Origin of the sequence: Methylococcus sp. ANG (genome assembly GCF_040730495.1) — a bacterium.
Taxonomy (GTDB): Bacteria; Pseudomonadota; Gammaproteobacteria; order Methylococcales; family Methylococcaceae; genus Methylococcus.
The window spans coordinates 913,402-971,072 of record NZ_CP160399.1 but is presented as its reverse complement, the minus strand read 5'-3'; the positions used below and the strand labels follow the sequence as shown (position 1 = coordinate 971,072).

Here is a 57,671-nt window from a genome sequence, read left to right as displayed (position 1 = left end):
TTGTTTCCGAGCGTAGCCGATTCGTAACCACCCGACGCAGGCCGCCGGTCATGCTGGTGACGTATTGCGCGAGATGTTCACCGCTCAGTTGAGCATAACGCTTCACCATTTCCACCGACTCCCGGCCGCCCAGCTCCTGGAGCACATGCAGGGGCGTTCCGCCTTGGACATGCCACGATGCCCAGGTGTGCCGGAGATCGTGCCAGCGGAAATTCTCAATTCCGGCCCGTGCCAAGGCTTTCGTCCAGGCATGGTTATTCACCCGGCTAACGGACCGTCCACGATAGCTGAACACGTGGGTGCGATGCTTTCCGAGCTGGCGCCGGATGATGTCGACCGCGACGTCTGAAAGCGGTACCGCGATAGCCTTACCTTAGGCATAGCGTCCAACCATTCCCATTCGTGAACTGCCTTCCTGAGAATAGCGCGGACAAGAGCAAGCGCTCGATTTACTGTTCCGTCGAATAAATCACGCAGCCGTACAAACTTTGGAAGAAACCAGGGCACATTCTGGACACACGGGCAGTTTCCAGGATGCGCAAAATGAATGATAACCGACTGATTCAGATGGTGGGCGGTGCAGGGATTGAACCTGCGACCCCTTCCGTGTGAAGGAAGTGCTCTCCCGCTGAGCTAACCGCCCTTGACCGGTGAATCGCACACAGACGCTGTGTGTCTTTCAGAAAAGACAAGCTGAGTTGTACCAGGTCCGAAACAACAATGTACGCATCGAGTAGGACCGAAGAATCCTATCTTGAAATCCAAACGTTGTAAATGCTCAGTGGTGAGATCACGCTCTGTAACATCTCGATTTGACGTGCCCCTATTCAGAATGACCGGGAGAGGGGTCCCCCCCTCGCTGCTCTCGCTGGTTTTCCTCACACCCCTGCCGTTCCGTCAGTATCCGCAGAGGCAGCGCTTCGAGCCATTCGAATCCTCTCGATGCGAATTCGCCGGCCTCAGATTCGTCGTCATCGAACTGTCATATAAGCGTGGGATTATCGTCATGATTCCATGGTCAGATTCCTGGTCTCCGGTCTGTCAGAGCGACGCAAAGACCCCGGCGACGTTGGGCTGTCCGTAGGCTGTATCGGTCAGACCGGTGACGCGAAACCCTATCACTATCCCTGATGTCATCAGCCATTACTCTGCCCCCAACACGTAGCACCCCCGGGCTTCGGCCAACTCGGAAGGACTCGGCATCTCCGCCCTCCCCGAACGCGATAACGCGCGGTGCGAAACCCGCGACCAGGTACTCGCTGTTACAGCGGGCATCGGGCAGCGCTTCGGCCGTCCTCTATCCTCATGACCCTGCCGCTACCGTAGGGGAGTCGGTCATCACAAATCCGCGAATCGCCTGCCGCCGCCTCAACGTCTACTATGGCGCAAAACATGCCATTCGAAATCTCAGCCTGGACATCGGCCGGAACGAGGTCCTGGCGCTGATAGGCCCCTCAGGATGTGGCAAGACCACGTTCCTGCGCTGTTTGAACCGGATGAACGACTCCATCCAAGGTTGCCGGGTAACCGGAGAAATCCATATCGACGGCCGGAACGTCTGTCACAGCGGGATCGACGTCGTGCCCCTGCGGGCAATGGTCGGGATGGTATTTCAAAAGCCGAATCCGTTCCCCAAGAGTATCTACGACAATATCGCTTTCGGACCTCGCCTCCATGGTTTGGCGAACAGTCCTGCGGAACTGGATCGAATCGTCGAATCGTCGTTGCGACGGGCCGGCTTGTGGGAGGAAGTCAAGGACGGACTCGATCAGATGGGAACCAGTCTGTCCGGAGGCCAGCAGCAACGCATGTGCATCGCACGGGCGATCTCGGTGAACCCCGAGGTCATTCTGATGGATGAGCCCTGCTCGGCCCTGGATCCGATCGCGACGGCGGCCATCGAACAACTCATCGACGAACTGCGGGAGCTCTACACCATCGTCATCGTGACCCATTCGCTATCCCAGGCGGCGCGGGTGTCGCAGCGTGTCGCTTATTTCCATCTCGGCTGCCTCATCGAAGTGGGCGCCACCGACGTCATATTCCAGAATCCACGCCACAAACTGACGGAGGATTACATCACCGGGCGTTTCGGCTGACCCGAACTATCCCGGATGTTCCCTAAAAATGCCCCCTGCGCCCGATAGCTTGGCCAGCTGCCTATTTTTTCAGCACACCGAACTGGCCTACGCCCCCCTATGAGGCATGGGTGGCCCCTCGACCTGCCTCTTTTCACGGGGGGCCGGAATTCCAGACACTGGACGCAATCAACCCTCCGAGTCCTGCCGGATCCTCCTCGGTTAATGGGATGGACTCCTCCAGCTTGAACAGCTTCAGGATAGGGCTCATGGGCTGCGCCTTGGCCAGTTCGGTTTGTGACACAGGGTGTGCTCCCGCAGGCTGAGGATCAGGCGGTAGGCGGCGCAGGCATAGAGCAGGCGCAGGTGATTGGCGAGGAAGGCGTGGTCGGCGGTGCGATCACTGGCCAGATCGTTCTTCACCGCCTGGATGAAGTTCTCGTCCTGGCCGCGGGCGCAGTACAGGTCCCGGTACAGCGCCTCGGGCGTCGGATCGGCGAGCGAGGTCACGACAAAGCGCGGGTTGTCGCCCAGGCCCCTGACCTCTGCCGGGTAGTGTTCCAAGATAGGCAGGGCCGCAGCGGGGGGGTTGCCGCACTCGAAGGAGCGCGGGACTTTGCCGGTAGCGCAGAGATTGCGCCGTACCTCGGCGAGCTGAGACACGGAAGCAAAAAGTCGCGCACCTTGACCACGGCTTCGCGTCGTTCAAGGGGATATCATGGCGCTTGCAGAACCGTTACGATTGTCCGTCATCGATTGATCGTTCGATCGCTGCCTCCCGAAGAGTTGCGAATGCCATCCGAGAAACTCCAATTTCCCGACCCTGGCCCAAACCCGCCGGTGCTGCAATCCGGCACCGGCCCTGTGCCTGAAGAGACGCAGCAACCGCGCAAGCGGCGCACCAAGAAGACGGCGCATCCGCCTCGCTGTTTCCTCGAGCCGAAGTTCAAACTGACCTTGCGTCTGCTCTACGGCACCGAAATCGCCTTCGGCCCCGGCAAGGCCGAGTTGCTGGAGGCGATCGAACAGACCGGGTCGATATCGGCCGCCGGCCGCAGCATGGACATGAGCTACCGGCGAGCCTGGCTGCTGGTCGACACCATGAACCGTTCCTTCCGCGAGCCGGTGGTGGATGCCTCCCGTGGCGGGCGGCACGGGGGAGGTGCCCACCTGACGCCCTTCGGCAAGGAGGTGCTGGAGCGCTACCGCGAGGTTCAGGGGTCGCTCCAGCAAGTCGCCGATACCTACCTGCGGCTATTTCGTCCTTGTATGGCTACGACGCCGCCGATCGGGGAATCAATTCCCCATCCGGATTCCTGACGGCGCCAGGAGAGCGGCTCAGGGTTCCACGACCACCGATACGGCATCGCACACCACGGGCGACTGGCCGGTCGGTTTGACGCAAACCCGCAGCACGCCCTGGGCGGTGATCTGCTTCCGGGTCGGCTTCCAGTTGAAGCTCCGTTTCTTGGCTGCCGCGGTTCCGATCGTCTTGAAATTCGCCCCGTCTTTGGCGAACTGGATCTTCACTTGGCGGCTGCCTTTGATGGTGCCGGGATCCCAGCCGATCTGCTGCTTGACCTTGACCTTCCACTGAGTGGGTGCCGTCAGCGTAATGAGCTGAGTTGCGCTGACTTCCACCTGGGTAGCCGCGGTCGAGAAGGCGGCGCCGTCGCTCACGGTGAGTTCGAATCCATAGCTACCTTCCTGCGCCGGTGTGAAGCTGGCCTTTGCCGTCGCATCCCCGGCCAGGACAACCGCGACCGGGCCGGATACCTGAGTCCATTGGTATGCCAGGGGCGAGGGACCTTGATCCGGATCATTGCTGGCACTTCCGTCGAGCGTTACGAGCTGCCCCACGACCGCTGCTTTGGACGCTCCCGCATTGGCAACCGGCGGCTGATTCACCGCGCCCGCCGTTACGGTGACGGCAGCCGTGGCCGAGGCTTCACCGTCGCCCACGGTGAGCCGGAAGCCGTAGATGCCGGCCTTTGCGGCGGTGAAACTCGGTTTGGCCGTGTTGCCTCCGGTCAAGGCCGTGAAGGGCCCGGAGGTCTGGCTCCAGGCGTAGGACAGGGGATCGGGACCGTTGTCAGGGTCATGGCTGGCGCTGCCGTCCAGCGTCACTACCGTTCCCTGGTCGACTGTCCGGGCGCTGCCGGCATCCGCGACGGGCGGTTGGTTGGCGTTGGCCTGGGCGGAAAAGCTCAGCTTGCCGTCGCCGCCCAGGGTCCAGGCGCCGAGCGCCCGGACGATGCCGCCGGCCGTCTCTCCCGTCGAGTTGCTGACGAAATAGAACGGCAAGGCTTGGCCGACCTGGCCGACGCTGCTTCCGCCCAATTCCCCATTGAGACTCGGCCCCCAGTGGTCGCCGTCGAAGTAGCCGGCGTCCCCGACGCCGAATACACCGCTGGAACCGGTGAGGTAGCTGGCGTAAACCAGCATGCGCTGTCTCACCGCATCCACTGCGACGAAGCTGCGGCCGAAGATCCCCCGTCCCTCGGCGGACGTCAGGAGGTAGCCCCATTGGGCGATGTTGCTTTGATCCGGCTTGAGCGCGAGGAACGCCGCGACGTTGTACACGAGGTTGGGTTTGCCCAGAAAGGCGGCAAAGCTCCCGTCCGATGCCAGGTCGGCGCTGGCGGACGGATTTTGCAGGAACTGGTCCATCGTCATACCGAGGTCCCGGTAGTAGGACTTGCGGCTGTCCGGATCGAGCACTGCGATGAACAGGGAGGAGGGCGCGCCATTGCCGCCGTTGCTGGTGAGCGCTAAGGCATGCCCGGTCCAGAAGGCAAGCAGCCAGAGGCCTAGGGTGAAGAATCTGGTCATGATAGATGTCCCGCGTGAGTTGCCCACTGGCCGTTCAGAGGTTAGGCGTCTGTCCTTCCGCAACCTGGGGATAGGTGCAATTGTCCAGGCTGCCCGTGGGGGCATGGGTGTAGCCGGTAACCGGATTGTTGGGATCGAAGGGATGCGTCACCGAATAGCCTTGCGCCGCCACGGCGATGAATGAGCCTTTGCCCCAGGGTTGGGCGATGGCGGCATTCAACTGGCCGAACATGCTGGGCGTCGTGGCGTCGGTGGCGATCTTCTGGATCAGGGTCAGGGCGTCGCCGGTCGGAGCGGGGGCGTTCCGCCGCCAGACGTAGGCCGCTTCCGAGAAATACTGGTAGTGGCCCGCGGCGACTTCCTCCACCGTCGGCGCCGCGCCGTCGATCTTGATGTAGCGGTAGCCGAGGGCCAGATTGCCGTTGCGTTCGGTGGTCAGCATGCCGACGGCCCAGGCTTTGGCGGCATTGGGGTTAAAGGTGCCGTTGTTGCTGCCGTCGTTGAAGTCCGCCAGACAATGTTCCTCCATGGTGACCTGGGGGGGGGGCACGACCACGGGACCGGCGACCGGATTGCTGATTTCCACCGGCACCGAACCGGTCGCGGCGCAGGGGGTGTTGAGGAAATAGGCGTTGATGGCCGCCTGGGTGCTGGCGCCTTTGTTTCTGCGGCAGATGTGGACCAGCGGGGTGCTGAAGGACCCGCTGTTGAAATCCGTCAGCGGCTTGGAGCTTGCGCTGGACGAACCGGAGGCGGTGAATTCCACCTTCACGTCACTCCACTTGCCGATACGGCCGGCGAACAGGCTGGTCAGGAAGCCCTTGCTCAGCGAGGGCATGCAGTCTTCCGTTTCCCGCAGGCTGGCATCGGTCAGGCACTGCGCGTCGAGCTTGCCTTGCGCCACCTGGGCTTCCTGAAGAGCGTCACGGAGATTCTTGCTGACGGGGGTGTTCTGCAGTACGGCGCCGGCGTTCTTGACGGTCAGCGTCGCGGCGACCGCAGCCGGCGTAGGCTGGTTGAACGAAGTGTCGTCGATCTTCGCGTTGAAATTGACGTCGCGGAAAATCTGCGGGTCGATGTCCGACACCCCCATGTCAGGCAGGGCCTTGAACACGTCACCCGGGCGGTCGGTCCGGCAGGTCCAGCTTTGCGAGCCGGCGGATATGCACTGGGCTTCCCCCCCCGGCGAGTTGTTGATGCCCATGAAATTGATGGTCTTTTCGGGCTCCAGCAACGGATAGACGCCGGTGATGGCGCCGCTGCGGTTGCGTTTGAGCAGCAACAGCTTGGGATCCTTGAGATTGAGCCCAGGGACTTTGCTGGAATCGATCTGGCAGAAGAACGCCTTGTAGTAGGTGCCCTTCCCGGCGGCATCGGCGTCCTTGTAGGTGTCGAGGGTTCCTGGTTTACACAGGTCGTCCAGCACCTTCTTGAAGTTGTTGTCCTGAATGGTGGAGCCGGCGATGCGAATGGTGATGTCCGGGGTTTGGCTGGGCTGCAGGGCCGGCGCTGCAGCGCTGAAAATCCAGAGTCCGCCGGACATCAGGGCGGAATTCTTAACGGAAAGCTTCATCTCTCGTCTCCAGTAGCGTTGTTCAGGTATTCGTCAGCCAAGCCGAGACTCTTCCCGGTCCGGTTCCTCCTCGAGGGAGGAACCGGAGCGAGTCAGCATGCGAGGGCGTGTTTTCGTTATAGCGAAATAGATATATCGATGTCAAACGCGGGAAAGCGTTCCGGGACGGACAAACGCCTTGCTTTCGGCGCATCGGCGACTGTCGATCGATGTGAGCGTCCTGTCCTGACAGCGGGGCTTGAAGCCGGCTGAAGGACGGAAGGCCGCCTGGATCGGCCGGCGCAAATGGGGCTGAGCGGCACCGCTGGCCTTTAGTGATTCCGTCGGGTTCGTCTCGATGTCCGAAGAGTGTTAACGTTCGTGAAATATAATGAATGCATTATCGATCGCGTCCGACCGCCTACGGAGAGTTGACGGTTCGAAAGTCGGACGGCCATCGATACTCCCTCGGCACGCAGAGGCTAATAGGCGATCTGGAACCGCGTGAACCATGCCTGCTCTTGGCGCCGGTTTTCGCCGTTCGATCCGCCGCCGCCCTGGAAGTAGGTATTGTTGTAGTCGGTCTGCATTTTCATGAACGGGTTGAGGTACCAGTTCAGTGCAACGCCCCAACTGTTGGCGCTGGAGACCGAGGTCAGAGGATTGGCCAGAGTGGCGCTCCTGCCGTTCGCTCCGGTAAACGGCTCGAAGGCGTGAGAGTCGATCGCCAGCCCGGTCCAGCGGCCGGCCAGCACGAAGGCGCCCCAGTTGCCGGCCAACGGATCGAAGTTGTTTTGAGGCTTGATCCCGAAGAAGCCGTCGCGTTCCCCGGTGAGGACGTAGGTAGCCTCCAGGTTCCATGCCCGGTTGTCCATGCGGGTCTCGTAACTCGTGGACTTGCTGCCGGAAGTGCTGGTGGCGAGGACCCGATGGTTGGTCCAGAGGTATTCGCCCAGCAGGCCGAACGGACCGTAGTACCAGTAAGCCTGTGGGTAGTAGCGGTACGCGTTGCCGTTGGCGACGACCGCCGAGGTGTTGGTACCGCTTCCGCCGTAGTTGAAGATGGTCTGCTGGCCGACGCTGATCAGCTTGTTGAGCGTCTGGTTGATCGGATTCCCCCAGGTGCCGGCGACGCCGATCCCCAGACCCTCCAGCGGTTCGATGCCGCTCTTGAGAAACGGATGGGAGAAGACGCGGGCGGCGATGTCCTTTTCCTGGTCGACCTCGACATCGCTCTGGCCGACCGGTGTGCTGTCGCCCGTTCCGTTGAACCAGCCGAATTCGTAGGAAATCCAGTCCCGGAACACCGGCTGGATCGAGTAGTGCGGCTTGTAGCCCGGATAACCGATCTGACCGTGCAGCATGGCGCCGACGTCACGGTTCGGGGCAATCTGCGCCGGATAGCCGCGCTCCACGAAATCGAGGTTGGTTGCGGTCTTGTAGCGCTCCAGGCTCATGGGGACCCGCATCTTGCCTACCTGCAGGGCGGCTTCCGGGATGTAATGGGCGTCGATGAAGGCGTCGAACAGTTGGAGCTGGCTGTTGGCGAAATCGGGCGATACCCGCCAATCGACCCATTTGAACAACTGGCCTTCCAGGGTGAGGCGGGCGCGCCGGATCAGCGCCGAGTCGGTGAGGTCGGAGCCGGGATTTCTGGTCTTGTTCGAACCGTCGAAGAAAGTCCGGAAATCGGCTTGCAAGTAGCCCCGCAGGGCAAGTTTGTAGTTGCCGTCGGCGGAGGACCAGGCGATGCCGCGGTCGCCGATCTCCGTGAGGGTGCTCTTCTTGGCTTTCTCCTCTGCAGCGGATTTTTGGGCTTCGGTGGTTTTTTCCAAGGTGGTCACCCGCTCATGGAGCTCGGTGACCTTATTGGGATCGAAGCCTTCGGTCGGCCATTGCTGGAAACTGCTGATCCAGCTTTCCAATTCCTTGTCGGCCCTGGCCTGGGCAGCCTTTTCGGCCTGGTCGGACGGGCCGGTTTTGACTTTGACCGGCTTGGGCACCGCCGCGGCGGTAGCCGCGACGAGTTTCTGCGTCGCGGCCAGTTTCAGTTTCAGATCGGCGTTCTCCTGCTCGGATTTTTCCAGCTTGTTTTCGAGTTGCAGCATCCGCTGCTCCATGGCCTGCATGCGTTCCTCCATGGTCATCGAAAATGTCTCCGGCGCATGCACCAGCGCGGGACCGGCTGCGATCATCAGAGGGGGCAATTTTCGCAATCTCATGACAAGGTTCTCCGTTGTCGGGTTGGTCAGAATATCGGTAAAAATATAACGCGAGACGCGCGACAAGCGCGGTGGTGCGGCATGATGGAGAGATGTTGTGGCGGCTATGATGTAAAGGGGCGCCAGGCGTAGCCAGCTAGTGTCTGATCAATGGATCATTTACAATCCGCGTGGTTAATCGGCGCTCGCCGGTACTTTACACTGTCTTTCAACGACCCGAAGATCAACCTTTCGATATATTTGGAGTAGCATATCTAGTTGGTCATAGTCCGGAATTGACGGAAGGACGCGCCGGGTTGCCCTCGGCAACTATTTTGGAGACATCTGATGAATGCCTTGAAATTTCTTGGTTTGTTCGCATGTGCGCTGATTTCCGGACTTTCCTTTGGCGCGGAAGTGAATGTCGCGGTTGCTGCGAACTTCACCGGTCCCATGGAAAAGATCGCTTCGGCGTTCGGGCGGGAGACCGGCCACAAGGCCACCATCGCTTATGGGACGGTCGGAAAGTTCTACGCACAGATCAAGAACGGCGCACCTTTCGAGGTGCTGATTTCCTCCGATGCCGAAACCCCGAGCCGCTTGGAGCAGGAGGGACTGGCGATCCCCGCAAGCCGTTTCACCTACGCGGTCGGCAAGCTCGTGCTGTGGAGCGCCAAGCCGGGCGTCGTCGACGACAAAGGGGAGGTGCTCAAACGGGGGGCGTATCGGCATCTGGCGCTGGCGAACCCGAAGATGGCCGTCTACGGCGCGGCGGCGGTGGATGTCATGAACAAGCTGGGTGTGGCTTCGGCGCTCGAACCGAAGTTCGTGCTGGGAGAGAGCGTCACCCAGGCCTACCAGTTTACCGCCAGCGGCAACGCGGACCTCGGCTTCGTCGCTTTGTCCCAGATTTATCAGGATGGCCGTTTCGCGTCGGGCTCGCATTGGGTGGTGCCGGCGGAGTTGTATCCAAGGCTCAGGCAGGATGCGGTGCTGCTCACCAAGGGCAGGAACAATCCGGCAGCGACGGAACTGCTCGCGTATCTGAAGAGCGAAGCGGCCAAGGAGATCATTCGCGCATACGGTTACGAACTTTGATCCTGAATTCAAAATAAGGAACAAATACAATGAGTTTCACAAAAGTTCTGCTGGCTGCATGCGTCCTGCTTTCGACAAGCGCAGCCCATGCCGGGAAGATCACGGTCGCGGCCGCGGCCGATCTCAAATTCGCGATGGATGAGATCGTTGCGACGTTCAAGAAATCCAATGCCGGCGAGGACGTGGAGGTGATCTACGGCTCCTCCGGCAAATTCCACACCCAGATTCAGGAAGGGGCGCCCTACGACCTCTATTTTTCCGCCGACATCGGTTTTCCCCGTGAACTGGTGAATAAAGGCCTGGCCGCCTCGGAAGTCAAACCTTACGCTTTCGGTCGCATCGTGCTGTGGAGTGCGACCCTCGATGCCACCAGGATGAATCTGAGCAGTCTTGCCGATTCCAAGTTCGCCCGCATCGCCATCGCCAACCCCAAGCATGCGCCTTACGGCAAGCGTGCCGAAGAGGCATTGCGCGCCGCGGGTGTGTGGGAGCAGGTGGAACCGAAGCTGGTGTACGGCGAGAATATCGCGGCCACGGCGCTGTTCGTACAGACGGGCAACGCTCAGATCGGCGTCATCGCACTGTCTCTGGCACTGAATCCGGAGCTGGCGAGCAAGGGCGGCTACTGGCTGATCCCGGATTCCCTGCACGAGCCTCTCGAACAGGGTTTCATCATCACGAAGCGGGCGGAGAGCAATCCCTTGGCCAGACGTTTCGCCGAATATATGAGCGGCAAAGAGGCCCGTGCCGTGATGACGCGGTACGGCTTCGTGCTGCCGGGCGAGAGCGTGAAAAAATAGCCGGGCCGCCAGGATGTTCCTGTCCGACAGCGATCTTCAGGCGATCTGGCTCACCGTCAGGCTGGCGAGCATCGTCACCGCGATCCTGCTCGTCGTCGGGACGCCCATCGCCTGGTGGCTGGCGCGTACACGATCGAAATGGAAAGGCCCGATCGGCGCCGTGGTGGCTTTGCCCCTGGTGCTGCCGCCATCGGTACTGGGGTTCTACCTGCTGCTGGCGATGGGGCCTTACGGGCCGGTCGGTTACCTGACAAGCGAGTTGGGCATCGGCCCGCTGCCGTTCACGTTCTGGGGACTGGTGCTGGCCTCGGTATTCTATTCATTGCCTTTCATGGTTCAGCCGGTGCAGAACGCCTTCGAGGCCATCGGCGACCGGCCGCTGGAAGTGGCCGCGACGCTGCGCGCGGCGCCGCTGGATGCGTTCTTCAGCGTCGCTTTGCCGTTGGCGCTGCCGGGTTTTCTCACCGCCGGCATTCTGACGTTCGCGCACACCGTCGGGGAATTCGGCGTCGTGCTGATGATAGGCGGCAACATACCGGGCGTGACGCGGGTGGCTTCGGTTCAGATTTACGACCATGTCGAGGCGTTGGAGTATGCCCAGGCCCATCGGCTGGCGGCGGTGATGCTGGTGTTTTCGTTTCTGGTTCTGCTGGGGCTCTACGCCTGGCGGCCCAACCCCAAGAAGGCGTGACATGGGGGAGATTCGCGCCCGTTTCCGGGTCGACTGGCCGGGTTTCCGGCTCGACGTCGACCTTGCCCTGCCCGGACGGGGAGTGACGGCCTTGTTCGGCCATTCCGGTTCGGGAAAGACCACGCTCCTGCGCTGCATCGCGGGACTCGAACGCGCCTCCCCCGGCCAGCTCGCGTTCAACGGCGAAGTCTGGCAGGACGAAAGAACCTGGGTTCCCACCCACAGGCGGCCGTTGGGCTATGTTTTTCAGGAAGCCAGCCTGTTTCCCCATCTGACGGTCCTCGGCAATCTGCGCTTCGGGATGAAACGGGCATCCGCGCAGCGAAGGGTGGGCCTGGATCAGGCCGTGGAGCTCTTGGGCATCGGCCATCTCCTGGACCGAAGGCCGGACCGGCTATCCGGCGGAGAGCGCCAGCGTGTCGCCATTGCCAGAGCGCTCGCCGTCGGCCCGCGCATCCTGCTCATGGACGAGCCGCTTGCCGCACTCGATCTCAAGCGCAAGCAGGAAATCCTGCCGTACCTGGAGCGCCTGCACGACGAGCTGGACATTCCGGTCATGTATGTGAGCCATTCTCCCGATGAGGTGGCACGGCTGGCGGATCACCTCGTTGCGATGGAGGAGGGGCGGGTGATCGCCGCCGGCCCCTTGAAAGAAACCCTCGCGCGGCTCGATCTGCCCATTCGGCTCGGCGAGGATGCCGGGGCGGTGCTGGATGCCGTGGTGGGGGAGAGGGACGAGTCCTGGCATCTGGCGCGCGTTGATTTTCCAGGCGGCAGTTTATGGACCAGGGATCGGGGGATTCCGGTGGGGCGCAGGATAAGGGTGCGTGTGCTGGCCCGCGACGTCAGCTTGGCCCGGCAACGGCAGGAGGAAACCAGTGTGCTCAATCTGCTGCGGGGACGGGTGGACGCGATCGAGGACGAGGACCATCCGGGCTTGGCGCTGGTGCGGGTGCGGGTGGGAGAATCGCCTTTGCTTGCGCGGTTGACGAAGCGTTCCGCCTCGGCGCTCGGCATCGTCCGAGGCCAGGAGGTATGGGTTCAGGTGAAGTCCGTCGCTTTGATGGAATGAGCCGGCGGCGGTACGGGGCAAGCCGCATCCGGGAGACTGCGGCATCGTCCATGCCCGCTGCGACGGAGGGTTGCCGCCACTTCCGGATGCGACATTTTCTGGCGGCCAATGAGACAAAGGAGTCGAGTCATGAAAACGAGTGCACGCAATCAGTATTTCGGCAAGATCACCGCCGTCAACGTCGGCGGGGTCAATGCCGAGGTGGCCGTGGGTCTCCAGGGAGGGCAGAGCATCGTTGCCGCGATCACCAAGGAGTCGGTGGAGAAGCTCGGGGTCAAAGTGGGGGGCGATGCCGTCGCTCTGGTCAAGGCGCCCCAGGTCATCATCGTCACGGACACCGCCGGCTACCGCCTGTCCGCCCGCAACCAACTGAGCGGCAAGGTGAGTCGCATCCACAAGGGAGCGGTCAATTCCGACGTCATCATCGATCTGGGCGGCGGCGAGACCGTGGCAGCGACGATCACCAACGACAGCCTCGAAGCGCTGGGGCTGGCGGAAGGCCAGACCGCCACGGCGGTGTTCAAGGCCGGCTCCGTCATTCTCGGCGTGGCCAGCTAAGCGCTGTCGGCCGCTCCGGCTCGCGCATCCAGCCGGAGCGGATTTCCCAATACCAAATGTAGCCTGGGCTGAGGCACGAAGCCCAGGAGCACCAGAACATGCTTTCCGAATCCTCCGAAACCCATTCGCCGTTTGCCGTATTCGGCAGCGGGGCCGTGATCGGCACATTGGGCGGGCTGATCGGCCTCGGCGGAGCGGAGTTCCGGCTTCCTCTGCTGATCGGCCTGTTCGGCTTCGGCGCGCTGGAGGCGGTCATCCTGAACAAGGCGATGAGCCTCATCGTGGTGGCCACCGCCTTGCCGCTCCGCACCGGAGCCGTCCCTTTTTCCAGCGTACTGTCCCGGTGGGACGTGGTCCTCACGCTGCTTTCCGGAAGTCTCGCCGGGGCCTGGTTCGGCGCAGGTTGGGCGACCCGTCTCCAGTCACGGACCCTCTACCGCGTGATCGCGGTGCTGCTGGTGGGAATCGCCGCTGCCTTGCTGTGGGGGCATGGTGTGGAGGCCGGGCGTTCCGCGTCGCTGGAAGGCTTTGCCCTGGCCCTGGCGGGCGCGCTTGCCGGTGTCGGCATCGGCGTGGTCGCGGCGGTTCTGGGGGTCGCGGGTGGCGAACTGCTCATTCCCACCCTCGTTCTGCTGTTCGGCCTCGATCTCAAGCTGGCCGGGAGCCTGTCCCTCGCCGTCAGCCTCCCCACCATGGTGACGAGCTTCGCCCGCTACAGCCGCGACCGGAGCTTCGCGGTGATCGGCGCGCAACGCCGCTTCCTCGCCGTCATGGCGCTGGGGTCGCTCACCGGGGTCTGGCTGGGCGGCCTGCTGCTCGGCGTGGTTCCTGCGGCCTGGCTGCTGCCCGCGTTGGCGGCGATTCTGGCGACATCGGCCGTCAAGGTCTGGCGCCACGGCTGACCCTCTCACGCGAGGAGAGAGGGTCAGGACGACGGCGCCGCACGCCCGGCTCAGCGCAGGTTCTGCAGCGCGGCGATGCGCTCCTCCAGCGGCGGATGGCTCATGAACAGCCGGCTCATGCCGCCGCCACCGCCGATGCCGAAGGCGGCGAGCTGGCCGGGCAGGTCGTGCGGTTCCTGCGCCCGCTGGAGCGCGCGCAGGGCGTCGATCATCTTGCCGCGGCCGGCCAGGCGGGCACCGCCGGCATCGGCGCGGAACTCGCGCCAGCGCGAGAACCACATGACGATCATGGTGGCCAGGATCGACAGCACGATCTGCGCGATCATCTGGGTGATGTAATAGGCCGGTCCGTAGCCACCGCGGTCGTTCTCGGAGCGGAACAGCACCCGGTCGACCAGGTGGCCGGCAATGGTGGCGAAGAAATACACGAAGGTGTTGACCACGCCTTGCAGGAGGCCCATCGTCACCATGTCGCCGTTGGAGACATGGCTCATTTCATGGCCGAGCACGGCTTCGACTTCGTCCGGGTTCATGTTCTGCAACAGGCCGGTGCTGACCGCGACCAGCGAGCTGTTCTTGCTGGCGCCGGTGGCGAAGGCGTTCGGTTCCGGCGATTCGAAAATGCCGACTTCCGGCATGCCGAGCCCGAGCTGCCGGGCTTGGCGGGCCACGGTGTCGACCAGCCAGCTCTCGGTGCTGTTGGACGGCCGTTCGATGACGAAGACGCCCATGGATTGCTTCGCCATCCATTTGGACATCAGCAGCGAGATGAAGGAACCGCTCATGCCTATGACCGCGGAGAACACCAGCAGGCTGTTGAGGTCGAGGTCGACCCCCTGCTGTGCCAGCAGTTGGCCCAGGCCGAGCACGTTGAAGACGATGCTGATCAGCACCAGCACGGCGGCGTTGGTTAGCAGGAACAAGAGGATGCGCATGGCGGGAATACCCGTGGTTGGTTTGAGTGCTACCATAATCTGCGGCGTCCGGGTGAAAAATCAAGCGCCGCCCGGTTTTCTTTCGACGATGCGGTAACTCACTCTCCATGAACGCGATTCCGAATTTGCACACCGCCGAGAGGCTGTTCTCCGGCGCCATAGCCGAAGAATACGAAAAGCTCAAATTGATCTGTCCCGCCGCCGCGGAGATGAGCCGGCGCGTCGGAGAGTTCATGGCCGAATGGCTGCGGGGGCGGGCAGTCCCGGACAGCGTGCTGGAGCTCGGCTGCGGTACCGGCGTGACCACCGCGGCCCTGCTCGCGGCGCTGGGCGAGGCGCCGCTGACCGCCATCGATTCAGAGCCCGCCATGCTGGCCCAGGCTAGAGCGAATCTTGCGCCCTGGATCGAGGCGGGGCGCTTGCGGCTCGTCGAGAACGACGCCCTGTCGTTTCTCCGCGCACAGGCCGACGGCAGCGTCGACATCATCGCTTCCGCCTTCACCCTGCACAATTTCATGGACGGCTACCGGAGCGAAGTGCTGCGGGAAATCTTCCGGGTGCTCAAGCCCGGCGGGCTGTTCGTGAACGGCGACCGCTACGGGCTGGACGACACCCTGGAACATACCCGGCTCATCCAGGAAGAGGTCAAACAGTACTTCAAGGTGTTCCGGGACCTGAACCGTATCGACCTGTTGGAGCATTGGATCGTCCATCTGTTCAGCGACGAATCGCCAGACCGAGTGATGCGGCTGGCTCCGGCTCTGGAGAGCATGGCGGAAATCGGATACCAAGCCGTCACCGTGCATTATCGGAACGAGGTGAACGCGCTCGTGAGCGGAGTCAAGCTCTGAGCGGGATTCGCTCCAAGCCTGGCAGGATCGTCTACCGCTGCACCGAGTGCGGCCAGAGCCAGCCCAAATGGTCCGGTCAGTGCGGCGGCTGCGGTTTGTGGAACACTCTGGCCGAGGAGGTCGAAGCGCCCGCGCCCAGCCGGCGCCAAGTCGGCTACGCCGGTGTCGCCGAGGCGAGCGTCCCGGTCTCCCTGGCCGAGGTGTCCCTGGAGGAACTGTCGCGCGTCGGCAGCGGCCTGGCGGAACTCGACCGGGTGCTCGGCGGCGGCGTGGTGCCGGGTTCGGCGATCCTGCTCGGCGGCGATCCCGGTATCGGCAAATCGACCCTATTGCTGCAGACGCTGGCTTATCTGGGCAAGAGCGCGCGCACGCTGTACGTGACCGGCGAGGAATCGCTCAGCCAGGTCAGCCTGCGGGCGCATCGGCTGGGCCTCAACGGCGGGGATATCCAGGCGCTGGCCGAAACCTCGCTGGAACGCATCCTCGGCGCGGCAAGCCAGCACAAGCCCGAGGTGCTGGTGGTCGATTCGATCCAGACCGTATACAGCGAGTCCCTGCAATCGGCGCCCGGTTCGGTGGGGCAGGTGCGGGAATGCGCGGCGCAACTGGTGCGCTACGCCAAGCAGAGTTCGACCACCGTGTTCCTGGTCGGCCACGTCACCAAGGAGGGCGCGCTGGCCGGTCCCCGGGTGCTGGAGCACATGGTCGACACCGTGCTGTATTTCGAGGGCGATGCGTCCAGCCGCTACCGGGTGGTGCGCTCGTTCAAGAACCGCTTCGGCGCGGTCAACGAACTCGGCGTGTTCGCCATGACCGAGACCGGTCTCAAGGAAGTCCGCAACCCTTCGGCCATCTTCCTGTCGCGGGGCGACGAGGACATGCCGGGCAGCATCGTCACCGTGACCCGCGAGGGCAGCCGGCCCTTGCTGGTGGAAGTCCAGGCCCTGGTCGACGAATCCCATCTCCAGGCCCCGCGGCGGCTGGTGGTGGGCATGGAGATGAACCGCCTGGCGATGCTGCTGGCGGTGCTGCACCGCCACGGCGGGGTTCCCGTCGCGGCGCAGGACGTATTCGTCAACCTGGTCGGCGGCGTCCGTCTCACCGAGACCGCCGGCGACCTCGCCGTCGCCTGCGCCGTGGTCTCCAGTTTCCGCGACCGCTCGGTGCCCGGCGACTGGGTCGTCTTCGGCGAACTCGGCCTCAATGGCGAAATCCGCCCCGTGCCCAACGGTGAAGAGAGGCTGCGTGAAGCCGCCAAGCACGGTTTCAAACACGCCCTGGTGCCGGCCAAGAACGCGCCGAAGCAGGGTGTGCCCGGCGTTTCCATCATCCCCGCGAAAAATTTGCGGGAAGCGATCAACGCGCTCTGACGGCGCATCTGCCGGATTTCCTCCCTCTCACCGGCAAGGTCCGGGCTCGACGCCATCGCGTAAGCGAAACGTAAGCGCCGCGAAAGGACTCGCCGATTCCGCACTGTTAGCCTCGTGTCGCTTTGTCCGGTTGCATGCTGACGGATGCAAGGCGGGACCCGGGTCAACTTCTTCCGCTCCAAGGGTTTCGCTGCAGTCCCGTGCCTGCATCCGGACGGGATGAATCGAAACCGTGAGAGAGGAACCATATGATGATGAGGGATGCAAGCCCATTATCTTTGAGCCCGGTGCTGGGGCACTGCGTGCTGAGGCTGGTGCTGGCCGCCGGGCTCTGGGGTCCGGCGGCCGCTCATGCCGCGGCTGTTCCGGAGATTCCAAGTGAACTCAAGACGGCGGTGAGCGCGGATCTGCGCTGCATCGAAGCGGCGGGCGCGAACGGCTACCGGGGGTTGAATCCGGAAAACCGGATGACGCTGAACTTCGACGGGCGCAGCGTGCAACTGGCGCCCACCGGCAAGGACAAGTCCTGGCACTGGGGTCTGGAGCTGGCCGGATTTGGCACGCCGGGTCATTTGCAACCGGTTCTGCCGGCACGAGTCGCGGTGACTGGGCAGCGGGTGGAATACCGCCGAGGACCCTTGACCGAATGGTATGAGAACCGCCCCGAAGGGTTGGAGCAAGGCTTCACCGTCGCCAAGCCGCCGGTGGCTGGCGCATCAGAAATCGAGTTGAGTCTGAGCGCGAGCGGCGGGCTCAAGGCCGAGATCGAGGCCGGCGGGCACAGCGCCAAGCTGCGCGACCCGAGCGGCCGTGTGGTATTGGCCTACCGCGACTTGAGTGTGGCCGATGCCAAAGGCAAAGCACTGCCGGCACAGATGACCTTGGCCGGAGAAAGTCTCGCCATCCGGGTCGATGTCCGCGGCGCGGCTTGGCCCATCGTGGTCGATCCTCTGATCGTCAGCGAGCAGGCCAAGCTGACGGCCAGTGACCGGAACGCGCAAGACTATTTCGGGTTTTCGGTTGCTGTGTCGGGTGACACCGCGGTCGTGGGAGCGCCTGGCGCTGACGGTCCCGGAGTTCCCGGACTTCCCGACGTGGGCGCGGCTTATGTGTATGTGCGGATTGCAGGAGGAACGACCTGGACTCAGCAAGCGAAGCTCACGGCCAGCGACTGGACACCGTCCGATTATTTCGGCACGTCCGTCGCCGTAGGGGGTGACACCGTCGTAGTCGGAGCGCCGGCCGCAGAAGTGCTCAGCGAGTGCTGCGTCGGGGCGGCATATGTCTTCGTCAAGCCCGCCGGCGGTTGGACGAATGCCACCGAAACGGCCAAGCTGACGGCGAGCGATTGGATTCAGAACAGTGATTTTGGCAGGTCGGTGGCCGTGTCCGGCGATACCGTATTGGTAGGGGCACCTGTCGGTTCCGCCGGTTACGGCGCGGGCTACGTCTACTCCAAACCTCCGGGCGGCTGGACGAGCGGCACCGAGACGGCCAAGCTGACCGGAACTGATTCGGTGGTCGACGACAGATTCGGTTTCTCCGTGGCGCTGTCGGGGGAGACCGCAGTCGTGGGCGCACCGTACGCTATTTTGGGGGGCACCCAGTCCTGGACTGGGGCGGCCTATGTGTATGTCAAGCCTGCCGGTGGCTGGGTCGATACGACCGAGCAAGCGAGACTCCGCGCCAGCGATGGCGATACGGGGGATTCTTTCGGTTGGTCGGTGGCCACGGCGGAAAACACGATTGTTGCGGGGGCTCCGTATGCGGACACGTCGGCCGCCGATGATTCCGGCGCCGCTTATGTCTTCGCAAAGCCCCTCGGGGGTTGGTCGAGCGGAACGGAAACCGCCAAGCTCGCCGCCAGTGACGGACAGCCCTTTGATTTGTTGGGCTGGTCGGTAGGGGCATGGGGCGATACCGTGTTGGCTGGCGCCATATACGCCCACGTTGCGGCGGAGGTGAAGGGGGCTGCCTACCTCTATACCCGGCCTGCGGGCGGATGGACGAACGGAACCGAGGCGGCGAGGCTTACCGCCTCCGACGGCGGCCAGTACGACAACTTCGGTTCTGCCGTGTCGGTATCGGGGGCGACGGCGGTGGTCGGTGCGTCTTACGCCAGTGGCGGCATAGCAGCGCTTCAAGCCGGCGCTGCCTACGTCTACGTGCGTCCGCAGCACACCCTGACCGTGACGAAAGCCGGAACCGGCACCGGCAAGGTGACGAGCGATCCGGCGGGCATCGACTGCGGCGGGGTGTGCCAGGTGAGCTATCCGAAAGACACCGTGGTCACCCTGACCGCCCAGCCCTCGCCCGGGTCGATCTTCCTGGGCTGGGGCAGTTCTTGCGGCTACCAGGGCGTCGGCGCACCGGTGCTGCCACTCAATCAGTGCCAAGTCAAGCTGAACAAGGCCAAGACGGTCAAGGCCAAGTTCGTCAAGGTATTGCCCTAGCCGCAAGGGCAGACTCAGAACCCGCTCATCTCCGGCCGGCGTCCGGAAATGAGCGGGTTCGTTTCGACCGGCTTCCGATCTTGATCATTGCGCAATTGTCCCGTTCCCAGTGCGCTTTCGTCCAAGAAAACATCGGAGCGTTCGTTCACAATCCACGTATACCTTTGATTGTTTGGCCAGGACGAAGTGAAGACAGCGACATCTACCACTACTGCAACGCAATCGCAGCGGCGCAATGCGCCAATCACGAGATCGGGCCAGCCCTCGCGGCGGAATGCCGACCTCCTCTTGACGCGGGTGATCCGGGACTACGTTCGCGCCCGCCACAACAAAGTCCGCTATGAACGGCTGCGGCAGGCGGAAAGCCATTTGGTCCGCTGCGCCGAAATCCTCGGCGACCGGCCGGTCGGTGCATACCGGTCCGAGGACATCCGTATTCTGCTGAACGAGCTGCGCGGCGCCTATGGCTTGTCCGCCGCGACCGCCAACGGTTATCTCGGTTCGTTGTCGGCTCTCTTCAACTGGGCCATCGCGGAGCGGCGTTACGGCTTCGAGCGAAATCCTTGCAACGGCTGTCGGCTGCCGGACGAGAGCGTCGTGGCGGAACTGCGCCAGCAAAGTGGCGACAAACCGCTCAGCCCGGAGCATCTGAAGATCTTCTTCGAGTCCGAGCATGGACGGAAAGGCGTCAACACGGCCTACAAGTATTGGATTCCCCTGATCCAGCTCTATGCGGGCGCCCGCATCGGCGAAATCTGCCGGCTCACCCCCGAAGACATCGTGGAGCTTCCCGGCGGCATCCCGGCTTTCCGTCTGGTAGCGGCCAACGCCCGGCTGTCCGTCATGCGCAAATTGCGTTTCGTGCCTGTTCACCCCCGGTTGGTGGCCCTTGGGCTGCTCGAGCATGCAAGAAATCAGCGCGGCCGCGACACGCTGTGGCCGGGGCTGAAGATTCCGCGCCTGGGCAGCAAAGGACAGAACCTTGGAATGTGGCTCAACCGGCACTTGAACGCGCTGGGGCTGAAGCGGGAAGGGCGGCGTTCCGACGTTTTCCGCGCCACGTTCCGGGCCTCTTTGAGGCAGGCGGGCGTTGCCGAATTGCATGTCGACGCCCTGCTGGGGTTGACCGGAAGCGGTGGCGGCGGCTGCGCCAAGCCTCTCTGGGAAACCCATCCGGATGTGCTCCTGCGCGAACTGGCCAAGCTCGACTATGGCATCGAGCACGCCGCGCCTCCGGCGAGATAGCGGCGGAGACCTCCGGCGCGTTATGAGGGCGATGGCAGTGCTTGTGGGGCGAGCGGCCGGAGAGCGCTTAACAAGGTTCCGGCCAGAATCCTGCCTTCGTCAGTGTCGCCCAGGCCATCGGCAAGTCCGCGGAGTACGGTTGCGGCCTGACGGTGATGTTCCTCCGCAGTGGCGCTATCGCCCCAACGCTCATGCAATTCGGCCGCCGCGGCATGCACCTGCCAGGCCGCCAGCGGCACTTCTCCGTCCTCCGCGAAAGTCAGTGCTTGCTCGATTCGGGCCGCGGCTTCGGGCCGGTCGTTCTCAGCCTGGGCGCACAACGCGAGAAGGCGATGGCCGATTGCCAAGAAGTGGCGGTTGCCCGGCGGGGTGGCGAGCTCCAGGAGCCGTCCCGCCGCGGAGCGCGCCTTCCCGGAGTCGCCTTCGGCCAGCCAATAGGCGCCAAGGTTTTCGTAGAACATCAGCCGGTAACGCAATTCGATCAGGGCGCCACCGTCCAAAGCTTGCTCGATTTCGTGAAAGAACCTCCAGGCTTCGGTAAGACGGCCGAGGCCCAGGTAGGTATGCCCGTACATGAGTTGGTAAACGTACTTGGTGTATTGGTCGCCCAGATAGTTGGCCACATTCATACAGAAGACTTCGGCGCCTTGAAAATCAAATGCCTGCAAATGCAGTGCCGCCTTAACCAGCTGATACGCTGTGTCAATGAAGAGGTTGGAGTTCTGGCTGGCGGTATGCAGGCCTTCGTCGATAGCCGAAACCAACTGCCGCCAGTTTCCGGAATATAGCAGTGGCCAGGTGCGGTAATACTGTCCCCCCATGTAATTGAAGCTGTCTCTCTGTCGTAGACTGAGCTGCACGACTTCATCGGCTGTGCAGAGAGCGTCCATATAGCCCGGATGTTTCATAAAAATGCCCCCTGCGCCCGATAGCTTGGCCAGCTGCCTATTTTTTCAGTCCACCGAACTGACCTACGCCCCCCATGAGGCATGGGCAGCCCCTCGACCTGCCTCTTTTCGCGGGGGTGGTGGCCGGAATCCAGACACTGGACGCAATCAACCCTCCGAGTCCTGCCGGATCCTCCTCGGTTGAGGGTGACGGCGCGCTTCAGGCCATGGCCGGTGGTCGGACGAGATAGAGTATCTCGGTGACCCGGTGCAACAGCGCCTTCACCGGACAGGCGCTCGGCAAGTGCAACTTGATCCGGTCCTTGTACTGCACCACCCGCACCGCCAGCTTGAACAGCTTCAGGATGAGGGTCATGGGCTGCGCCTTGGCCAGTTCGGTGTGGCACAGGGTGTGCTCCCGCAGGCTGTGGATCAGGCTGTAGGCGGCACAGGCATAGAACAGGCGCAGGTGGTTGGCGAGGAAGGCATGGTCGGCGGTGCGATCACTGGCCAGATCGTTCTTCACCGCCTTGATGAAGTTCTCGTCCTGGCCGCGTGCGCAGTACAGATCCCGGTACAGCGCCTCCGGCGTCGGGTCGGCGAGCGAGGTCACGACGAAGCGCGGGTTGTCCCCCAGGCCCATGACCTCGGCCTTGAGCACCACCCGATAGGCCTTGGGCCAGGAACCGGCCTGGTAGGCCACCTCGTCATACAAACGGGTCGCCGCCGGCTCGGGCTGTTCGGCGCGGCGAGCGAAATCACAGCGTTGCGCATGCAAGGCGCGCGTCTTGGCAAGCAGCGGCTCGGCCTTGGGCGTCAGCACCTGGTTGCCGGCCAGGCCGAAGAGGAAATCCATCCGTGCATCGGCTTCGCACAGGGCCATCAACTCCGGGTTGGCGAAATGGCCATCCCCGCGCAGGACGAGGTGGGTATCCGGCCAGGCCTGGCGCAGGCGGCGCACGACCCGCTGGAGGATGGCGGCGTTCTCGCGCCCGGTGGGGCGTTTGCCGGGCCGCAGCACGGCGGTGATGAACTTGCCGGAGAGGCCCTCGAACAAGAACAGCGGCAGATAGCAGTGGCTGCCGTAGTGGTGATTGTAGAAGGCCAGTTCCTGCTGCCCGTGGGTGCGGTCTTCGGAGTGGTCCATGTCCAAGACGATGACCGCGGGCGGGGTGGTGTAGCTGGCGATGAAGGCATCGACGAAGGCGCGGGCCAGGCGGTAGATGTCCTTGCGGGAGACTCCGTTCTCCAAGCGCGAGAAGGTGGGGCCGGAAGCCAGGGCGTTGTCGGCATCCAACGGCGCCCGCTCGGCCGCCAGCTTGAACACGGGATCGTGGCGCAGGCTGTTGGCGTCGTTGCCGTCGGCATAGCCGCAGGCGGTCTGGAAGATGCGCTGACGCAGGAGGTCGGCCAAGCTGTGGGCGATGTAGGAAGGGTGCCGGCGATCCTGAATGGCCGAGGCCAGACGGGCGATCAATCCGGTCTGCCGATCCACGCCCTGCAGGAGGAGGGCGCCGAAGTCGCTGGACACCGCGCCGCCTTCGAAGTCGGCACGGACGGTGAAGCCGGCGACGGTGGGAAAACGGAGCTGGGTCGGGATAGAATCACTCATTGGGCGGTCTCGTTTAGGCTTCGTACGAAGCGTTATTGGCGCAACTCCAATTATATCAATTGGTTAAGCGAGATTCGCCCACTTTCTTGAAATATCCGGGATAGCAAGACTGCGAACATAACAGGGTGGATTGCATCGCTCCGAAATGTGCAAGGAGGTTTGCGTCGTTCAGCGCTCGCACGCCTTCGAGTGCGCATTCGAAATCGGCCCGCTCGGTGTCTCTCCATCCGCCGAAATCCAGATGAAAATAAGCCAGATAACCCGACGCGTAAGCCTGGAATCTCGAGTCCGCAATCTCCAGGCTGCGATGGTGCGAAGATTTCAGCAAGTCCTGAAAATGCCTGCGGTCGCAAAAGGAAGTCGCCAGGGTCAAAAGGTGTAAGGCGCCGATTTCCGTTTCAATCCGCCCGGCGTCGCGGGCAAGTTCAACGAGCGCTTCGAGGTCTGAGAGAACGGCGGCCCATTCGGTAAGCGCCCAGTTGACGCGGGAGCGCAGTTGGAGCAGCTTCAGGCGGGCATCGATGCGTGCAGCTTCGGGCAGGCGATCCGCCCAGCGAAGGGCACGGTTCAGGTAATCCAGCGCCTCACGGTTGGCATAGCGGCGGGCCGATTGTTCCGCCGCCAAGGCCAGGTAATGGACCGCCTGGGCGGAATTCCGACCCGCCTCGAAATGCCGGGCCAGTTCGGCGGCGATATCGCTCGTGTGGGCACCATGGGCGGATTCCAGCCGCTCGGCCAGACGCAGATGCAGCGACACGCGGCAGGCGGGAGTCAGGTCCTGATACAGCACGTCGGCGTACAACGCGCGACGGAAGGCATACTGTCCGGCGACCGTGCCGTCCGGCCATTCCGTAATGCCCGTGTTGGCGAGTATCACCCCGCGTCGCGCCAGGCTTTCGCAGACGGCTTCAACGTCCACCACGTCACGATCCAGCGCCGATGCCAGCAGCGCCGCAGAACTCTCCACGCCGGCGGCGCTGGCTACCCCGAGCAACCGCTGCTCCTCGGGCGACAGCCGCGATACCTGGTGCCGGATCATCTGGCGAACGTCGTCCGGAATCTGCGTCTCCAGCGTATCGGCGCCGCCGATGTTCCAGCCGCTCGGCAACGGCTGGAGCTGTCCTCGGGAAAGGAGGTAATCCAGCAGGTTCACCAGGAACAGGGGATGGCCCCCGCTTCTGCGGTGGAGGAGGCGCGCGACCGGTTCCGGGGGAGCCTGTTCCGGAAACCGCTTGGCCAGATAATCCTGCACCTCCTCGAAACGCCAGGTATCGAGCGCCAGTTCGGCGCACAGGCGGTGGGACTCCAGTTCCTGCTGCACCTGTTTCACCGGGTGATCCCGCAGGGCGGCATCGCCCGGCCGGTAGCTGCCGATGACCAGCAGCGGAGCCCGGCCGCGTCTTCGCCCCAAGAGGCTCAAGAGTTCCAGGGTCGCGTTGTCGCTCCAATGCAGGTCTTCGAGTACCAGAACCAGCGGCGTCCGGGTACTCAATGCCTCCAGCAGCTCGCAGCCCTCGCGCAGCATGCGTTCCCGGTTCGCGCCGATCACCTCCTGCTGCAAGTCGGCGCGTTCCTCCGGCGCGACCGCCCCCGGCAGTTGCGCCAGCCATGTGGGTGCCACGCTGCGGAAAACCGCCTTGCAGTAGGGCACATAGCCGCCCAGGGCGCTGAGCAGGGGCAGGAAGGCCTCGCCTGCGCCGAAATGGTCGATGCACTGCCCCGACAACACCGGCGGCGGGTTAGGTTCCGTTCCCAGGTCGCGCAGCAGCATCTCGATGAGGGTGGTCTTGCCGATGCCTGCCTCGCCGGTGAGAAAGAGAATCCGCCGTTCGCCGGCGAGCGTCTCGGCCCAGAGACCGTGGAGCCGGGCCAGCGCTCCCTTCCGGCCCGCCCAGCGCTCGGCGTCGGGAGGAGCCGTGTGGGCATGGGTCGTTACCGCTGTCGGGGCCTCGTCCGATTCGGCACATTGAACCGCGACCTCGGCGATGAAGCGGTAACCCCGTTTGGGCACGGTCTCGATGTAGCGCGGCGACCGGGGGTCGTCTTCCAGTGCCTTCCGCAGCTGATTGATGCATACCTCGACGACCGAGTCACTGACATAGCCGCGGGGCCAGACCGCATTCAGCAGTTCGTCCTTGCCGACCAGCCGACCCGAACGCTCGACCAGATGGCACAATACCGCAAAGGCCTTGGGCCGCAGCGGCAACGTTTTTTCTTCACGTGTAAGGCGGGCATCGGCCGGTTCGAGCCGGTAGGGACCAAAGTTCCATTCGGGAAGGGTCATGTCGGTATACGGGACCGCAGGCGAAGTCTATGGATAAGTACCCGCCTTCTCCCGGGCCGCCTTGTTTGCGAACCTGACCGGTCTTCCATCCGCAAACCTTGGGTTCATGGCCTCGTGATATCCATCGCCGGAGCTCGCAGATAGCGGATGATCGCGTCGGCGATACGGTTGCGCTCGGTTTCGGGCAACAGCGCGTCCAGTGGCGGCATCGCAGTGCCGGGGCGCATTTTCTGGGGTTCGATGATCCAGCTTTTCAGCGCCTCGTCGCCGAGCGGGCGTGAGATTTCGCGCAGGTCGGCGGGAAATTTCTCGCCGCCGATGCCAGCCACCCGGTGGCAGGTGAGGCAGTACTTCTTGGCCTGGCCGAAACCTTCGGCAGCCGCGGGGTCGGCGTCCTGCGGACGCGCCGCGGCATAGTCCGCCGGCGTGGCCAGGTCGATCCTGACGACCTGGTAGGGCCAGCCGTACGTGCCTTGGGCACGAGCGACGGGGTCGTGCAGGTTGTCCCAGATGAGGTAATACGGCCCCAGCGCCACGTCGCTTTCGTGCTGGCTCGGATTGTCGACCGTAAAGGGCTTGCCGTCGGCGCGGCCGAATGCGAGCCAGGCGGAGGCGGCGAGAAAACGCCCTGAGTCGGCGCTGGAGCGGTAGCCGTCGCGGGCGAAAAACACGACTTCGGTGCCTGGAGCTTTCCAGCGCTCCCCGAACAGCCGGCTCAATAATCCGGCCATTCCGAATCCCCGGTAGCTGACCCGGAGTTCGTGTCCGGGGCTGGAAGTGTGCGGCTCGACCACCTCCACGGTCTGTGCCGGAACGCCGGCCTCGGATTCCAGCCTGTCCGGCGGCGGGAGTTCGACGGCAAGGACGGGCAGCGCCATGGCCGCGAACGCCGCCCGGATCGTGGTACGGAAAACACTCGCCGGCGCGGACGGCCGGAAAATGGCGCTCCCGCCGTTGGGCTCGGATGCCCTCATGCCGGCACCACGAGGACGGGCACGGAAGTCCCGCGCAGGACGCCCTCGCAACTGCTTCCGACGATGAGCCGGGCCAGCAGTCCTTTCCCATGGGAACCGAGCACGATCATGTCCGCCTGCAACCGTTCGGCTTCCTTGAGAATCGTGTCCACGGTCGGTCCCTGGATCATCAGCCCGGTGCAACTGAATCCCTCCGCACGCAAGGCTTTGGCAGCATCTTGAACCCGCTGGTGCCAAATCTTGTAGGTTTCGGCAGCCAGATCGCGCATGACCAGAGGATCGGCATCGTAGCCGACGAAATCCGGCTCCGGTTCGGCAACGTGCAGCAGCCATATTTCAGCAGATAACGCTTTGGCCAGGAGCTTGGCCTGGCCCAATACCTTGTCGGTGATTTCGGAGAAATCGATCGCAACCAGCAGCTTCATGGGTGGTCAGCCTGTTCGATGGATGTGTGGTCGTTGGCCCGGTGGCGGGCCGCCGACATTATTGGGCGGGATTCGCGGCGATGTAAACCGGAGCCTTCGTTCGGACGCGGGCTCGAGTTCCGATAGTGCAGCCAGGATCGGAAAAATGCGCCATCCATGGCCGAACATGCCTTGATACGGAATGCCAGGAAACCTTGTCCTGAAGATGGGAGATGATGGACGCGCTCATGCCGGCAGAGGTTAAGCGCCGGCATCGGCGTCAGCGGAAGACTAGCATGATCGATGCCAGACGTCCGGAGCACGGGAAATCGCGGCATCGGACTAGCGGGCGGGTGCCGGTCCACGGAGACGGTGTCGCTCCAGCACGACCACGAGGGCGAAGATGAGTAGCAGAAGGCTGTTGCTGAAGGTGAATTCGGCCCAGGACGGCAACAAGGGCATCCGCTCGGTCAGTTGCCAGATGCTCACGGCGAGCAGGGGATAGCCGAGAATTCGTTTCAGGTCGTAGCGGACCGGATAGAAGCGTCTGCCCAGGAGGTAGGACAGCAAGGCCATGCTGCCGTAGCAGGCGAGCGTCGCCCAGGCGGCGCCCATGTAGCCGAGCCGCGGTATCCAATAGACGTTGAGCGCCAGCGTGACCGCCGCTCCCCAGACGGTCAGGTAGGTGCCGAAGCGCGTCTGCTCGGTCAGTTTGTACCAGATGGAAAAATTGAAGAAGACGCCCAGCCAGAGGTTGGCCATCAGAAGGATGGGGACGACGCCGATGCCGGCGCGGTACTTGGCCCCCACGAAATACTGGATCCAGCCGAGGTTGAGCATCACCCCCAGGAAGATCAGGGAACAGGCGATGACGAACCAGTTCATGACCAGGGCGTAGAGTTCCCTTGCATCCTTCTGCCGGTAGTAAGAGAAGAAAAATGGTTCGGCGGCATAGCGGAACGCCTGGATGAACAGGCTCATGAGGATGGCGATCTTGTAACAGGCGCCATAGATGCCGAGCTGTTCCATGGCGGTGTCCGGCGGCAACAGATACTTCAGCAGAATGCGATCCATGGTCTCGTTGACCATGCCCGCAAGGCCGGCGACCAGCAGCGGCAGGGCATAGGCCAGCATCCGTCGCCAAAGCGCGACATCGAAGCGAAGTTTCGCCGCGGCCAGCTCGGGTAGAAGCAGCAAGAGGGTCAGGCCGCTGGCGATGAGGTTGGCGATGAACACGTAGCCGATGCCGATGGCGGGATCGTAGAGCTGCGCCGCCCAGCCCAGCGAATCTGTCGCTCCGCCGTCGTACGCCCATTTGCACAAGCCGATGAGGAAGACATTGGCGGCGATGTTGACCAGGATGTTCGTGGTCTTGAGCACCGCGAAGCGCTTTGCCTTCTGCTGCTCCCTCAGCTTGGCGAACGGGAGGGCGGCGAGCGCATCCAGAGCGATGATCCAGGCGACCCAGCGCACGTAATCGGTGCGGTCCGGATGTCGAAGCAGGCCGGCGAGGGTGTCGGCTTGCCACAACACCGCCGCCAGGTACAGCGCCGTCGACAGCGCCAGAGACAGCAGAGCGGTGCTGTACACTGTGGCCTTGTCGGCGGATTTCGCGGAAAAATTGAAGAGGGCGGTTTCCATGCCATAGGTCAGAACGATGTTCAGAAACGACGTATAGGCATAGAACTCGGTAATCACGCCGAATTCGCCCGGATCGGCAAACTGGTAGGTATACAGCGGGACCAGGAAGTAATTGAGCAGCCTGCCGATGATGGTACTGAGGCCATAGATCGCGGTCTGGCCGGCCAGCTTCTTGAGCGGATTCATGATCGGGGGAATGCGATGCAAAGCGTCAATGCTACCACTGAGGCATGGAACGGCAGTACGGGAGCCGGCTTGCGCCGGCGGGGCGACCGATTCGTGTCGAGGCTGACCGCCACTGCACCCGGATGATATGATCCCGACCGCACAATAAGTAACCTAGCAGAAATAACTTGAACAATAGCCTTTTAGCCGCCGAGATCGCGAGGCTTGAGCCGATAGTTCCACTCGCCATGGAACTCGTCGCGTTCAATGGCCAGTTCCGCGAGTTCCTGGTCGGAGACTTTAACTCCTGCCGGATAATCCCGGTCGTCGAGTTGTGCCTGGATGCGCAGCCCTTCGGTGGTCGTCGTGTTGCCAATCAGGTTCACGACAACCTCCCGACTGACCAAAGGACGACCACGCCAGTTCTGGGTGATGTGACAGAACATCCGGTGCTCGATTTTGTTCCACTTGCTAGTGCCGGGCGGAAAGTGACAGACCTGGATCACCATCCCCAGTTCGTCGGCCAGTTGCTGCAGCTCAACCTTCCAGAGCCGCACACGATAGCCGTTACTGCCGCCGCAGTCGGCGGTGATCAGCAGGCGACGCGCGGCCGGATAGAGTGGCTGGCCCATCTCGCGCCACCACCGGCGGATACTCTCAACCGCAAATGCCGCCGTGTCGTGGGTGATCCCAACACTGACCCAGCCCTGGTTGGCGCCCACGTCATACACGCCATAGGGCGCGACTTTACCCAGTTGCGGATCGATGAAGTCGTAGACGCGTACGCCCTCCGGACGACCTTTCGGCTGCCATTCGCGCCCGCCATTCTTGAAGTCCCCGACCAGTTCTTTCTTTTTGGTATCAACCGAGACCACCGGATCGCCCGCCGCCTGATACTGCGCCGCCGTCGCGGCAATGTGGCTGAACTGCGCATCACGATCGGCCTGCTGACCCCCTTCGTGAATCTTCCGGGTCGCTTGCAGACTGTAGTCCAACTGCGCCAGCAAATCACACACGGTGCGCTGGCTCACCTGATGACCTTGGGCCACCAATTCCTTGGCCAAACGCGGCGTACTCTTGCAGGTCCAACGCAACGGCGACTGCGGGTCCCCACGCGTCGTCGGTTCGACCAACGCATCCAGGTCGCGCAACAGCGTTGGGTCTTTGGCCGTCAGCTTCTTGCGCCCACCACCCTTGGCCCGAACACGGCCCATCCTCGCCGTGACTGGCTCGCCACCGGATGGCGCCATAGCGAGCTCGCGCAGACCGGCATAGATCGTCGTGCGCGACAAACCCACCGCGCTCGCTACGGTACTGACGCCCCCATGGCCGAGGGTAAGCGCCTCAACCGCTGCCCACAACCGCAGCGTTGCTTCGTCCAGACGGCCGGAAAGCGCCAGAAATTTTTCCTCAATCACCTTGGTGGCGTCCATGCACAAAGCGTAGGCACAGACCGCTCACTGTTCAAGTTATTTCTGCTAGGCTCCTAAGGGTCGGTCACATGCCCAGCCATCGGGTCGGGCGCTTCAGCTTCCCAGGCAGATTCCGCCGATCGCCTCACTCCTACGATCGGGTTCGCTTCCCGATGGCAACGGGTTGCCGGAGCTGAACGGCCCGTCGCGCCGTGCGGCCCGTAACCTCTCCCATAACCTGGGTAGCATGGAACGCCGCGGCCTGGATCATCCGCATCGGGCCCGGATACCTGTGCGGTGAGCCAGGAAGCGCTGGCCAAGGAGTTTCCGCGGCGGTACGGGACTGACCTCCACGGTATAGCGAAACCGGAAGCGATACATGGCCAAAGGCAAAGAGAAGAACAACGGTAACCTCGGCTTCGAGGCCGAATTGTTCCGCGCCGCCGACAAGCTGCGCGGCAACATGGAGCCCTCCGACTACAAGCATGTCGCGCTGGGCCTGATTTTCCTCAAGTACATCTCCGACGCCTTCGAGGCACGCCACGCCGAGCTGCTGGCCGAAGACCCGCGGGCCGCCGAGGACAAGGACGAATACCTCGCCGACAACGTCTTTTGGGTGCCCAAGGAGGCCCGCTGGTCGCACCTCAAGGCCGCTGCCCGCCAACCCACCATCGGCAGCCTCATCGACGACGCCATGCGCGCCATCGAAAAGGACAACGAATCCTTGAAGGGCGTTTTACCTAAGGACTACGCCCGCCCGGCGCTGAACAAGGTGATGCTGGGCGAGCTGATCGACCTGATCTCCGGCATTGCTTTACAGCAACCCTCACCCCCAACCCCTCTCCCAATGGGAGAGGGTGGCCGAAGGCCGGGTGAGGGAAACATCCGGCGCGCGCAAGCGACGGATGTTTTAGGCCGCGTCTACGAATACTTCCTCAGCCAGTTTGCCGGCGCCGAAGGCAAGCGCGGCGGCGAGTTCTACACCCCGCGCTCGGTGGTGCAGGTACTGGTGCAGATGCTCGAACCCTACCAGGGCCGGGTCTACGACCCCTGCTGCGGCAGCGGCGGCATGTTCGTGCAGAGCGAGAAGTTCGTGCTGGAACACGGCGGGCGCATCGGCGACATCGCCATCTACGGCCAGGAGAGCAACTACACCACCTGGCGCCTGGCCAAGATGAACCTGGCCGTGCGCGGCATCGACAGCGACATCCGCTGGAACAACGAAGGCAGCTTCCACAAGGACGAACTGCGCGATCTGCGCTTCGACCACATCCTCGCCAACCCGCCCTTCAACATCTCCGACTGGGGCGGCGACCGCCTGCGCGAAGACCCGCGCTGGCAGTTCGGCGTGCCGCCCGTGGGCAACGCCAATTATGCCTGGCTGCAGCACATTTACTGGCATCTCGCGCCCTACGGCACCGCCGGCGTGGTGCTGGCCAACGGCTCCATGAGCTCCAACCAGAGCGGCGAAGGCGAGATCCGCAAGGCGATGGTCGAAGCCGACGCCGTGGACTGCATGGTGGCCCTGCCCGGCCAGTTGTTCTACTCCACCCAGATCCCCGCCTGCCTGTGGTTCCTCGCCCGCGACAAGTCCGGCCGTTCTCTCCCCTCTCCCCCTGGGAGAGGGGCCGGGGGTGAGGGAAAGCTACGCGACCGGCGCGGCGAAGTGCTGTTCATCGACGCCCGCAACATGGGAAGGCTTGTGGATCGCACCCGGCGTGAACTCACTGACGCCGACATTCAGAAGATCGCCGATACCTATCACGCTTGGCGTTCCGCCCGGCGTGACCCTCACCCCGGCCCTCTCCCAGAGGGAGAGGGTGAAAAGCTCCAGTATCGGGGCGGATTTGATTTTTCCGGACTGGTGCAGACGGCACGGGAGTTGCGCAAGAAGCAAACACCGGCGGAAGCAGTCATGTGGGAGCTGCTTCGTAACCGCCAGTTCATAGGACTGAAGTTTCGTCGCCAACATCAGATTGGGGAGTATGTGGCGGATTTTTATTGCGACGAACACAAGCTGGTCATTGAACTCGATGGAGATGCTCATTCCACCTCGGCACAAGCAACAAAGGACAAGACCCGCGATGCCTACATGACATCCCTGGGACTGACCGTTGTTCGTATCCGCAATGCTGAATTCCTCGCCGATCCCAAAGCAGTCCTCGAACGCATCGTGGTAGTTCTCCCCTCTCCCTCCGGGAGAGGGGCGGGGGGTGAGGGTGTCGCGCCTTACCGCGACATACCCGGCTTCTGCAAATCCGCCACATTGGAAGAAATCCGCAAGCACGGCCATGTGCTCACCCCCGGCCGCTATGTCGGCGCCGAGGCCGCCGAGGACGACGGCGAGGCCTTTGCCGACAAGATGCGGCGGCTCAGCACCCAGTGGCGGGAGCAGCAGCGCGAAGCGGCGCGGCTGGATTCGGTGATCGCGGCCAACCTGAAGGCGCTCGGCTATGACTGATCTGACGACACCTGTCGGCTACGCCGACTTCGTGAATGAAATCAAACAGCAAATCCGTCAGCGCCAGTATCAGGCGCTACGCGCGGCCAACAAGGAACTGCTCGCCCTGTACTGGTGGATGGGTGAAACCATCAGTCGCCGTCAGACCGAACAGGGCTGGGGCAAGGCGGTTGTCGAAAGCCTGGCCCACGACCTGCAAGCCGCATTTCCCGGACGCAATGGATTCTCGGCACGCAACCTGTGGAACATGCTGGACTTCTACCGTGCCTATGCGGACAAGCCAAAACTGCAACCATTGGTTGCAGAAATCAGTTGGGCCAAGAACCTGCTGATCATGGCCCGTTGCAAGGATGATCTGGAACGAGAGTTCTATCTGCGTGCCACCGCCCGCTTCGGCTGGACCAAGAACGTCCTGCAACACCAGATCGACAACCAGAGCTATCGCCAGTATCTGGCCGGGCAGACCAACTTCGACGCCGCCGTACCCGAAAGCATCCGTGCGCAAGCCCTGCTGGCGGTGAAAGATCACTATACCTTCGACTTTCTGGGCCTTGCCGACGAACATTCCGAGCGCGAGCTGGAGCAAGCGCTGATCCGACATCTGCGCGCCTTCCTCACCGAAATGGGAGAGAGCTTCACCTTCGTCGCCAACCAGTACCGGCTGGAGGTCGACGGCAAGGACTACTTCATCGACCTGCTTTTATTCCACCGCCGCCTGCGCTGCCTGGTCGCCATCGAACTGAAGATCGGCTCGTTCAAGCCCGAGCACAAGGGCCAGATCGAGTTCTACCTCGACCAGCTCGACCAGCATCACCGCTTCGATGGCGAAAACCCACCCATCGGCATCGTCATCTGCCGCGACAAGACCCGCACCGTGGTCGAATACGCCATGCGCAACATGAACCGCCCGCTTGGCATCGCCACCTACACCGTCACGCCCCAGCTCCCGGCCGACTACCGGCACGACCTGCCCAGCCCTGAGCAGATCGCGGCACGCCTGCAAGCCTGGGCGGTCGGGCAAGGAGAGGACGAATGAGCGAACGACAAGCCGCCTCCGACCCGCGCATCGCCATCGTCGATGCCCCGTTCGATTGCGACGAAAGCGAACGCCCCTTCGGCAAGCGTTGGCGGCAAGAGACCATCACCTTGACGGCAGCGCATGTCGAGGCGCTGCGGCAAGGCAAACTCCTGGCCGTGGATGTGCAGGAGGAGTATGTGGTGTATCTCAAGCTGGATGCGGCGATCGAGGCCAACCTGGGGGAGATTGGGTATGGGGGGTGAGTGGAAAACCGCTCGGTTGGGCGATCTTGTCGATTCGAGCCTCGGGAAAATGCTTGACGCGCAAAAGAACAAAGGAACGCCGCGACCATATCTTGGCAACAGCAATGTGCGCTGGGGGTCGTTCGACCTTCAGAACTTATCGTTGATGAGGTTCGAGAACGACGAAGAGGAGCGATATGGGATTCGCGATGGCGACCTGATCGTTTGCGAGGGGGGAGAACCTGGGCGTTGCGCCATCTGGAGGGAGCAGATTCCCGGCATGAAAATCCAGAAGGCTTTGCATCGTGTAAGAGCGAAGGATGGGTTAAACAATTACTACCTGTTCTATTGGTTCATGCTGGCGGGCCGCACAGGCAGGCTTGAGCCATTTTTCACAGGCACCACAATCAAACACTTGACTGGTAAGGCGCTTAATGAATTGGAAGTGCCGGTTCCGCCCATTGAAGAACAACGCGCCATCGCCCACATCCTCGGCACGCTGGACGACAAGATCGAACTCAACCGCCGCCGCAACCAGACCCTGGAGGCCATGGCCCGCGCCCTGTTCAAGGACTGGTTCGTCGACTTCGGCCCCGTCCGCGCCAGAATGCAGCTCCCCTCTCCCTCCGGGAGAGGGGTAGGGGGTGAGGGAGCCGCGCCCAACCCCCGCATCAAACTTCCACTCCCGCCCCCCCTGCTGGACAACGCCCGCGCCTTGCGCAAACATGCCACCGATGCGGAAACCCTGCTGTGGCGGCTATTGCGCAACCAGCAACTCGCCGGCGCCAAGTTCCGCCGCCAGCATTCGCTGCCGCCCTACATCCTCGACTTCTACTGCCACGCACTGAAACTGGCCGTCGAGCTGGACGGGGGGCAACACAACAGCGCCGAAGGCCAGCAGCGCGATGCGCGGCGCAGCGCCTATCTCGAAGAACGCGGCATCCGGGTTCTGCGTTTCTGGAACAACGACGTATTGCGCGAGACCGAGGCGGTTTTGGAGGCGATTTATCAGGCCGTGCAGGAGCGGCAGGGCGTGTTTCCCTCACCCCCAGCCCCTCTCCCGGGGGGAGAGGGGAGCCCGATGCCCTTCTCACTTGCGGAGAACGCTCTGGATGAGCGGGCCTGCCTTCCCGCCGACCTCTGGCAACTCTTCCCCGACCGCCTCGACGACGAAGGCAAGCCGGAGGGGTGGAGTAAACGGCCGCTCGATGAGATCGCAGACTTTCTCAATGGCCTTGCTCTGCAAAAGTTCCCGGCGACCGATCCTGACGACAGGCTCCCGGTGATCAAGATCGCCGAGCTTCGCAACGGCGTTAGCGCCAAGAGCGATCGCGCATCGCGTGAGGTGCCGGCCAAGTACATCATCAAGGACGGCGATTTCCTTTTCTCGTGGTCGGGCAGCTTGCTGGCGAAATTCTGGACCGAGGGTGAAGGAGCGCTCAACCAGCACCTGTTCAAAGTCACTTCCGAGAGCTACCCCATGTGGTTTGTCAGCCATTGGGTGCATCACCACCTCGAAGCGTTTCAAGCCATCGCAGCCTCAAAGGCCACGACCATGGGCCATATCCAGCGTGGTCATCTCAAGGCGGCGATGACGCTTTGCCCACCAGACGATGTATTGGAGAGACTTGGCGTCGTGATGGCGCCCCTTGTCGAGCAATCGATTCACAACGAACTCGAATCCCGCACCCTCGCCCAACTCCGCAACACCCTGCTGCCCAAACTGATCTCCGGCGAACTGCGCATTGCCGATGCCGAAGAATTCCTAGAGCGCATCGCATGAAGTTGGCACGCATCTCCATACACAACTTCCGAGGCATCATCGACGCCTCGATGGCATTCCATCCCTATGCGCTGGTAGCAGGCGCGAACAATTCAGGCAAGAGCACCATCATCGACTGCATCCGGGCCTTCTATGAGAAGGACGGTTTCAAGTTCAAAAAGGAGGCCGATTTCCCACTCAAAGGGGCGGTTGACCAGGAGTCATGGGCAGAGCTGACGTTTTCGCTCACCGACGAAGAGCATGACTCCCTGAAGGATGAATACAAGACCGCTGAAAAGGTGCTAAAGGTCAGGAAGTACTTTCAGACTGGCGAAAAGCTCCACGACGGAAAGGGTGCCGCCGGGTCAATTCTTGGCTACAAGACTGATGGCACCCTGTCGAACGAACCTTTCTACGGCGCGAAGAATGTCCAGAGCGGCAAGTTCGGCGATCTGATCTATATCCCGGCCATCAGCAAGGTTGATGAACACACGAAGCTCAGCGGCCCGTCGGCCCTGCGCGATCTGATCACCAATATTATGTCGGATGTGGTGGAAGGGAGCGACGCCTACAGGGCGTTGACCGATAGCGTAACCACTTTTGCCGACAGCGTTCGTGCCATCGAGACCGAGGATAAACGCTCGCTGTCGAATTTCGAGAATGACCTAAACGCACTGCTTGCCCCGTGGCAGACGAACTTCAATCTCAAGTTCACGGCGCCATCCACAGCGGAAATCATCAAGTCCATGCTCGGGTGGGACATCCGGGACAATCATCACGAGAAGCCGCAAGGTGTCGAGTACTTCGGCTCCGGCTTCCAGCGACACTTCATCTATTCGCTGATTCAACTTGGCGCGAAGTACGTGCCACAGAAGGTTTCGAAGAAGGCAAAAGACTTCGCGCCCTCATTGAACCTGGTGCTTTTCGAAGAGCCAGAGGCTTTCCTGCACCCGCCGCAACAGGAGGATTTGGCCCGTAACCTGATCACGGTCAGCGAGGCTGTCGACTGGCAAATTGTCTGCTCCACCCACTCCGCGCACTTCGTGAGCAGGAATGCCATGCGAATTCCAGCCATCATTCGGGCGCGACGGGCAGACGGGGTCGTATCCACCTTCCAGATCGACGAGGCGCAATGGAACAACATCGTTGATGCCAACCACGCCATTCAGCAGGTTGCAGCCAAGTACCCAAGGGTACAGCAAACCATGCAGGCTGATGACCTCAAGCCTGAAATGGAGTCGGTGAAGTACTTCTTGTGGCTCAATCCAGGTCGCGCCGGAATGCTGTTTGCACAACATGTACTGCTCGTCGAAGGACCCAGCGAGACTGCATTGATCAACCGCTTGTTGGACGATGGCAGAATCGCTTTACCTCAAGGAACCTATGTCCTCGACTGTCTCGGCAAGTACAACATACACCGCTTCATGAATCTGCTAAGTAGCCTCGGCGTGGTTCATGCGGTGCTGCACGATGACGACAACAGTGCGAACGAGCACCAGGAACTCAATCAGCTGGTGGCGGATTCGAAGAACGCGGACTTTACGCATTCGGTCATCACGATACCGAAGGATCTCGAAGATTACCTCGGTGTGGCGCCGCCGGGCTCCAGCCACAGAAAGCCCCAGCATCTGCTGTATTGCTACGCCACCAATCAAATTGACAATGCAAAGCTGGGTGGATTCTGCGAGCTGGTGCAATCCTGCTTCGCAATGAAGGAAGACAAGCCATGACCCGCATCCCCGTCAACCCCGAGCTGCTGACCTGGGCGCGCGAGCGCGCCGGGCTGGAGGGCGAAGCACACAAATCCGGGGTCGCCCGTCATGCGAGGTAATGCTATGCAGCCCTATGTCCCCGACACATTGCCGCTGACCGATCTGAATTACCGCCTGCTGCTGCCTCTGGTAGGGCAGGCCAACGCCGCGCTGGCCCGGTATGACGGGCTGCTGCAGGGCATCCCGAATCCGGCGGTGATGCTCTCGCCGCTGACGACGCAAGAAGCAGTGCTGTCCTCGAAGATCGAGGGCACCCAGGCCACCGTGGATGAGGTGCTCGAACAGGAGGCGGGGCTGATCAAGGAGGGCGAGAAGTACAAGGACATTCAGGAGATTTCCAATTACCGGCTGGCGCTGTTCAAGGCCAGGGAATATCTGGAGGTTTACCCGATTCGCCTGGGATTCGTGCGCGAGCTGCACCGCATCCTGATGAACAGTGTGCGCGGCGAAGAGAAGAACCCCGGCGATTTCCGGCGCGACCAGAACTGGATCGGCCGGCAGGGCTGCCCGATCGAGCAGGCCAGTTTCGTGCCCCCCAACCCCGTTCAACTGCCGGATTTCATGCAGGCATGGGAACGGTATCTGGACAGCGACGATGTGGACTTTTTGATCCAGACGGCGGTGGTCCACGCGCAATTCGAGTTACTGCACCCATTCAAGGATGGCAACGGTCGTATCGGACGCATTCTGATTCCACTGTTCCTGTACCAGAAGCGAGCGCTGTCGCAGCCGATGTTCTACCTGTCGGAGTATCTGGAGAGTCATCGCGACGAGTACTACGAGCGCCTCAAGGCGATTTCAGCCGAGAAGGACTGGGATGGCTGGATTGCTTTCTTCCTGCGCGCCACCATTGAGCAGGCGGGGCAGAACACAAGGCGGGTCGAGGCGATCAAGGCGCTCTACGACGAGATGAAGATCGCCATTCAGGAAACCACCCATTCCCAATATTCGGTGCACTTGCTCGATGCCATTTTCAGCAAGCCCATCTTCCGCACCTCGGATCTGGCGCAAAAGTTGGCGGCGGACTACGGCATCCACGAGAAAACCGTCCCGGCGCTGCTGCGGCAGCTGAAGGCAGCAGGCATCCTGCGGGAGTTGCAGGCCGGTAGCGGCCGCCGTGCGGCGACCCTGTGCTTTCCCCGGCTGATCAACCTGGCGGAAGGTCGCGAGGTGCTATGACCTTTCTGCGGAGCGGCTGGACTCCTCAAGCACATTTGCGGAGCGTATGCGTAGAAATAGGCTCCGCAATCTTGGTAGCGGCGTCGGGCAACTCCGCTAAGCGCGCTGTCTGCCCTTCCGGGCAGGAGCCTTATTTAATCCCGTGCCCGGAAAACGCCATGCCTACTTCTAAACATTCATTGAAATCAGTGACTTGCTTATTAAAGCCTGTCCCGGCTTCTGTGGCATGCCACGACCAGGGGCATGGCAGCCACCCCCTGCGGGAGCGACCCTGATGGCCTTCCTCTCCGAAGCCCAATTGGAAGCCGCGCTGCTCACGCAGATTGCCGGGCTGGGCTTCACCTGCGACTCGGATGAGGTCATAGGCCCCGACGGCAAACAGCCGGAGCGGGAGGCCTACGACGAGGTGGTGCTCAAGGCACGACTCGCGGCCGCCGTGGCGCGGCTGAACCCGGCGCTGCCACCCGAAGCGTGGGCCGACGCGATCCGCCGCCTGACGCAATCGGAACTGCCGAACCTGCTGGAGGAGAACCGCCGCATCCACCGCCTGCTGACCGAAGGCGCGGATGTGGAGTATTACGCCGAGGATGGCACGCTGACAGCGGGCAGGGTGCGGCTAATCGACTTCGAGCAGCCCGCCAACAACGACTGGCTGGCGGTACAGCAGTTCACCGTGGTGGCTGGCCAGGCCAAGCGTCGGCCGGACGTGGTGGTGTTCGTCAACGGCCTGCCGCTGGCGGTGATCGAACTCAAGGCGCCCGGCGGCGAGAACGCGACCCTCGCGGGTGCGTACAACCAGCTCCAGACCTACAAGCGGCAGATCCCGGCCCTCTTTCGCAGCAATGCGCTGCTGGTGACCTCCGATGGCCTGTCTGCGCGGGTCGGCTCGCTGTCGGCGGATCAGGAGCGCTTCATGCCCTGGCGCACCACCGATGGCACCCGGATCGAGCCCAAGGGATCGCCGGAGATGGCCACGCTGATCGAGGGCGTATTCGAGCAAGGGCGCTTCCTCGATCTGTTGCGCCATTTCACCGTCTTCGGTGAGACCAGCGGCGGGCTGATCAAGATCATCGCCGGCTACCACCAGTTTCACGCCGTAAAGAAGGCCGTGATTTCCACGCTGCGGGCGAGCCAGAGGGCGGTGGCCGAGGACCCGGCCGCCTACGGGCTGCCCAGCGTCAAGGACCAACCTCCCGGCGACCACAAGGCCGGGGTAATTTGGCACACCCAGGGTTCGGGCAAGAGCCTGCTGATGGCGTTCTACGCGGGGCTGCTCATCCAGCACCCGGCCATGGCCAATCCCACGCTGGTGGTGTTGACCGACCGCAACGACCTGGACGACCAGCTCTTTGCGACCTTCGCCATGTGCAAGGACCTTCTGCGGCAGACGCCGGTGCAGGCGCAGGACCGCGAGCACCTGCGCACCCTGCTCAACCGCGCTTCCGGCGGCGTGATCTTTACCACCATCCAGAAGTTCGCTCCGGCCACCCTCACCCCCGGCCCCTCTCCCCGGGGGAGAGGGGAGGAAAGCGCGCTGACGGATCGCTCCAACGTCGTGGTCATCGCCGACGAGGCGCACCGCAGCCAGTACGGCTTCAAGGCGAAGGTGGCCAGCCAAACCGGCGAGATCGCGTATGGCTTTGCCAAATATCTGCGCGACGCGCTGCCCAATGCCTCCTTCATCGGCTTCACCGGCACGCCCATCGAGGCCACCGATGTGAACACCCCGGCGGTGTTCGGCCACTATATCGACATCTACGACATCAGCCGCGCGGTCGAAGATGGCGCCACGGTGCCGATCTATTACGAATCGCGGCTGGCGCGCATCGAGTTGGACGATGACGAGAAGCCGCGCATCGACGCCGAGATCGAGGCGCTGCTGGAGGACGAGGACGAACCCAGCGCCGAGCGCGCCAAGCAGAAGTGGGCCACCATCGAGGCGCTGGTCGGCAGCGACAAGCGGCTCGCGCTGGTGGCCGCCGACCTGGTGCAGCATTTCGAAGACCGGGTGGCCGCGCTCGAAGGCAAGGCCATGGTGGTGTGCATGAGCCGACGCATCTGCGTGGCGCTCTATGACGAGATCATCAAGCTGCGGCCCGACTGGCACAGCGAGGATGACAACGCCGGCCGCATCAAGATCGTGATGACCGGCGCGGCGTCCGAGCCGGTGGAGTGGCAGCAGCATATCGGTAACAAGGCCCGCCGCGACCTGCTGGCCAGGCGGGCGCGCGACCCAGACGACCCCTTGCGGCTGGTGATCGTGCGCGACATGTGGCTGACCGGCTTCGACGCCCCCTGCATGCACACCATGTACATCGACAAACCCATGCGCGGGCACGGCCTGATGCAGGCCATCGCCCGGGTCAACCGGGTGTTCCGCGACAAGCCGGCCGGCCTGATCGTGGACTACATCGGCATCGCCCAGAACCTGAAATCGGCGCTCGCGCAGTACTCCAGGCCCGACCAGGACAAGACCGGCATCGACGAGCGTGAGGCCGTGGCGGTGCTGCTGGAGAAGTACGAGATCGTGCGCGACATGTTCCACGGCTTCGACTACCGCACGGGCCTGGGCGGCACGCCAGGCGAACGGCTGGCCATGATGGCCGGCGCCATCGAATGGATACTCGACAAGCAGCAGCAATGGGCGGCGGCAGAAAAGACGCCAGAGGCCAAGAAGCAGGCGCAACGGCGCTTTGCCGATGGCGTGCTGGGGTTGTCGAAGGCCTTTGCGTTGGCCGTGAGCTCGGATGAAGCGCGCGGCATCCGCGAGGCAGTCGGCTTCTTCCAGGCCATCCGCGCCGCGCTGGTCAAGACGGCGGGCGGCTCAGGTGCTACCCGGCAGGATCGCGAGCTGGCCATCCAGCAGATCGTCAGCCGCGCCGTGGTGTCCACCGAGATCGTCGATATTCTCGCCGCGGCCGGTATCCAGACGCCGGACATTTCCATCCTGTCCGACGAGTTCCTGCTCGAAGTGCAGCAGATGGAGAAGAAAAACCTGGGGCTGGAGGCGCTGCGCAAGCTGCTCAATGACAGCATCCGCTCGCGCACCCGCACCAATGTGGTCGAGACCCAAGCCTTCACCGAACGGCTAGGAGTCTGTCGGACTTTCCGGTTCTGGTTCGAACCGGATTGGAGGGGCGGAAGTCCGCTGTTTCCGTTAACATAGCGGCCTATTCCGGATAGATCGCGACAAGGTGAGACCCGATGAGCCGCTTCATCCCCGTCAATCGCCACCAGCAGTATCTGCTACCGCCCTCGGTTGACGAATGGCTGCCAGCCAACCACCTGGCACGGTTCCTCGTCGAGGTCATCGATCAGCTGGATTTAAGTCGACTGACGAGCCGCTACTCGGGGCGCGGGTCGGCGGCGCACCATCCGTCGGTACTACTGGCCCTGCTGGTTTATGGTTATGCCACCGGGGTGTTCTCCAGCCGCAAGATTGAGCGGGCCACCTACGATTCGGTGGCCTTCCGCTTTCTGTCGGCGGAAACCCATCCCGATCATGACACCCTGGCCCACTTTCGCAAGACCTTTCTGGGGGAGCTGGAGGACCTGTTCGTTCAGGTCTTGAGCCTGGCGCAGGCGATGAAGCTGGTGAGGCTCGGGCAGATTTCCCTGGACGGGACCAAGATTAAGGCCAACGCCTCCAAGCACAAGGCCTTGTCTCATGGCCACATCGAGAAGTTGGAAGCGCAGTTGCGGGAGGAGGTGCAGGCCTTGTTGCAGAAGGCGGCGGAGGCCGACGGGGCGGAGGAGCCGGACGGCATCGACCTGCCAGAGGAGTTGGCGCGGCGGCAGGATCGGCTGAAGGCCCTGGCGGAGGCGAAGGCCAAGATCGTGGAGCGGGTCGCGGAGCGCGATGCCCGGGCGCAGCAGGACTATGAAGCCAAGGTAGCCCGTCGCGAAGGCCAGCGGCAGGCGGGCAAGAAGCCACGTGGGCAGGAGCCGAAGCCGCCGGAAACCGGGCCGAAGGCCAGCGACCAGATCAATCTGACCGACGAGGAATCCCGCATCATGCCGAGCCACGCGGGTTTCCTCCAGGGCTATAACAGCCAGGCTGCGGTGGATGTGGAGACGATGTTGATCGTCGCCACCACCGTCAGTCAGCAGACCAACGACAAGCAGCAGGTCGAACCGATGCTGGCCGAGATCGAGAAGCTGCCGGAAGCCTGGGGAAGCCCGAAGCCCTGCTGGCCGACACGGGCTACTTCAGCGCCGGCAACGTGCACGCCTGCTGCGAACAGCAGATCGAACCGCTGATCGCGATGGGACGGGACAGCCATCACGTGCCGCTGGCGGAACGCCTGGCTCCGGATGCCCCGGAACCGGAAACCACCGATCCCGTGGAGAAGATGGCCTGGAAACTCAAAACGAAGGCAGGGAAGGCCCGCTACGCCAAGCGCAAATCCACGGTGGAGCCGGTGTTCGGCATCATCAAACAGGTCTTGGGATTCCGCCAGTTCTCTCTGCGCGGCTTGGAGGCAGTGGCCGGAGAATGGAAGCTGGTGGCGATGGCGTTCAATCTGAGGCGGATGCACGTGTTGGCGGCAGCGTGACAGGCTTCACGTAAAAACCAAGCGTTACACACCAATAGCGCCGCCATGGGGGAGGCGGGGCACATCTTGGTCTAGTTATCGACGCGAAACGCTGGTGACTACCCCGCCAATGCCCCCGAAAAATTCTCGATTCCAAGAATCCCGACCCGAGTAAATCCATAGTCCGACAGACTCCTAGAAGACGCCATTGCCCGTTACCACGCCAACGCCATCACCACCGCCGAGGTGCTGCAAGAGCTGATCCAGCTCGCCCGCGACATCCGCGCCGCCAGGGCACGGGGCGAGGAACAGGGGCTGTCGGACGAGGAGATCGCCTTCTATGACGCCCTGGCGGAGAACGAGTCTGCTGTAGCAGTCATGGGCGACGCCAAGCTGCGCGTCATCGCCCATGAACTGCTGGTGAGCCTGCGTGACAACGTCTCGGTGGACTGGGCGCACCGGGAGTCCGCGCGGGCACGAATGCGCGTGCTGGTCAAGCGCATCCTGCGCAAGTACGGCTACCCGCCCGATTTGCAGGACGCCGCCGTGCAGACCGTCTTACAACAGGCAGAGGTGCTGTGCCAAGACTGGACCTGAAAATTGCGTCGGGTGCGGCCGATGAAACTGAAGGCGATCTGGTGTGAATTCCCGGGATGGCGCCGTTGCCTGACGGTCGCCTTGGCTGTGCTGGCGGTCGCCGGTTGCATCGAGGCTTACCGCACCGATTACGACTCACGCTACGGTCCGCCCGCCCCACGGGAGCGGCGCCTGAGCGAGGCGGCTTATCTGGCGCAGCTCGCCGCCGGCAAGGTGTCCTATGCCCGCGATGTCCAGCCTATCCTCGATTCGCGCTGTGTCGTCTGTCACGGCTGTTACGACGCGCCCCGCCAGTTGAAGCTGGAGTCGTTCGAGGGCCTGGAACGCGGCGGCAGCAAGACCCCGGTGTACGACACCACCCGCATCCAGCCCGCTCCGCCGACGCGTTTGTTCATCGATGCCGACGGCGTTCAGGCCTGGCGCTCCAAGGGTTTCTTCCCGGTACTGAACGAACGGCGCGATTCGTCCGAGGCGAACCTGCTGGGCTCCTTGCTGTATCGGATGCTCGAGTTGAAGAAAGAGCATCCCCTGCCCACTTCGAGCGTGTTGCCCGACACTTTCGACTTCGGTCTCGACCGCAAGCTGAACTGCCCCGCCATCGAAGAGTTCGACGATTTCGCGGACGATCACCCCGAATGGGGCATGCCTTACGGGTTCCCCGGCCTGAGCGGGCGCGAGCACGATACCTTGGTAAGCTGGCTGCGCCAGGGCGGGTTCGTGCCGCCTCCCGATCCCGTGTCGCCCGAGGCCGGGTCGGCCGTGGCGCGCTGGGAGGCGTTCCTCAACGGCTCCAGCCCGAAGGAGCGGCTGTTCGCCCGTTACGTTTACGAGCATCTCTTCATCGGCAACCTGCATTTCCGCGGATTGGCGCCCCGCGAATTCTTCCGGCTGGTGCGCTCCCGCACGCCGCCCGGCGAGCCGATCCGGGAAATCGCGACGACCCTGCGTATTCCGGCCCAACGTGACCGCCGATTCCGTTTGATCGTGACCGCCCATGCCGGGTGAACGTGACCGGCGATTCCGTTTGATCGTGACCGATTTTGGCCTTCCGGCCGGAATCGGTGGTCACGATGCCGGAAATCGCGGTCACGTTCCCGGAATCACCTCAGCCGCGCTGGAATTTCTCAACCCCAACAGGCATAGAGCCGCCCTTTTACTTTCGAAGGGGGCGACATGCCGGCAAAGAGGAGTTCCATGCGACACATCACCGAGATTCTGCGCCTCAAGCACGAGGCGAAGCTCAGCCACGAGAAGATCGCCCGGGCGCTGGGCGTCTCCAAGGGCGTGGTCAGCAAGTACGTGAGCCTCGCCCAGGCGAAGGGCGTTGCTTGGCCGCTGCCCGGGGCGATGGACGAGGCGGCCCTGGAGCGGTTGCTGTTCCCCGCCCCCACGGCCCCGGCGCGCTTCGTGGAGCCGGACCTGCCGCGCCTTCACCACGAGCTCAAGCGCAAGGGGGTGACCCTGCAGCTGCTGTGGGCCGAGTACGTGGCGACCCACGGCGAGGCCGCTTACCGTTACAGCCAGTTCTGCCACCGTTACCGGCTCTGGCAGGGCCAGCAGCGGCGCAGCATGCGCCAGGTTCACCACGCCGGCGAGAAGCTCTTTCTCGACTACTGCGGCCCCACCGTTCCGGTGATCGACCCCGCCACCGGCGAGCTGCGCCAGGCGCAGGTGTTCGTCGCCGTGCTCGGCGCCTCCAGCTACACCTACGCCGAGGCCACCTGGACCCAGGCGCTGCCGGACTGGATCGCCTCCCATCAGCGCGCCCTGCGCTACTTCGGCGGCACCCCCGCGCTGTGGGTGCCGGACAACCTGCGCGCGGCGGTGAGCCAGCCCTGCCGCTACGCCCCCGAGCCCAACGCCACCTACGCCGAGCTGGCCCGCCACTACGGCGCCGCCATCCTGCCGGCGCGCCCTTACCAGCCGAAGGACAAGGCCAAGGTGGAGGTGGCCGTGCAAGTCGTGGAACGGTGGATTCTGGCCCGGCTGCGCCATCGCACCTTCCACTCCCTGGCGGCCCTCAACCAGGCCATACACGAGCTGCTGGAGTCACTCAACGGCCGCCCCTTCCAGCGCCAGCCCGACAGCCGCCGCGACCTGTTCGAGTCCCTCGACCGGCCGGCCCTCAAACCCCTGCCGCTGGTGCCTTACGAGTACGCCGAGTGGAAACAGGTCAAGCCCGGCATCGACTACCACGTCGAGTTCGGCGGTCGCCTCTACAGCGTGCCCCATGCGCTGGTCGGCCAGGTGCTGGAGCTGCGCGCCACCGCCACCAGCATCGAGGTGCTGCACCGGGGACACCGCGTCGCCGCGCACCCGCGCCAGGGCGCCGGCCGCTTCTCCACCCTCCCCGAGCACATGCCCAAGTCCCACCGCGAGCACCGCCAGTGGTCACCGGGGCGCTTCATGAACTGGGCCAAAGACATCGGCGTAGCGACGCTGCACGTGGTCGAACACCAGCTCAACAACCGGCCCCATCCCGAGCACGGCTACCGCGCCTGCCTGGGCCTGCTCAATCTCGCTCGGCGCTACAGCCGAGCGCGGCTGGAGGCGGCCTGTGCGCGGGCCTTGGCCATCCAATCACCGTCCTATCGCTCCGTCAGCTCCATCCTCGACAAGGGGCTCGACCGCCAGCCGCATGAGGCCCATGACGAGACCGCCGCGGCGCTGCCGGCCCACGGCAACGTGCGCGGTCCCGACTACTACAACTGAAACCCGTTACAACAGGAGACAAAACCATGCTCACCCAGCAAACCCTGGACAAGCTCCACACCCTGCGCCTCACCGGCATGCGCGAGGCCTTCGAACAACAGCTCGAACAGCCCGCCACCCACGATCTCTCCTTCGACGAGCGCTTCGCGCTGCTCGTCGACCGGGAGCTGCTCTACCGCGACAACCGCCGCCTCAGCCGTTTGCTCAAGGACGCCAAGCTGCGCCTTGCCGCCTGCATCGAGGATATCGACTATCGCCACCCCCGCGGCCTGCATCGTCCCCCAATGGCCGCGCTCGCCGAAGGCTCTTGGCTGCGCGCCCATCACAATCTCTGCCTCACCGGCCCCACCGGCACCGGCAAGACCTATCTCGCCTGCGCCCTCGGCAATCAGGCCTGCCGCCAGGGACTAGCCGTCCGTTACCTGCGCCTGCCTCGGCTGCTCGAACAGCTCGCCGTCGCCCGCGGCGACGGCTCCTATTCCCGGCTCATGAACCAGCTCGCCCGCACCGACCTGCTCATCCTCGACGACTGGGGCATCCAGCCGCTCACCGCCTCTCAGCGCAACGACCTCATGGAGTTGATCGAAGACCGCCACGGCCTGCGCTCCACCCTCATCGCCAGCCAGCTGCCGGTCGAGCACTGGCACGACTACCTCGGCGAGCCCACCCTCGCCGATGCCATCCTCGACCGCCTCCTGCACAACGCCCACCGGCTACCCCTGACCGGCGAGTCGATGCGCAAAACCACCGCCGGCTTGACCCAACGTGACCGGTCCAAGTAAAAAACCAACCTCCAGCGCGGCATGAGATCCCCGGCGGTCACGATCACCGGAATCAACGGTCACGTTCGCCGGAATGCGCAGACCCGGCCGTACGACAGCCCGGGACCCGGAGAATTCTATTACCGCCTGCGGCCGGTGCGGCAGAGCATCGTCGACAAGATCCACATGGTCTACGAACTCGACGACGTCCGGATGCGCCGTTACCGGGAGCTATTTCTGGAACCCGAGTACACGGTCGACCGGCTGCCGGGTTATGCCGCCGCCGACGCCGCCAACCCGTTCAAGACCTACGTCGCCATTCCTCCCAGGTCGCGCTACCGGTTCCTGCTCGACGACGCCCATTTCTTCTTTTCCGGTTTCATGAAGGGGCCGGTCTGCCGGGGACAAGCCGCGCTCAACGTGATCCGGGACCGTTTTTGGGTCGCTTTCACCGATCCGGATGCCGATCCCGTCAGCAACGACGCTCAATTCCTGGCGAACCAGGCGGAGCGCCTGCGGCTGCCGGCCGAGAAGGAAAATTCGCCCGGGATCGGCGACATCTGGTACACCTACCGGGCGCTGGAAGAGGACTATCAGGCGGCCAAGGCGGGCTGGCTGCGGATCCACGGCGATCGCGGCGGCATCGCGCTGCGCGACCTCTGGGACGGCGAAGGCAACAACCGCGATGCCTTGCTGACGGTGTTCCGCCATTTCGACAGCGCTTCGGTCGAGCGGGGGCTGGTCGGAGATACTCCGCTGACCGCCTGGGTCGTCGACTACCCCTTGCTGGAACGGATTCATTATCTGCTGGTTGCAGGCTTCGACGTGTTCGGCAATGTCGGCCACCAGTTGGCGACCCGCTTGTACATGGATTTCATGCGTATGGAGGCGGAAAACAATTTTCTGCGGTTCCTGCCGTCGACCATGAGGCAGGCCGAACGCGCCGGTTGGTACAAAGGCATTGGAGGGGGAGTCAACAACCTTTGGCAGAATCCGGTTTGGGGGCTGGACGGTGAGACGGTCATCGGTTACCGGCCCAAGAAGGAATTTTTCGATCTGGTCCGGGCCCGCTTCGGCGAGGCGGCAGGTCATCCCGACCCGTTCACCGGCTGCGGCGCCGCGGGATGCGGGGACGGCGGTACGCCGACGGTTCCGCCGGCGCAGGCATCCGTGGAGCGCGAACTGCGGCGCCTGGCGTATGCCAAGGGCGGCGGGATCGCCTTTCTTCCCGAGCTGTCCTATCTGCGCATCCGGACGGGGACCGGCGGGGCGGAAGACGGCTGGATCTACAGTCTGGTCAAGAACACCGCGCTCGAAAATGTGTCGATGCTGTTCCTCGAAGAATTGAGGCGGACGCCGGCGGAAGACACACTGACGCTGGTGCGCGGCGTCGTCGGAAGCTATCCGAATTTCTTTTTCGACTTGGACGAAGCCGAGGCCGGCGAATTCGTGGATGCCATCCTGAGCCTGGACAGCCCGAAAGCGTTCGGTCCGAAGCTGGCTGAACGCTTCGGCGTCCACCGCGGGAACCCCGGATTCTGGAAGATATCGGACTGGTTCAACCGGCGGCACCTCGAGGCGAACCCCGTCACGGCGGGCTGGCTGGATCTGAGCCGTTACGACAATTTGTGAGCGTTTTTCGGGTTCCAGCGGACGACGACGTTGGCCTGTGCCGGGGGACCTGCGAATTCGGAAGCCAGCCACCGGCTGCCGCCGATCGCGGCGATCCTGCCGTCGATGCAGACGATGGGCTGGCGGTTTCTCAGCCACGGCGGCAGCCCCGCCTCCTGGAACAGTTTCTTGAGTTCGCGGTGTCCCTTGCGGCCCGCCGGTTCGATCCTGTCGCCATCCCACCGGTAACGCACGGTGATGCGCCCGCTCCGCCATTTGTCCGGATCGATGCCGGGGCCACGTTCCAGCGCAGCATCGAGGCTGCCATTGCCGGCCAGCATGAGTGGCGTCTCTCCGTTCCAGATGGCCGTCCAGGAGGCGTCGAAATCCGCCGCGGGAAGAACCAGATAAAGGCGGTGACGGTAGCGCCGCACCTCTCCGTCGGCCCAGGCGATCGTCGGCGAATGCCCGCCGGCCGTTTCGACGATTTCCCTACGAACCCGCTCCAGCAGCTTCGCCGGGGGCGCGCGCAGACCCCGGTTCCGTATCCAGCGGCGCAGCAGGAGCCGTTGTTCGTCCGGCTGGAGTCTCTGCACCGCATCGAGGTCGAGGCTGCACGAATCGTCCGCGGCCGTCGCGGCGGCCGTCATGGCGTCGGCATGCTTGTCCAGGAGTTCGACGGCTTCGGCACAGTGTCCGGCGCTGCGGGACAGATTGGCCGCGACTGCCGGCCAGCGGTCGGCGAGCCGCGGCATGATCCGTCGACGGATGAAATTCCGGTCATAGCGCTCGTCGCGGTTGCTGGGGTCTTCGATCCAGCGCAGGCCCCTGTCTCGCGCATACGCCAGAATTTCCCGGCGGCTGAAGCGGAGGAGGGGACGGTGCAGGATGCCCGGACCGAAAGGTGCGGCGTTCGGCATTGCGGCAAGGCCTGCCAGCCCCGCGCCACGCAGCAGTTGAAGCAGCAGCGTTTCGGCCTGGTCGTCGAGATGTTGTGCCGTCACGAGGATCTCCCCCGGATTCAGCAAGGCTTCGAGGGCCAGGTAGCGGGCGGTACGCGCCGCCGCTTCGGGACTCTCGCCGGGCTTGGGGCGAGCGTCGACCCGGAGGATGTCCAAAGCGATGCCGTACTCGTCGGCGACCGCCGCACAGTGCCGGGACCAGGCGTCGGCTTCTGGCAGGAGGCCGTGGTGAATGTGGACGGCGCGCAGATCGATGGCGGAGAGGGGGCGAACTTCCTGCATCAGATCGAGCAGGACGGCGGAGTCAAGCCCACCGCTGAAAGCTACCCGGTAGGTCGCGCCGGGGTGGAGGCCGGCGCGGAAACTGTCGAGGCTCAATCTCACCGGATTCGCCCCGTACCGGCGGGTCTCCTCAGGCGACTGGCTCTTCGTAGACGCCGTAGCCCATGAGGCGCTCGTAGCGCATGGCCAGGAGTTCCTCCATCGGCAAGGCGGCGAGTTCCTCGAGGTTGCGTTTGAGTTCGGTCTTGAGGTTGTCGGCCATCCGCTCCCGGTCGCGATGGGCGCCACCCAAGGGCTCCGGCACGATCGAATCGATCAGCCCCAGCTCCATCAGGCGCTCGGAAGTGATGCCCATGGCTTCCGCGGCCAGCTCGGCCTTCTCCGCGCTCTTCCACAGAATGGAGGCACAGCCTTCGGGCGAGATGACGGAATAAGTGCTGTACTGGAGCATCAGCAAACGGTCGCCCACGCCGATGGCCAAAGCTCCCCCGGAGCCGCCTTCGCCGATCACCACACAGACGATGGGGGTCTGTAACTGGGCCATTTCGAACAGGTTGCGGGCGATCGCCTCGCTCTGGCCGCGCTCTTCGGCGTTGATGCCCGGATAGGCGCCGGGGGTGTCGATGAGGCACACGAGGGGCAGTTGGAAGCGCTCGGCAAGCCGCATCAGCCGCAAGGCCTTGCGATACCCTTCCGGCCTCGGCATGCCGAAATTCCGGTAGATTTTTTCCTTGGTGTCGCGTCCTTTCTGGTGTCCGATGACCAGCACGGCGGTGCCATCCAACCGGGCCAGGCCGCCGATGATGGCGGGGTCGTCGGCGAAGGCCCGGTCGCCATGCAGTTCGTGGAACTCCTGGAAGATCAGATCGATGTAATCGCGGCTGTGCGGCCTTTGCGGATGGCGGGAGATCTGGGAAATCTGCCAGGCGCTGAGGGAGGAAAAAACCGATTCGGTGAGCTTGCGGCTCTTCTCTTCGAGCTTGGAGATTTCCTCGGAGATATTGATTTCGTTGTCGAATCCGACGTGTCTGAGCTCTTCGATCTTGGCTTCCAGCTCGGCGATCGGCTGTTCGAAATCCAGGAATTTCAGATCCATTTAGGTGCTGTCAATGGGCCGGGAATGATGTGACCGCTTAGTTTAACACTTCGGCCAGGAAATTCTGCGTCGCCTGCCAGGAGCGCCGATCGGCCGCGGGATCGTAAACGGTGCCGAAGGTCCGGTCGTTGGCCATGGGGTTGGTGAAGGCATGGAGGGTGTGGCCGTACATGTGGATTTGCCAGTCGGCCCCGGCTTCCGTCAGCTCGCGGCCCAAGGCGACGGCCTGATCCGGCGGCGCCATGGGATCCTCGTAACCGTGCAGTACCAGTACCTTGGCGCGGATTTTCCGGCCCGCGGTGTTGCCCGGCGGAGTGAACAGGCCGTGGAAGCTCACCACGCCCCGGAGATCGGCGCCGGTCCGGGCGAGGTCGAGGACGCATAGTCCGCCGAAGCAGAATCCCATCGCCGCGATGCGTCCAGGATCGACTTCGGGAAGCGAGCGTACGGTGTCCAGGGCCGCGGCGATCCTTGCCTGCAGCAGCCCGCGGTCCGCCATGAACGGTCCCATGAGTTGAGCGTTCTGCTCCGGTCCGGTGCCCAATACCCCCTTGCCGTACATGTCCAGGGCAAAGGCGGCGTAGCCCAATTCCGCCAGATGGCGCGCTTTGCCGCACACGAATTCGTCACGCCCCATCCAGGCGTGGGATATCAGGACGGCGGGGCGGGGCAGAGGAAAGCGGTCGTCGCAGGCGAAGTAGCCCGACAGCAGCGTATCGGCGTGGCGGTAATCGATATCCCGTGTCTGCACGGCCATGGGGCGCATCTCTCGTTCAGGTCAGCTAGCGGCTGCGATTTTCCCCGCCTTTCGGCCATCCCGCAAGCTGGAGCGATGTCCGTTGCCTTTCGCGGACATTGCGGACGAATAGCCGAACCTGGCCAGGTATTCTGCGTCGTCGTCCTTGCCGGTCTGCACGGTGAACTTCTGCCGGATGTTGTAGATCAAAGGATCGACCACGATGGGCCAGGCGGCATTCTTCGTACCCACCCGGATGGCGAGACCTTGCTCGGCTCGCGCGACGGTTACGGGCAGGTGCTTGCCCTTCGCGTCGAGGTTGCGGTAGGCGAGGGTGTCGCGGCCGGACGCATCGCTGAACTTGGCGCCTCTGCCGTCGGGGTTGAGCTCGAGGTTCAGGTCGCCGCTGATTCCGAGCCGCAACTTCATCAAAGCGGTGAAGAACGATCTGGCCAGTGATCGCACCGCCGACCACGCCTTCTCTCGCCAACCACCTACGCCTGTTCTATACCTATGCCGGCTATAGCCTGATCCGCAGCCTGCGCGAGAACAGCTTGCGCCACACCGAACTGGCGAAGGTACAGCGATGAGCCTCATCCTGAACTTGCCCTGAGCGAAGTCGAAGGGACTAAGCCGCGATTCACGCCCCAGCAGCAGGCCATTGACTCATCCTGAACTTGCCCTGAGCGAAGTCGAAGGGACTGTTCGAGCTGGCGGTGCGACTGGTGCAGTACAAGGACCGGATCAAGTTGCATCTGCCCAGCGCCAGCTCGGTGAACGACCTGCTGCACCGGCTCTCCGAACGGCTTTACCACGCCGGCCCCTCCTGTCGGCCTGATGGCCAAAAACGCGGTGTCGGACCATGGGCCCGAGGGAGCGGCGCGTCTCGAGTCCGGATTCCGCGGGCTTCGGTCGGCTATCAACGGGCTGGAACCCGTCGATTTCAACCCTCAATGGCCATCCCTGGTCGAGAGGGATCAAAAATTAGGTCGCACGCCCGCAACGTCAACGGACTCAGGTGATTATGAAACATTCGGGCTAACGATCATGGCACCAACCGCCCTGGACTATGAAAGCGACTGCTCGCCATGATCGTTCCCCTCACCCCGGCCCTCCCTAGGGGCCCTTGCTTCGACAATGCCACGGCGGCATTCAGGGTTTCGCCGTAGTCATGCAAGTCGGGTTCCAGGGCGCCTCCCCGCAAGCGCATGTCGGATGTCCAAATCCAGGGTACGCGGGCGATCCAGGGGAATTCCACGCCGGGATGAAAGGCGCCTCCCAGGCATGCCTCCAGGGCGGCCCGATCCAGCGCCGCCGGCTGCTGCTGGAGCGGCAGCGCCGAAAGATGTGTGGGAGTTTTCCGCATTTTGCCGGTGAAGTTCCCGTCCGCCCAGGCGCGGAGCCGGCGGTATTGCAGCGGCGTCAGCGCCAGCCATTGGCGCGGCTCGACCGCGTTCGGCGGCATGGTGACCTTGTCGCCGTAGAGCTGGGGCTCGAGTGAGGGTTCGACTTCGCTGAAATCCGGATTGCGGAACGTCGCAGCAACGCTTTGACGGAATCCCTCGTTCGCGGTCGAGGGATTGGCCAGGCGGCGGCGCCAGCGGGGCTGGGTCCATTCTTGCTCGGAGCCGAAGCCGTGGCTGGCCAGATATCCCGCATTGACCCATTGCATGTCGGCTATACGTTCGAAAATAGGCCAGACGTGCCGTTGAAAGTCGGTCGCCCCGGCGTCCAGGGCTCCGGCTTCGACCAGCGCCGATTCGATGGCGTCATAGAGAGTGACGAGGCCGGCCGGTATGGCGGGGGCGTAGTTCGGACTGCCACAGATCACCCAAGCCGAATCGGCTTCGAAGCTGCGCTCCCCGATACGAACCGTGGCCCTGACCGGACCATCGCAGGTATCGTCGGTCCAGCCATCGTTGTTGGCGAAGCTGCCCAACGGCGGCGCATCCGGTGTGGAATACGCCGTGCCGCTTCCGGGCATCACGACCAAGCGGCCCTTGGCATCGGTCAGCGCTTCGCCCAGGTTCACCGGCGTGCCGGAAAAGCTTCCCCCGTCCAGGGCGAACGGCCCGGCGGCGCCGCCGGAGAGACTGCGCGGCGTGGCGCGGATGACCAGCGATGCCCGGTCCGTCACTGAAGCATTGCGCCGCCCCACGCTGGGCGCGCCCGGTACGTCGAAAGCCGTGTCGACGTTGTATGCCGCGGCCTTGGCGTTGGCGACAACGATCTGCCAGGTGATACCCGCGTCGGCCGCCGTGAGTTCGCAAACCACCCGGCCCTTCCGGTCATAGCCGTATAACCGGAACCGCACCGCCTGCTTGGCCATCGCGCCGCTGGGGTCCTTGAACGGCCCGCGCGAAGTGCTGGCCGGGAGTTCCGGGCCAAAATAGAAATATTCCTGGCTGTTGCCTACGCGGGCGATGCCGACCGTCGGATGAATCGCGACGCGACGGATGGACTGAAGGGCTTTGCCGTCTGGTCCGAGGGAGGCACCGGTTTTGCCGGCAACACCGGCGCAGGCACCGGCGGCGACGGATTGAAGAAAAAGGCGTCTGGAGAAGAGGTTGGCCATTCCTGCGTGTCCTGTGCCAGCGGGTTCATTGGATGATGGCTGCGGGTTGAGAAGCGAGAGAGGGGGCGTCGCCGGCCAGGCAGCGGACGGTATATGGAAAATCCTCGGTCACATGATAGTGGTAAATCCCTTGTGGGAACTCGCCCGTTGGTTCGGCGTGCCCGTTGCATTCATCGAGCTGAGAGGGTTTTGCTCCGTCCTTGCCGAGCGGGCCGTAGATGGGGAAGCCGTCCAGGGCGACGCCGATGAGCTTCGAGTGCTGCTTGGGCTTGTCGAGGGCGTCTGTGATGCAATGCGGTACGCCGTGGTAGTGGTATGCCAAGCCGTTCGGGCCCCCGGGCGGGGTAGGATGAGCATTGCATGCGTCGATGAACGACACGCCGTTGACCGTGAAATTGTGCTGCAGGGCTACTGTTTTGCCGTCTCCTTCATAGGGATTGAACAGCGCGGCGCCGCTTACCAGGACTCCGATCGGCCCAAAGCCTGTCCGGGTCGCATGGGCCTTTTTCGTGGGATGGCGCGGGAGGGTAAACGAATAATTCTGTGGCAAGGTGGGATCGTCGCCTGCATACAGGTCCGCCGGCGATTCCGGCACCACGACGCCCTGTTTCGGCAGGAGATACTTGGGCGGTCGGGGATGGTTGGGGATGCCGTCCGAGGCCAAGGTATAGGTGTCCTTGCCGAAGGTGATCGCGACGTTCTTGCCCCAGGGCGCCCCTTCGATGCCGGGCTTAGTGTCGACGGAAGGCGCATCCGGCGTGGTGCCGGCCTGAGCGGAACACGGCATCCAGATCGCGGCGGCGATCGCAGGGGCCAGGAGTTTGCGGATGTTCGGGTGCATTTTGGGCCTCATAAGATATTCGTCTAGCGGTGTCCCTGCCGGCCATAACGACCGGCAGGGACGATGTCATTGGAGAAGGTTTTTTCAGCGAGCCGATTGGGTCGCCGGCGGCGCCGCGTCGAACACCGAGAACATATCGTTGACCTGCGCGTCGCGGTCGCTGACCGGCGCGAGGCGATAGCGCTTTTCCAGGGTCGCCAGGATCGAGGTGGTGTCGTACTGGGTGCTGTCGACGCCGAACTCGTAGGGCAGCAAGGGCGAAACGACCAGGGCGGGGATGCGGCTGCCCGGTCCCCACTGATCGTGCGGCCCGTTGTCGTTGCCCTGGCCCTGGCCCGGCGGCTGGACGTGGTCGTACTGGCCGCCGAACTCGTCGTAGGTCACGATGACCATGGTGTGTTTCGCGCAGGCGCTGTTCTCCACCGCTTCGAGCAAGGCCACCAGGTGTTCCCGGCCCTGCATCTGGGTGCCGCCCGGATGCTCGCTCCCCGCCGGCAGCGGTTTGACGAAGCTGACCTGCCGGAGTTTGCATGTCTTGGTGGAACGATTCGCGAGCTGGACGAATTCGACTTCGTCGCGCAGATGGACCTTGCGGTTCTTCTTGCCGGCTTTGGTGGAAGCGTCGAACGCCTTGAAATAGTTGAACGGCTGGTGGTGGTACTGGAAGTCCTGATTCACGCAGTTCGGGAAAACGGCTTCGACGTCGGTGTAGGAATCGGTGCACTTCGGTCCCGTGCCGTTGGTCCAGCCCGGCGCGCCGATGTTCCCGTTTGCGTTCGACCAGCCCTCCGCATACCAGCCCCAGCTTATCCCCGCGGCGGAGAGGCGATCGCCGATGGTGGGCGCCGTCTGCAAAGGAAGCCGCTTGTAGTCCTTGGTGCCCGGACTGTACGGCTGCTGATTGGGCTGGGTGGTATTGATCGCGTAGTCGCCGCAGGCGACGCCCGCCGGAGTCGGCGCACGGCCGGCCGGGGGATTGCAGGAAGCGGTCAGCCGACCATCATAAACCGCTTTGCCCAAGGGGCTGGTATAGAGCGGATAGCCGTCGCTGGTGGTGACCGGCATGCCGTTCTCGTCGACCACCGAGTGCTGATCCGTCTTGCCGCCGTCGTTCACCGCATTGGGCCAGATCGGCGTGCGCGCCGCCACCAGCCACTGATGGTTCAGAAACGAGCCGCCGAAGGCCGCCTGGAAGAAATTGTCGGCGACGGCATAGCGCGGGTGGCCGTCCCGATGCAGGTACTGGTAAATGGGCAGCGCCTTGGTGTCGTAGTACGCCATCGTCAAACCGACCGCCTCGCTGCCGGTGACGAAACGGTTCATCTTGCCGCCGTTCAATTGGTACTGATGCTGGTAGAACCGATGGGTCAAGTCCTCGGTGGACGGGTCGGTGCCGTAGGTATTGATCGAAAACGGCGCATTGGCGAACGCGCTTTCGATGTTGTTCGCCGCATCGACGCAGGTGGTCGCCAGCGGCGATGGCGAAGTCAGATTCGAGTCGTTCTGCAGCAGGCATTCGAAAGGCTCGCCGGCCTGATTGACCTGCAGCGCGTAATTGCCGGGCTTGCGTCCGTTCACGCCCTCCCAGTCGCCCAACAGATTGTCGAAGCTGTGGTTTTCCTGGTAGATGACGACGAAATGCTTGACCTTTTTGATTTGAGCCGGGGTGACGGCTTCCGACGGCATCGAGCCCGTACCCAGGCAGGCGGCGAGGAGGCTGGCGGCGAACGGCGGTTTGTGCATGAACCTCATAACCCGGATATTTCAAGAAAGTGGGCGAATCTCGCTTAACCAATTGATATAATTGGAGTTGCGCCAATAACGCTTCGTACGAAGCCTAAACGAGACCGCCCAATGAGTGATTCTATCCCGACCCAGCTCCGTTTTCCCACCGTCGCCGGCTTCACCGTCCGTGCCGACTTCGAAGGCGGCGCGGTGTCCAGCGACTTCGGCGCCCTCCTCCTGCAGGGCGTGGATCGGCAGACCGGATTGATCGCCCGTCTGGCCTCGGCCATTCAGGATCGCCGGCACCCTTCCTACATCGCCCACAGCTTGGCCGACCTCCTGCGTCAGCGCATCTTCCAGACCGCCTGCGGCTATGCCGACGGCAACGACGCCAACAGCCTGCGCCACGATCCCGTGTTCAAGCTGGCGGCCGAGCGGGCGCCGTTGGATGCCGACAACGCCCTGGCTTCCGGCCCCACCTTCTCGCGCTTGGAGAACGGAGTCTCCCGCAAGGACATCTACCGCCTGGCCCGCGCCTTCGTCGATGCCTTCATCGCCAGCTACACCACCCCGCCCGCGGTCATCGTCTTGGACATGGACCACTCCGAAGACCGCACCCACGGGCAGCAGGAACTGGCCTTCTACAATCACCACTACGGCAGCCACTGCTATCTGCCGCTGTTCTTGTTCGAGGGCCTCTCCGGCAAGTTCATCACCGCCGTGCTGCGGCCCGGCAAACGCCCCACCGGGCGCGAGAACGCCGCCATCCTCCAGCGGGTCGTGCGCC

Annotated in this window: 44 protein-coding genes, 1 tRNA gene and 4 pseudogenes (2 of these 49 only partly in view); 28 read left to right on the top strand and 21 right to left on the bottom strand. The window is 63.3% G+C overall.

Annotation, left to right across the window (positions count from 1 at the left end):
- Both ABZN20_RS04470 and ABZN20_RS04465 read right to left on the bottom strand, forming a co-directional pair.
- Positions 1–328, bottom strand: partial view of a tyrosine-type recombinase/integrase gene (locus tag ABZN20_RS04470; protein WP_367027532.1) — the 5' portion only. It extends 11 nt beyond the left edge of the window; 328 of the gene's 339 nt are visible here — the first part of the coding sequence; the start codon lies at positions 326–328; the stop codon falls past the left edge of the window.
- A 240-nt stretch (positions 329–568) separates the two neighbouring features.
- Positions 569–643, bottom strand: a tRNA-Val gene (locus ABZN20_RS04465).
- A 694-nt stretch (positions 644–1,337) separates the two neighbouring features.
- On the opposite strand from ABZN20_RS04465, the gene pstB reads away from it, so the two are divergent.
- Positions 1,338–2,099 (top strand): phosphate ABC transporter ATP-binding protein PstB, encoded by a 762-nt coding sequence (gene pstB, locus ABZN20_RS04460; protein ID WP_367027531.1) that lies wholly within the window; start codon positions 1,338–1,340, stop codon positions 2,097–2,099.
- 220 nt (positions 2,100–2,319) lie between these two features.
- On the opposite strand, the pseudogene ABZN20_RS04455 reads toward pstB, so the two are convergent.
- Positions 2,320–2,627, bottom strand: a pseudogene (locus ABZN20_RS04455) (transposase); the annotation flags it as partial.
- Positions 2,628–2,870: 243 nt separating this feature from the next.
- Here ABZN20_RS04455 and ABZN20_RS04450 point away from each other — a divergent pair.
- Positions 2,871–3,398: a winged helix-turn-helix domain-containing protein gene (locus tag ABZN20_RS04450; protein WP_255556456.1), complete on the top strand. Its 528-nt coding sequence runs from the start codon at positions 2,871–2,873 to the stop codon at positions 3,396–3,398.
- A gap of 18 nt (positions 3,399–3,416) precedes the next feature.
- Here the strand turns inward: ABZN20_RS04450 and ABZN20_RS04445 are convergent, their stop codons facing one another.
- The 3 genes from ABZN20_RS04445 to ABZN20_RS04435 all read right to left on the bottom strand — a co-directional run bounded on the left by ABZN20_RS04445 (position 3,417) and on the right by ABZN20_RS04435 (position 8,684).
- Complete coding sequence (locus ABZN20_RS04445) at positions 3,417–4,910, bottom strand: PKD domain-containing protein (protein WP_367026888.1); 1,494 nt, start codon at positions 4,908–4,910, stop codon at positions 3,417–3,419.
- Between the two features lie 34 nt (positions 4,911–4,944).
- Positions 4,945–6,483, bottom strand: a complete 1,539-nt coding sequence (locus ABZN20_RS04440; RefSeq protein WP_367026887.1) for a hypothetical protein — start codon at positions 6,481–6,483, stop codon at positions 4,945–4,947.
- Positions 6,484–6,944: 461 nt separating this feature from the next.
- Complete coding sequence (locus ABZN20_RS04435) at positions 6,945–8,684, bottom strand: porin (protein WP_367026886.1); 1,740 nt, start codon at positions 8,682–8,684, stop codon at positions 6,945–6,947.
- A gap of 327 nt (positions 8,685–9,011) precedes the next feature.
- Here ABZN20_RS04435 and modA (ABZN20_RS04430) point away from each other — a divergent pair, with 327 nt between their 5' ends.
- The 6 genes from modA (ABZN20_RS04430) to ABZN20_RS04405 all read left to right on the top strand — a co-directional run bounded on the left by modA (ABZN20_RS04430) (position 9,012) and on the right by ABZN20_RS04405 (position 13,784).
- Complete coding sequence (gene modA / locus ABZN20_RS04430) at positions 9,012–9,761, top strand: molybdate ABC transporter substrate-binding protein (protein WP_367026885.1); 750 nt, start codon at positions 9,012–9,014, stop codon at positions 9,759–9,761.
- Between the two features lie 29 nt (positions 9,762–9,790).
- Positions 9,791–10,561, top strand: a complete 771-nt coding sequence (gene modA, locus ABZN20_RS04425) for a molybdate ABC transporter substrate-binding protein (RefSeq protein ID WP_367026884.1) — start codon at positions 9,791–9,793, stop codon at positions 10,559–10,561.
- Between the two features lie 13 nt (positions 10,562–10,574).
- Positions 10,575–11,252, top strand: a complete 678-nt coding sequence (modB, locus tag ABZN20_RS04420; RefSeq protein ID WP_367026883.1) for a molybdate ABC transporter permease subunit — start codon at positions 10,575–10,577, stop codon at positions 11,250–11,252.
- Position 11,253: 1 nt separating this feature from the next.
- Entirely contained in the window at positions 11,254–12,324 is a 1,071-nt protein-coding gene (modC, locus tag ABZN20_RS04415; RefSeq protein WP_367026882.1) for a molybdenum ABC transporter ATP-binding protein, read from the top strand.
- A 129-nt stretch (positions 12,325–12,453) separates the two neighbouring features.
- Complete coding sequence (locus ABZN20_RS04410) at positions 12,454–12,882, top strand: TOBE domain-containing protein (RefSeq protein ID WP_367026881.1); 429 nt, start codon at positions 12,454–12,456, stop codon at positions 12,880–12,882.
- Positions 12,883–12,980: 98 nt separating this feature from the next.
- On the top strand, positions 12,981–13,784 hold the full coding sequence (locus tag ABZN20_RS04405; protein WP_367026880.1) for a sulfite exporter TauE/SafE family protein: 804 nt from the start codon (positions 12,981–12,983) through the stop codon (positions 13,782–13,784).
- Between the two features lie 50 nt (positions 13,785–13,834).
- On the opposite strand, the gene htpX is transcribed toward ABZN20_RS04405, so the two are convergent.
- On the bottom strand, positions 13,835–14,719 hold the full coding sequence (htpX, locus tag ABZN20_RS04400; protein WP_218806778.1) for a protease HtpX: 885 nt from the start codon (positions 14,717–14,719) through the stop codon (positions 13,835–13,837).
- 107 nt (positions 14,720–14,826) lie between these two features.
- Here htpX and ABZN20_RS04395 point away from each other — a divergent pair, with 107 nt between their 5' ends.
- The 4 genes from ABZN20_RS04395 (at position 14,827) to ABZN20_RS04380 (ending at position 20,638) form a co-directional block, all read left to right on the top strand.
- Positions 14,827–15,570 carry a class I SAM-dependent methyltransferase gene (locus tag ABZN20_RS04395; RefSeq protein ID WP_367026879.1) on the top strand — a complete coding sequence of 248 codons (744 nt, stop codon included), beginning with the start codon at positions 14,827–14,829 and terminating at the stop codon, positions 15,568–15,570.
- Positions 15,571–15,596: 26 nt separating this feature from the next.
- Positions 15,597–16,940 carry a DNA repair protein RadA gene (gene radA, locus ABZN20_RS04390; RefSeq protein ID WP_423246442.1) on the top strand — a complete coding sequence of 448 codons (1,344 nt, stop codon included), beginning with the start codon at positions 15,597–15,599 and terminating at the stop codon, positions 16,938–16,940.
- 248 nt (positions 16,941–17,188) lie between these two features.
- Complete coding sequence (locus ABZN20_RS04385) at positions 17,189–19,393, top strand: FG-GAP repeat protein (protein WP_367026878.1); 2,205 nt, start codon at positions 17,189–17,191, stop codon at positions 19,391–19,393.
- 297 nt (positions 19,394–19,690) lie between these two features.
- The gene (locus tag ABZN20_RS04380) at positions 19,691–20,638 is read left to right on the top strand and encodes an integrase (protein WP_218809135.1); all 948 of its coding nucleotides are present in this window, start codon (positions 19,691–19,693) and stop codon (positions 20,636–20,638) included.
- Between the two features lie 20 nt (positions 20,639–20,658).
- On the opposite strand, the gene ABZN20_RS04375 is transcribed toward ABZN20_RS04380, so the two are convergent.
- From ABZN20_RS04375 to ABZN20_RS04345, 7 genes are all read right to left on the bottom strand, one after another.
- Complete coding sequence (locus ABZN20_RS04375) at positions 20,659–21,546, bottom strand: hypothetical protein (protein WP_367026877.1); 888 nt, start codon at positions 21,544–21,546, stop codon at positions 20,659–20,661.
- Between the two features lie 199 nt (positions 21,547–21,745).
- Positions 21,746–23,137 (bottom strand): IS1380 family transposase, encoded by a 1,392-nt coding sequence (locus ABZN20_RS04370; protein ID WP_367025178.1) that lies wholly within the window; start codon positions 23,135–23,137, stop codon positions 21,746–21,748.
- Between the two features lie 55 nt (positions 23,138–23,192).
- Positions 23,193–25,421, bottom strand: coding sequence for an AAA family ATPase (locus ABZN20_RS04365; protein ID WP_367026876.1), 2,229 nt, complete (start codon positions 25,419–25,421; stop codon positions 23,193–23,195).
- A 104-nt stretch (positions 25,422–25,525) separates the two neighbouring features.
- Complete coding sequence (locus ABZN20_RS04360) at positions 25,526–26,395, bottom strand: c-type cytochrome (RefSeq protein WP_367026875.1); 870 nt, start codon at positions 26,393–26,395, stop codon at positions 25,526–25,528.
- A complete protein-coding gene (locus tag ABZN20_RS04355) occupies positions 26,392–26,820 on the bottom strand; it encodes a universal stress protein (protein WP_367026874.1) in 429 nt (142 codons plus the stop codon). Before ABZN20_RS04355 ends, ABZN20_RS04360 begins: the two co-directional genes overlap by 4 nt.
- A 321-nt stretch (positions 26,821–27,141) precedes the next feature.
- Positions 27,142–28,626, bottom strand: a complete 1,485-nt coding sequence (locus ABZN20_RS04350; protein WP_367026873.1) for an oligosaccharide flippase family protein — start codon at positions 28,624–28,626, stop codon at positions 27,142–27,144.
- A 182-nt stretch (positions 28,627–28,808) separates the two neighbouring features.
- On the bottom strand, positions 28,809–30,038 hold the full coding sequence (locus tag ABZN20_RS04345) for an ISAzo13 family transposase (protein ID WP_367025221.1): 1,230 nt from the start codon (positions 30,036–30,038) through the stop codon (positions 28,809–28,811).
- Between the two features lie 358 nt (positions 30,039–30,396).
- Here ABZN20_RS04345 and ABZN20_RS04340 point away from each other — a divergent pair, with 358 nt between their 5' ends.
- The 14 genes and pseudogenes from ABZN20_RS04340 to ABZN20_RS04275 all read left to right on the top strand — a co-directional run bounded on the left by ABZN20_RS04340 (position 30,397) and on the right by ABZN20_RS04275 (position 48,688).
- A complete protein-coding gene (locus ABZN20_RS04340; RefSeq protein WP_367026872.1) occupies positions 30,397–32,478 on the top strand; it encodes an N-6 DNA methylase in 2,082 nt (693 codons plus the stop codon).
- Positions 32,471–33,514 (top strand): PDDEXK nuclease domain-containing protein, encoded by a 1,044-nt coding sequence (locus ABZN20_RS04335; RefSeq protein WP_367026871.1) that lies wholly within the window; start codon positions 32,471–32,473, stop codon positions 33,512–33,514. Before ABZN20_RS04340 ends, ABZN20_RS04335 begins: the two co-directional genes overlap by 8 nt.
- Entirely contained in the window at positions 33,511–33,759 is a 249-nt protein-coding gene (locus tag ABZN20_RS04330; protein WP_367026870.1) for a hypothetical protein, read from the top strand. The genes ABZN20_RS04335 and ABZN20_RS04330 overlap by 4 nt, the downstream gene beginning before the upstream one ends.
- Positions 33,677–35,521 (top strand): DUF559 domain-containing protein, encoded by a 1,845-nt coding sequence (locus ABZN20_RS04325; RefSeq protein ID WP_423246428.1) that lies wholly within the window; start codon positions 33,677–33,679, stop codon positions 35,519–35,521. The genes ABZN20_RS04330 and ABZN20_RS04325 overlap by 83 nt, the downstream gene beginning before the upstream one ends.
- A complete protein-coding gene (locus tag ABZN20_RS04320) occupies positions 35,518–37,230 on the top strand; it encodes an ATP-dependent nuclease (RefSeq protein ID WP_367026868.1) in 1,713 nt (570 codons plus the stop codon). Before ABZN20_RS04325 ends, ABZN20_RS04320 begins: the two co-directional genes overlap by 4 nt.
- 129 nt (positions 37,231–37,359) lie before the next feature.
- The gene (locus tag ABZN20_RS04315) at positions 37,360–38,451 is read left to right on the top strand and encodes a Fic family protein (RefSeq protein WP_367026867.1); all 1,092 of its coding nucleotides are present in this window, start codon (positions 37,360–37,362) and stop codon (positions 38,449–38,451) included.
- Between the two features lie 274 nt (positions 38,452–38,725).
- Entirely contained in the window at positions 38,726–41,617 is a 2,892-nt protein-coding gene (locus ABZN20_RS04310) for a type I restriction endonuclease subunit R (protein WP_367026866.1), read from the top strand.
- Positions 41,618–41,655: 38 nt separating this feature from the next.
- Positions 41,656–42,711 carry a transposase gene (locus ABZN20_RS04305; protein ID WP_367025156.1) on the top strand — a complete coding sequence of 352 codons (1,056 nt, stop codon included), beginning with the start codon at positions 41,656–41,658 and terminating at the stop codon, positions 42,709–42,711.
- Positions 42,612–43,007 (top strand): annotated as a pseudogene (locus tag ABZN20_RS04300) (transposase); the annotation flags it as partial. The gene ABZN20_RS04305 and the pseudogene ABZN20_RS04300, both read left to right, overlap by 100 nt.
- 183 nt (positions 43,008–43,190) lie before the next feature.
- Positions 43,191–43,583, top strand: a pseudogene (locus ABZN20_RS04295) (type I restriction enzyme endonuclease domain-containing protein); the annotation flags it as partial.
- A 21-nt stretch (positions 43,584–43,604) separates the two neighbouring features.
- The gene (locus ABZN20_RS04290; protein WP_367026864.1) at positions 43,605–44,588 is read left to right on the top strand and encodes a fatty acid cis/trans isomerase; all 984 of its coding nucleotides are present in this window, start codon (positions 43,605–43,607) and stop codon (positions 44,586–44,588) included.
- A gap of 168 nt (positions 44,589–44,756) precedes the next feature.
- Positions 44,757–46,295, top strand: coding sequence for an IS21 family transposase (gene istA, locus ABZN20_RS04285; RefSeq protein WP_367025277.1), 1,539 nt, complete (start codon positions 44,757–44,759; stop codon positions 46,293–46,295).
- 26 nt (positions 46,296–46,321) lie between these two features.
- Positions 46,322–47,077: an IS21-like element helper ATPase IstB gene (gene istB / locus ABZN20_RS04280; protein WP_367025276.1), complete on the top strand. Its 756-nt coding sequence runs from the start codon at positions 46,322–46,324 to the stop codon at positions 47,075–47,077.
- Between the two features lie 21 nt (positions 47,078–47,098).
- Complete coding sequence (locus ABZN20_RS04275) at positions 47,099–48,688, top strand: fatty acid cis/trans isomerase (protein ID WP_367026863.1); 1,590 nt, start codon at positions 47,099–47,101, stop codon at positions 48,686–48,688.
- Here ABZN20_RS04275 and tilS read toward each other — a convergent pair.
- The 4 genes from tilS to ABZN20_RS04255 are packed head-to-tail and all read right to left on the bottom strand — an operon-like array spanning position 48,673 to position 52,208.
- On the bottom strand, positions 48,673–50,013 hold the full coding sequence (gene tilS, locus ABZN20_RS04270) for a tRNA lysidine(34) synthetase TilS (protein WP_367026862.1): 1,341 nt from the start codon (positions 50,011–50,013) through the stop codon (positions 48,673–48,675). The genes ABZN20_RS04275 and tilS overlap by 16 nt on opposite strands.
- A gap of 28 nt (positions 50,014–50,041) precedes the next feature.
- Positions 50,042–51,007 (bottom strand): acetyl-CoA carboxylase carboxyltransferase subunit alpha, encoded by a 966-nt coding sequence (locus ABZN20_RS04265; RefSeq protein WP_367026861.1) that lies wholly within the window; start codon positions 51,005–51,007, stop codon positions 50,042–50,044.
- A gap of 37 nt (positions 51,008–51,044) precedes the next feature.
- Complete coding sequence (locus tag ABZN20_RS04260) at positions 51,045–51,764, bottom strand: dienelactone hydrolase family protein (protein ID WP_218806794.1); 720 nt, start codon at positions 51,762–51,764, stop codon at positions 51,045–51,047.
- Positions 51,765–51,785: 21 nt separating this feature from the next.
- Positions 51,786–52,208 carry a hypothetical protein gene (locus ABZN20_RS04255; RefSeq protein WP_367027603.1) on the bottom strand — a complete coding sequence of 141 codons (423 nt, stop codon included), beginning with the start codon at positions 52,206–52,208 and terminating at the stop codon, positions 51,786–51,788.
- Between ABZN20_RS04255 and ABZN20_RS04250 the strand changes: the two are divergent.
- A pseudogene (locus tag ABZN20_RS04250) lies at positions 52,165–52,345 on the top strand (transposase); the annotation flags it as partial. The gene ABZN20_RS04255 and the pseudogene ABZN20_RS04250 overlap by 44 nt on opposite strands.
- A gap of 443 nt (positions 52,346–52,788) precedes the next feature.
- On the opposite strand, the gene ABZN20_RS04245 reads toward ABZN20_RS04250, so the two are convergent.
- From ABZN20_RS04245 to ABZN20_RS04235, 3 genes are all read right to left on the bottom strand, one after another.
- On the bottom strand, positions 52,789–54,318 hold the full coding sequence (locus ABZN20_RS04245; RefSeq protein ID WP_367026860.1) for a LodA/GoxA family CTQ-dependent oxidase: 1,530 nt from the start codon (positions 54,316–54,318) through the stop codon (positions 52,789–52,791).
- A 25-nt stretch (positions 54,319–54,343) separates the two neighbouring features.
- Positions 54,344–55,159 carry a YHYH protein gene (locus tag ABZN20_RS04240; protein ID WP_367026859.1) on the bottom strand — a complete coding sequence of 272 codons (816 nt, stop codon included), beginning with the start codon at positions 55,157–55,159 and terminating at the stop codon, positions 54,344–54,346.
- Between the two features lie 84 nt (positions 55,160–55,243).
- On the bottom strand, positions 55,244–56,902 hold the full coding sequence (locus ABZN20_RS04235) for a phospholipase C (protein ID WP_367026858.1): 1,659 nt from the start codon (positions 56,900–56,902) through the stop codon (positions 55,244–55,246).
- A 111-nt stretch (positions 56,903–57,013) separates the two neighbouring features.
- On the opposite strand from ABZN20_RS04235, the gene ABZN20_RS04230 reads away from it, so the two are divergent.
- Positions 57,014–57,671: the start of an IS1380 family transposase gene (locus tag ABZN20_RS04230; RefSeq protein WP_367025178.1), read on the top strand. Its footprint extends 734 nt past the window's final position; the window shows 658 of its 1,392 coding nt (coding positions 1–658); it begins with the start codon at positions 57,014–57,016; its stop codon lies beyond the right edge, outside the window.

Coding starts and splice junctions, on each gene's coding strand:
- ABZN20_RS04245 (WP_367026860.1), bottom strand. CDS start 54,318: ATGGCCAACCTCTTCTCCAGACGCCTTTTTCTTCAATCCGTCGCCGCC.
- ABZN20_RS04350 (WP_367026873.1), bottom strand. CDS start 28,626: ATGAATCCGCTCAAGAAGCTGGCCGGCCAGACCGCGATCTATGGCCTC.
- ABZN20_RS04395 (WP_367026879.1), top strand. CDS start 14,827: ATGAACGCGATTCCGAATTTGCACACCGCCGAGAGGCTGTTCTCCGGC.
- ABZN20_RS04290 (WP_367026864.1), top strand. CDS start 43,605: ATGAAACTGAAGGCGATCTGGTGTGAATTCCCGGGATGGCGCCGTTGC.
- htpX (WP_218806778.1), bottom strand. CDS start 14,719: ATGCGCATCCTCTTGTTCCTGCTAACCAACGCCGCCGTGCTGGTGCTG.
- ABZN20_RS04330 (WP_367026870.1), top strand. CDS start 33,511: ATGAGCGAACGACAAGCCGCCTCCGACCCGCGCATCGCCATCGTCGAT.
- ABZN20_RS04375 (WP_367026877.1), bottom strand. CDS start 21,546: ATGAAACATCCGGGCTATATGGACGCTCTCTGCACAGCCGATGAAGTC.
- ABZN20_RS04440 (WP_367026887.1), bottom strand. CDS start 6,483: ATGAAGCTTTCCGTTAAGAATTCCGCCCTGATGTCCGGCGGACTCTGG.
- ABZN20_RS04305 (WP_367025156.1), top strand. CDS start 41,656: ATGAGCCGCTTCATCCCCGTCAATCGCCACCAGCAGTATCTGCTACCG.
- istA (WP_367025277.1), top strand. CDS start 44,757: ATGCCGGCAAAGAGGAGTTCCATGCGACACATCACCGAGATTCTGCGC.
- ABZN20_RS04385 (WP_367026878.1), top strand. CDS start 17,189: ATGATGATGAGGGATGCAAGCCCATTATCTTTGAGCCCGGTGCTGGGG.
- ABZN20_RS04275 (WP_367026863.1), top strand. CDS start 47,099: ATGAGATCCCCGGCGGTCACGATCACCGGAATCAACGGTCACGTTCGC.
- ABZN20_RS04325 (WP_423246428.1), top strand. CDS start 33,677: ATGTGCAGGAGGAGTATGTGGTGTATCTCAAGCTGGATGCGGCGATCG.
- ABZN20_RS04445 (WP_367026888.1), bottom strand. CDS start 4,910: ATGACCAGATTCTTCACCCTAGGCCTCTGGCTGCTTGCCTTCTGGACC.
- istB (WP_367025276.1), top strand. CDS start 46,322: ATGCTCACCCAGCAAACCCTGGACAAGCTCCACACCCTGCGCCTCACC.
- ABZN20_RS04410 (WP_367026881.1), top strand. CDS start 12,454: ATGAAAACGAGTGCACGCAATCAGTATTTCGGCAAGATCACCGCCGTC.
- ABZN20_RS04360 (WP_367026875.1), bottom strand. CDS start 26,395: ATGAGGGCATCCGAGCCCAACGGCGGGAGCGCCATTTTCCGGCCGTCC.
- modA (WP_367026884.1), top strand. CDS start 9,791: ATGAGTTTCACAAAAGTTCTGCTGGCTGCATGCGTCCTGCTTTCGACA.
- ABZN20_RS04450 (WP_255556456.1), top strand. CDS start 2,871: ATGCCATCCGAGAAACTCCAATTTCCCGACCCTGGCCCAAACCCGCCG.
- modB (WP_367026883.1), top strand. CDS start 10,575: ATGTTCCTGTCCGACAGCGATCTTCAGGCGATCTGGCTCACCGTCAGG.
- ABZN20_RS04405 (WP_367026880.1), top strand. CDS start 12,981: ATGCTTTCCGAATCCTCCGAAACCCATTCGCCGTTTGCCGTATTCGGC.
- ABZN20_RS04260 (WP_218806794.1), bottom strand. CDS start 51,764: ATGGCCGTGCAGACACGGGATATCGATTACCGCCACGCCGATACGCTG.
- ABZN20_RS04240 (WP_367026859.1), bottom strand. CDS start 55,159: ATGCACCCGAACATCCGCAAACTCCTGGCCCCTGCGATCGCCGCCGCG.
- modC (WP_367026882.1), top strand. CDS start 11,254: ATGGGGGAGATTCGCGCCCGTTTCCGGGTCGACTGGCCGGGTTTCCGG.
- ABZN20_RS04235 (WP_367026858.1), bottom strand. CDS start 56,902: ATGCACAAACCGCCGTTCGCCGCCAGCCTCCTCGCCGCCTGCCTGGGT.
- ABZN20_RS04370 (WP_367025178.1), bottom strand. CDS start 23,137: ATGAGTGATTCTATCCCGACCCAGCTCCGTTTTCCCACCGTCGCCGGC.
- ABZN20_RS04340 (WP_367026872.1), top strand. CDS start 30,397: ATGGCCAAAGGCAAAGAGAAGAACAACGGTAACCTCGGCTTCGAGGCC.
- ABZN20_RS04335 (WP_367026871.1), top strand. CDS start 32,471: ATGACTGATCTGACGACACCTGTCGGCTACGCCGACTTCGTGAATGAA.
- modA (WP_367026885.1), top strand. CDS start 9,012: ATGAATGCCTTGAAATTTCTTGGTTTGTTCGCATGTGCGCTGATTTCC.
- ABZN20_RS04345 (WP_367025221.1), bottom strand. CDS start 30,038: ATGGACGCCACCAAGGTGATTGAGGAAAAATTTCTGGCGCTTTCCGGC.
- ABZN20_RS04355 (WP_367026874.1), bottom strand. CDS start 26,820: ATGAAGCTGCTGGTTGCGATCGATTTCTCCGAAATCACCGACAAGGTA.
- ABZN20_RS04320 (WP_367026868.1), top strand. CDS start 35,518: ATGAAGTTGGCACGCATCTCCATACACAACTTCCGAGGCATCATCGAC.
- ABZN20_RS04435 (WP_367026886.1), bottom strand. CDS start 8,684: ATGAGATTGCGAAAATTGCCCCCTCTGATGATCGCAGCCGGTCCCGCG.
- ABZN20_RS04310 (WP_367026866.1), top strand. CDS start 38,726: ATGGCCTTCCTCTCCGAAGCCCAATTGGAAGCCGCGCTGCTCACGCAG.
- ABZN20_RS04365 (WP_367026876.1), bottom strand. CDS start 25,421: ATGACCCTTCCCGAATGGAACTTTGGTCCCTACCGGCTCGAACCGGCC.
- ABZN20_RS04265 (WP_367026861.1), bottom strand. CDS start 51,007: ATGGATCTGAAATTCCTGGATTTCGAACAGCCGATCGCCGAGCTGGAA.